We start from the raw sequence: 56300 nt of genomic DNA, 5'->3' as shown, positions 1-56300 counted from the left end.
CTATAATGCGCAGCTTTTCAACATGTGGCGCTCGACACCAGGATTCGAGCGGGGCGAAGCGAACCGGCTGCTCGATCTTGTCGGCATGAGCGGTTATGCCGAGCGTCCATGCGGCGAGCTTGCCTATGGCGATCTCAAGCGACTCGAACTTGCGATAGCGCTGGCAAATCAGCCAAAACTTCTTTTGATGGATGAGCCGACGGCCGGTATGGCGCCGCGCGAGCGCGTCGAACTGATGCGCCTGACCGCGCGCATTGCCCGGGAGAAATCCATCGGTGTTCTGTTCACCGAACACGACATGGACGTGGTGTTCGAGCATGCCGATCGTATCCTCGTGCTCAATCGCGGCACGCTGATCGCTGAAGGAACACCCGACGAGGTTCGGCGAAATCCCCAGGTCCGCGCGATCTATCTCGGCGAAGGACTGGTTTATGATGCGCGTCATCGCGACGGAGCCCCGGCATGAAGCTCTCGGTTCAGGGACTCAACAGCTACTATGGTCCGGCTCACATCCTGTTCGATGTCGCACTTGAGGTCGGTGATGGAGAAGTCGTTGCGCTTCTCGGCCGTAACGGGGCGGGCAAGTCGACCACGTTCCGATCGATCGTGGGCCTGGTCGAACAGCGGGAAGGCCAGATCATATTCGAGGGGAAGGACGTTTCTGCTCAGCCGACCCATGCCATTGTGCGCGGTGGGCTCGGTTACGTGCCGGAGGAGCGGCGCATCTTTACCGATCTCACGGTGGAAGAGAACCTCGAAGTCGGCCGTCAGCCGCCGCGCCAAAACGCTCCGCAGTGGACCCGCGAGAAGCTATTCACCCTGTTTCCGAATCTCGGCGAAATGCGTGGCCGCATGGGCGGGCGCATGAGCGGGGGCGAACAGCAGATGCTGACCATCGCCCGGACCTTGATGGGCAATCCCTCTCTGGTCTTGCTCGACGAACCCTCGGAAGGACTGTCGCCGAAAATCGTCGAGCAGATGGTGGACGCTATTCTGGCGATGAAGAAGGAAGGCGTCAGCATCGTTGTGTCTGAGCAGAATCTTCACTTTGCGAATCTGATTTCGGACCGGGCCTATATCATCGAGCGCGGCCGCATCTGTTTCAGCGGCACGATGAGCGAGCTTGAGGCGCGTCCCGACATTCGCGACGCCCATCTGGCGGTGTGACGATCGCAGCGGTCACGAGGTCCACCAGATGAAGGCAAGATATTAGGGGAATGGGAATGGCCAAGGCCGCTCAGAACAAGGTTGCCGCGCTGACCAAGGGTGCTCCTCCGAGGAAAAGTCCGAAGAAGCAGCCCTATGTGCTTGAGGACCAGATCGGCTTCGTGTTGCGTCAGGTCTGGCAGCGTCACGCGGCGATCTTTGCAAGGGAAATCGGCATCAACCTTACGCCGACGCAATGGGCGGCTTTGGCGAAGTTGACCGAAACCGGGCCGTGTTCGCAGAACCAGCTCGGCCGCCTTACCGCAATGGACGTTGCAACCATCAAGGGTGTGATCGATCGGCTGACTGCCCGGGGGCTAACGGAAACCAGCTCGGACCCGCAGGATGGCCGCCGGCTTCTTGTCAGCCTGACGCGGGCGGGACAGGCGATGGCGGAGAAAGCTGCTCCAAGCGCACTGGCGATCTCGAAAGAAACGCTCGCGCCGCTCGATGCCAAGGAGCGCGAAATCTTTGTCACGCTGCTGAACAAGCTGCGCTGATGTCCCGCTGACTAGTGCGCAACGATCTCCGGCACTTTTGTTGCAGGCGGTGTGTTGCGGCTGCGATGCGTGCGGACAATGCCGTCAATGATCGTCATGCCGATGCCGGGCAGATCGCCGAGCTGGACGCTGTCCAGAATGTTCTTGCCAGCCGAATGCTGCGCCTTGTCCATAATCACGAAGTCCGCGGCGCGCCCCACTTCAATCAGGCCGCAGTCGAGCGCGCGCATCCTTGCGGTGTTTCCGGTAGCGAAGCAGAACGCGATTTCCGCCGGAACATCGCCGAGTGACGACAGCAGCGATACCATCCGCAGAATGCCGAGCGGCTGAACGCCTGATCCTGCCGGCGCATCAGTGCCGAGAATGACGCGGTTCAGCTCTTTCATCTCGCGGGCAATCCGCAGCGTATAGAGCGCCGAGCGTTCGTTACCGTTGTGAACCAGCTCCAGGCCGCGCTTGCAGCCTTCGCAGATGCATCGGATCTGTCCATCGGGCAGGGCGGTGTGGCCGCCGTTGATGTGGCCGACGACGTCGGTGTCGGCTTCGAGCACCACGTCCGCGTCAATCAGGCCGGATCCGGGGATCGACGGACCACCGGTGTGGATCGTGCTTTGAATGCCGTATTTGCGTGCCCATGCCACCATCTTGCGCGCGGTCGGGCCATCCTTGACGCCACCAAGTCCTACCTCGCCAAGCAGCCTGACGCCGGCTGCCGCCAGTTCCTTGAAATCCTCTTCTGTCATCCCGGGTTCGATCACCGGTGCACCCGCATGAACCTTGACGCCGCCGGGGCGCAGATTGTCGAACGCACGCTGAGCGAAAATCGCCATTGCCTTGACGCCGACTACGTCGCGCGGACGGCCGGGCATGTGAACCTCGCCGGCCGAAATCATGGTGGTGACGCCACCATTCAGAAAGCTGTCGATCCACCCGATCTGGTTCTGCCGCGGGGTCCAGTCGCCGGCAACCGGGTGAACGTGGCTGTCGATCAGGCCGGGGGTGACCGTCGTTCCGTTGGCGTCGATGACCGTGGTCGCGCCCTCGGCGTCGATGTCCTTGATCCGTCCGATAGCGGTGATCTTGCCGTTCTCCGCGACAATGGTGTCAGCATCCAGGATCGGCTGCTCCATGGCCCCGCTCAGGATCAGACCGATATTCCGGATCACCAGCTTGGTCGGACCGGTGGTGCCCTGGGGCGCATCGTGGGCCATGGATTTTTCCTTCCGTGCAATGCCTTTTCAGCGGGTCGGCTCCAACTTGAGCGCGGGTTGACCGCCGTATCAAGCTGGATTATTCATTAGTACACAAATGAATTGGCGAGGCAATCTGTCTCCGCGTTCCTGATTTTGCCCCGCGTTGGCCCTGCACACGGATCGAGCGAAATGAGCAATTTCAATCAGGAGAGCGTCCTCAGCGTTCATCACTGGACCGACACCCTGTTCAGTTTCACGACCACGCGCGATCCGTCATTCCGCTTCCGCAACGGCGAATTTACAATGATCGGCCTGAAGGTCGGCGAGAAGCCGCTGCTGCGCGCCTACAGCGTCGCGAGCGCCAATTACGAAGACCGGCTTGAATTCTTCTCGATCAAGGTCCCGGACGGTCCACTGACCTCGCGGCTTCAGCATTTGAAGGAAGGCGACGAGATCATCGTCGGGCGCAAGGCCACCGGCACTCTTGTCATCGACAATCTGAAGAACGGCCGGAATCTCTATCTGATCGGCACCGGGACCGGACTCGCGCCGTTCCTCAGCGTGATCAAGGACCCGGAAACCTATGACCGCTTCGAAAAGGTGGTGCTGCTGCACGGCTGCCGGCATGTCGCCGAACTCGCCTATGGCGAGATGATCAACGATCGCCTTCCGAAGGATGACCTGATCGGCGAACTGGTCCGCAACCAGTTGATCTACTATCCCACAGTGACGCGCGATCCGTTCCGCAATCGCGGCCGGATCACCGACCTCATGACGTCGGGCAAGCTGTTCAGCGATACGGATCTCGCTCCGCTGGAGGCCGCACACGACCGCGTCATGATCTGTGGTAGTCCGGCGTTGCTTCAGGACACGCGGACGCTGCTGCTCGACAAGGGATTTACCGAAGGTAACCACGGCGAACCAAGCGAGTTTGTCGTCGAAAAGGCGTTCGTCGAACGCTAGCAAATGGCCATTTTTTGCGCCGTTTAGACGAGCATTGGCCTCGCCACGGATGCCGATTTGTCGGATTATCCGGTCCCAGGACGCGTAGCGTAGGGACGTTGGCATGGCGATTTCCGACAACGACAGGCACGATGCGTACCTGTCCCGGATTCAGGCAACTGCCCTGGATGTGGAAGGTGTTGCAGCGGTATTGCGCCGCCGGGTGCGATTTATTGCTGCGGTCACCGCTATCTGCGTCGCACTCAGCCTTGTCTGGATATTGCTGTCGGCTCCCAAGCATGTTGCATCCGGCCAGATTGTGCTCGATCTGCCCGCCCAGGCCGCAACCGATGCCGGCAAACCCGCCAATTCGGAAACAGTAGCGGTTGGCATCGACAACCAGATCAACGCCCTGACATCGCGCAGTGTCCTCGACAAGGTGATCGCAAGAGAAAAGCTCGGTACCGATCCGCTTTTTGGCGGCAAGTCGAAGGGGCTCCTCTTCACGCTTCTTGCAGGTGTCGGGCTTGTTCCGGCGTCCGAGCCACATGCCATGGCGTTGCGGCAACTGAACCGTGCGATCAGCATCGTTGGCAATCCCGGCTCCGGCACCGTGAACGTCGATGTCGTCACGCCCGACAGAGAAACGTCGGTGCGCGTCGCCAACGCGGTGATGGACAGCTACGTGGAGGAGCAGAGGCTCGCTGGCGCTGGCGCGGCACCTGGGGCTGCGGCGCCTCTCGGCGAACGGCTGGGATCACTCCAGACGCGCTTGCGGGAAGCCGAACAGCGATATGAGAAATATCGCACTGACAGCCTGGCGATGATGGCTGGTGGTCAATCCAGTGCCGAGAAACAAGCCAGTGAGATATCCGAACAGATCGCCGCGGCCGAGGCCAGAGCCGGCGGCTTGCGTTCGACGCTGAATCAACTCCAGCGTGCCCGGAAAATCCTGGATGGCGGCGGAATTCCGGACCCTATCCGGGGAGGAGCAATCGGGACATTCAGAAGCCGTTACGCCGCCGCACGGGAACTGGAAATTGATCTTTCCGAAACGCTCGGACCGCGTCACCCCGACCTCGTGATCGCCAGGATGCGGGCGACCGAAGCCAGACGGCTGCTGGAACAGGCGATTCAGGATGGGGTTCAGTCGGCTGCAGCCGATCTGGAACGTACCCGCGCAGTGGTGACGCAACTCAAGAACCGCCTTGAAGCGTCAAGGCAAAATTCCGTCAAAACCAGCGAAGCGAGTGCGCGGCTCAAGGAACTGGAGCGGGACGTCGAAGCACACCGTGCTGCATACCAAGCTGTCCTCGCGCGATCTCAGCAACAGCGGCCGGACAACCCGGACGCGCGGGTCTTGAGCCGTGCAGTGGTCCAGCCGGAAACCGGCCGAACGTTCCCCATCGGGACCTTGTTCATCAGCTTGTTGCTCGGTCTTGGTCTGGGTGTCAGCCTGGCCTGGCTGCTTGAATTGATGGATGAGAAAGAAAGAGCGGAAGTACTGCGTTAGGTCGCCGTGTTTCTCGAACCATTCCAAGATCTTGTCCCGGCGTTTTATCCGCAGGCTTCAAAAGCTGCGGAACCCATGAATATTCGCGGACACCGCTCATCTGAAACCGAAGCGCGTCGTTGGGCCGATATGAAAGGTGTCATCCAACCTTCAAGTTAAAAGGTCAAAAAGAACCCCTGAGTTTCATAAGGGGTATGAGATGAGCGACATTACATTGAATTCCGGGGTTGCCGACGGGCAAACCATCGAGCCGGCTTCAAGGCCCAATCTCGATAAAGGTTTTAACCCACTGACCATGATCCTGTTTTTTGGCATCCTCGCCGCGGGTGCAATATTCGTTGCCTACAGCATTTACGTCGATATCGACGCTACCGGCACCAAGGTCACGACCTATCTTCCCTACATCCTGCTGTTTGTTGCGCTGCTGATTGCGCTCGGCTTCGAATTCGTCAACGGCTTCCACGACACCGCAAACGCCGTTGCGACGGTGATCTACACCCATTCGCTTCCGGCGGAATTTGCCGTGATGTGGTCGGGCTTCTTCAACTTTCTTGGCGTGTTGCTGTCGAGCGGCGCGGTTGCTTTCGGCATCGTCTCGCTGCTGCCGGTTGAGCTCATTCTTCAGGTCGGAAGCAGCGCCGGTTTCGCCATGGTGTTCGCGCTCTTGATCGCAGCCATCATCTGGAATCTCGGCACCTGGTACTTCGGTCTTCCGGCTTCCAGCTCCCACACGCTGATCGGCTCGATCATCGGCGTCGGCATCGCCAACGCGGTCATGCGCGGACGCGATGGTACCTCGGGCGTTGACTGGACCAAGGCCACGGAAATCGGCTACGCGTTGTTGCTCTCGCCGTTGTTCGGCTTCTGCATGGCGGCACTTCTGTTGCTGGTGTTGAAGTTCGTTGTTCGCAATCCGGCGCTTTACGCTGCTCCGGAAGGCAACAAGCCACCGCCGCTGTGGATTCGCGGTATCCTGATCGCGACCTGCACCGGCGTCAGCTTCGCGCACGGATCAAACGACGGCCAGAAGGGCATGGGCCTGATCATGCTGATCCTGATCGGCACTGTGCCGACTGCCTATGCGCTGAACCGCGCCTTGCCGGAATCGCAGGTCATCAAGTTCCAGCAGACGTCAGAAGCGGCGTCAAAGGTGATCGCTGCAAAGGGCGCCGGCCATAGCATCATCGGCGATCCCCGTCCGGCAGTGACTCAGTATGTCTCGCTGCACAAGATCAACGAAGGCACTTATCCGTCGCTGGCGGTTCTCGTGAAGGACGTCGGCGATCAGGTGCAGAAGTATGGCACGCTGAGCAAGGTTCCTGCCGAAGCGGTGGGTAACACCCGCAACGATATGTACCTGACTTCGGAGGCGATCCGCTTCCTGATGAAGGACAAGGAAAACGACCTCAGTAAGGAAGATGTCGCGACGCTCAACGCTTACAAGGGTTCGCTCGACAGTGCCACGAAGTTCATCCCGACCTGGGTGAAAATCGCGGTCGCGATCGCGCTGGGTCTTGGCACCATGATCGGCTGGAAGCGCATTGTCATCACCGTCGGCGAGAAGATCGGAAAAACACACCTGACCTACGCGCAGGGTGCATCCGCTGAACTCGTGGCAGCAGGGACGATCGGAGCGGCTGACATCTTCGGCCTTCCAGTCTCGACCACCCACGTGCTGTCGTCCGGCGTCGCCGGGACCATGGCAGCCAACGGCTCGGGATTGCAGATGGCCACCATCCGCAACCTGCTGATGGCCTGGGTGCTGACCTTGCCGGCAGCGATCTGCCTCTCCGCGGGCCTCTACGTGCTGTTCTCGCACCTGTTCTGATCGACTGCCGCTACAGCGGCAATGACAACGAAGGGCCCGCGTTAAGAGCGCGGGCCCTTTCTGTTTCAACGCATCCGACCAACAGAGCGAGACGGGACCGAGAGGCTCAGTAATCCTTCTCGCGGTGCACGTCATGAACGACGATGCCCATACCGGCTTCCGGCATGGCCAGCCATTCCCGCCGCTTCAGCGTGCGGCGGGTGTCCTCAAGGCCGCTCAGCCAGTGCTCGCGCATCGAGGTGGCGGAGAACTCGTGGTCCTTGGAATCGCCCTCATAGGCCTTTTGCTGATAGATCATCTGCAGGATGGTGATTTCGGGCAGGTCCGCGAAGCGGTCGCGCAGCGCGCGCTCGTGATCGGTCAGCTTGTCTTCTGGAACCTTCAGCAGCGCCTTGTAGAAGTCGGTCTTCAGGTTGTTCATACGCTTGTAGACGTCGGTGTTGTAGCGCGTACGTGACGAATACATGATGTCCTTGTGCCGGGCCATCACCTCCTGGATGTCACGCGGCAGGACACCCCGCGCGTTGAACAGGTCGACCTGAAACACCAGCGAGTTCATCTTGTCTTCCTGATCAAGCAGATGTTGTAGCGGCGTATTGGAAACGATGCCCCCGTCCCAGAAATGGTCGGTGCCGATCTTCACCATGGGCAGGGCAGGCGGCAGAGCGCCGCTGGCCATGACATGCTCGGGCTCGATAACTTCCTTCTTGTTGTCGAAATACAAGAAATTGCCGGTGAGGACGTTCACCGCGCCGACGGCGAAATGCATCTTGCGGGAATTGATCAAATCGAAATCGACAAGTTCCAGCAGCGACGCGCGCAGCGGTGCGGTGTCATAATAGCTGGTTGCCGTTCTGGCACCGGCCGGGCTGAACCATGGATTGATGTCATGCGGCTTGAAGAAGCCCGGCTGACCCATGGTGGTCGTCAGGAATGAACTCGTCAGGTTGCGGGCCTTGCGGTAAATGTCGCCGTCTGGCGTGTAGTGCCAGACCTTGCGGCTGGTGATGCGGTCCCAAAAGGTCCGCAGCCGTTCGAGCCGCCGCTCCGGCGGGTTACCCGCGATGATGGCAGAATTGATCGCGCCGATCGAAACGCCGCAAACCCAGTCGGGCTCCATACCGCTTTCGTGCAGGGCCTGATAGACGCCTGCCTGATAGGCACCCAGCGCCCCGCCGCCCTGGAGAACCAGCGCCACGCGGTCGCAGCGATCGGGCCGCCAGTTTTGAGACCCAAGCGTTTCGGATTTCGGCGTACGCGCATCCATGACTTTGCCCCGTTGATTTTCTTGCCTCGAAAGTCCGGTGTGCAGATTTCAGAGAAGCGGTGACGCTGTCGTGACAGGCTGCTCGTCTGATCGCGGAATCTGCTTCGTGGTTAGCAGATCGGATCAGGCAAAGACGGGTGTCACCGGATTGAAGAAATTTCCTCACATCGATGTCAAGGACCGCCGTTAGCTATTGTGCATTGCAATTCCTACCGCGCTTTAACCGTACTGCCGGTAACGACGCGGGTCTTTGTTTCGGCAGTTCAGATTGGCCATCAGCATGCTGTCCGGAAAATCCGCCATCGTAACAGGCTCCACCAGCGGCATCGGCCTCGGCATCGCACGCGGTCTGGCCGCCAGCGGCGCCAACATCATGCTCAACGGCTTCGGTGACCCCGCGGCGATCGAAACAATCCGTCAGGACATCGCAGGCGAACACAACATCAAGGTGTTGTTCAGTCCGGCGGACATGACGATCCCTCGGGAAATCGAGGAAATGATCGCGTTCGCCGAGGAAGAGTTCGGCAGCGTCGACATCATCGTTAACAATGCGGGCATTCAGCACGTCGCGCCGGTCGAGGACTTTCCGATCGAGAAGTGGGACGCCATCCTGGCGATCAATCTATCCAGCGCTTTCCACACCACGCGGCTGGCGGTTCCGGCGATGAAGAAGCAGTCGTGGGGCCGGATCGTCAACATTGCATCTGCACATGCGCTGGTGGCTTCGCCGTTCAAGTCGGCTTACGTCTCCGCCAAGCACGGCATTGCCGGTCTCACCAAGACGGTTGCACTCGAGGTTGCTGAGCACGGCATTACCGTGAATGCCGTCTGCCCCGGCTACGTCATGACGCCGCTGGTCGAAAAACAAATCCCCGAACAGGCCAAGGCGCGCGGCATCACTGAACAGCAAGTTATTTCCGACGTGCTGCTGGCCGCACAGCCAACCAAGCGCTTCGTCACGGTGCAAGAGTTAGCCGCGCTGGTGACATTTCTCTGCACCGACAATGCGAAATCGATCACCGGAACGACATTGCCTGTTGATGGCGGCTGGACCGCGCACTGAAAAGGAACGCTTCCATGCGCAGAGCGGATATTCTCAGATTGCCTTCGATGCCTGCCGCCGGTCCGAGTTATCCGGCCGGCCCATATCGCTTCATCGATCGCGAATTTCTCGTCATCACCTATGAAACCGATCCCGATCTGATCCGTGCCGGGCTTCCTGAACCACTGGAGCCGATCGACACTCCAGTCGTCCACTATGAGTGGATCAAAATGCCGGATTCTTCCGGCTTCGGCAGCTATACCGAGTCAGGCCTGGTCATTCCTGCGCGTCTGAACGGTGAAGAGGTCAACTTCGTCTCGCAGATGTATCTCGATGACGATCCGCCGATTGCAGCGGGGCGCGAGATCTGGGGATTTCCAAAGAAGTATGCGCACCCCAAGCTCGAGGTCGTGAAGGATACGCTGACCGGCACGCTGGAATATTCCGGTCAGCAGGTGGCCATGGGCACCATGGGCTACAAGCACGAATCCATGGCCGGCAACGGCGAAATCACGCGCGCGACGCTGTCCAAGACCCAGATCAATCTCAAACTGATCCCCGGGGTCGATGGCCGCGCCGAGGTCTGCCAGCTCGTTGCGATCAACCTGATCGACATCAATGTCAAAGGTTCATGGATTGGACCCGGACGGCTGCATCTCATTCCGCACGTCAATGCACCGGTGGCCGATTTCCCGGTCAGGCGCGTGATCGGGGCGCATCATTTTCTGGCCGATCTGACGCTGCCGTATGGTCGCGTCGTGCACGACTACAACAAGGAAGCGGACGATCTGGCGGAGGCGGCGGAGTAACCGGCGCTGACATGGGCCTGTAACAAACCTGTCGTCATATCGGATCGGTATCCAGGTGGCTCGCTTAGGAGCCTCCGGTAGTGTTGTGAGCTTTGGGCGGTTGGGGCTTATCGTGCAAGCAGAAGCGTTGACGGCTGAGGGTATCGCGGCCAGGCATTCACCGCATGCGGCGCAGATTCCGGGTCTGGTATGGGCGTTCCGGATTCATGCCAATGGAAGTGCCGAACCGCTGAACGTAGATGAGCCGGTCGACCTGCGCGGTGACGGGTTGCTCTGGCTGCATTTCAACCTTGCCGATTTGCGCGCCGATCAATGGCTCGCATCGGCCGACCTCGACATTCCGGAGGCAGGCAAGGCGCTGCTGCTGTCACGAGATAATTTCCAGCAGATCCACGCTGCTGACGACAGTATCTACGGCGTCTTTTCCGATCTGGTGCGCGCCATTGACCGTGTCACCGAAGAAACCGGCTACCTTCATTTTGTCATGACCGAACGGTTGCTGGTCAGCGGCCGTCATCACGCACTATGTGCCGTCGATGCGACGCGGCGCGTTCTCGAAAGCGGCCAGCAGCGCATCAGCAGCGCAGCTGCTCTGCTCGAAACCATCGTCGAATACGTGGCGGAGACGATGGAGCGCGTTGCCGAGGAGGTCGGAGCAAAACTCGACAGCATCGAGGAGAAGATCCTGTCCGACGACTCGACCGATCTTCGCAGGGATCTGGGCCGGCTGCGTCGTACCTGTGTCCGCCTGCATCGCCAGTTGTCGGGCCTTCTGCTGATGTTCCGCCGCCTTGATCAGCAAGGGCCGGAGGCGCTCAAGCCGGCATTGCGGCTGCGCGCAGGCAAGCTCGCGCAGAGATTGGATGCGCTCGACCACGTGGTCGTGGAAATGCGCGAGCGGAGCCGGCTGCTTCAGGAAGAGCTACACCTCAAGATCGAGGAGCAGACAAACAAAAGTATCCATCTGCTGTCGGTTCTGACGGCGCTGCTGCTGCCGCCGACGCTGGTGACCGGCGTTTTCGGCATGAACACCAAGGGATTGCCGCTGACCGACGTGGAGACCGGATTTATGACGGCCAGCGTTCTGATCGTCTCGTCATCCGCGCTCGCCTATTTCATCATGAAGCGCTTCGGCATCCTGAGATAACTCGAGATCGCCGTGCAACATTCGTTGAAAACGCTGCGGACCGTCGCGACCGCGAGCATCATATGTGTGCTTTCACTTCATGGTGCCTGGGCGGCGGATGCAAAGGCGCCAGACAAATCCATAACGAAAAGCCCACGCGAGCTTCTGGCCGATTGGGGCATCCAGTTCAATGCGACGTATATATCGGAGGTGTTCGGCAATGCGTCGGGCGGCATTCGGCGCGGCTCGATCTATACAGGACGTCTCGATCTCGGCACCGACATTGATCTCGAAAAAGTCGTCGGCTGGACCGGCGCCAAGTTCCACGCCAACATGTTCCAGATTCACGGTCAGGGTCTGTCGCGCGATTATGTCGGCAACCTCATGCTGGTCAGCGGCGTCGAAGCGCTCAACGCGACGCGTTTGTATGAATTGTGGATTGAGCAATCGCTGTTCGGCGGCGCATTGCTGGTTCGTGTTGGACAGCAGGCATCCGATGTCGAATTTATCGACAGCAAGTATGACGACATTTTCACCAACTCGGCGCTTGGGTGGCCGGGTATCACCGGCATCAATCTGCTGAGCGGCGGCCCATCACCACCGCTGGCCGTACCGGGCGTTCGCATCAAGGCGCAACTGGCCGAAAATATCACGGCCTATGCCGCGATTTTCGACGGCGATGCCGCGCCGCCGGACAGGCTGGTTGATCCACAGATCGCAAATCCGCACGGATTGCTGTTTCGCGTCAATGATCCGGCATGGATCATCGGGCAGCTCAAATACGGCTTTGAACTTGGTGAAAGCAATTTGCCGGGCACGCTGACCGGCGGCGCCTGGAAGCATCTCGGCGATTTCGGCGACATGCGATACGCGGCGGATGGCCTTCTGCAGGCGGACCCTCTGAGCTCGGGTGTCCCGCTGAAACGACGCGGGAATCAGGGGATCTTCGGGGTGTACGAGCAGATGCTGTCGCGCGCGACGCCGGGTTCTGACAAGGGGGTTGGCTTTTTCGTCCGGACATCCATCAGTCCGTCGGATCGCAACCTTATCAGCTTTTACATCGACGGCGGTTTCCAGTTCTCAGGCTTCAGTGACGCGCGTCCCAACGACAAGTTCGGTGTTGCGATGACCTATGCGCGCATTTCCGATGCGGCGCGCGCAGCCGATCGCGACGCTCAGACGTTTACGGGGACACCGTATCCGGTGCGCGATTTTGAAGCTGTGTTCGAGATGACTTATCTGGCGGAGATTCAAACCGGCTGGACCGTTCAGCCGGTTTTCCAGTATGTCTTTCATCCGGGAGGGGGCGTGGTCGATCCCAACGACCCGACCCAGACGAGGCGCATCAAGGACGCTGCGGTGTTCGGTCTACGCAGTACCTTCAACTACTGATCATCGTCCCTTGAAATTTCCGGCGCGCCGCTCTGCGGTCGCCTTGATGCCTTCCTGAAAATCCTCGGTTTCGCGCAGCCAGGTCTGCTCAGCGAGTTCGTGGTCGGTTTGTGCCTTGACCCGATCCGCAAGGCCCGCCCGCATTGTCGCACGTGTCGACATCAATCCCAATGGCGAGTTTTCGGCAATCTCATGAGCGAGCTTGAATGCTTCGGCACGCACCTGATCCTGCGGGACCAGGATGTTGGCGAGGCCCATCTTGAATGCTTCCTCACCGGTCACGCGGCGGCTTGTATAGAACATCAAGGCCGCGTTGTTTTTCCCGATCACCTCAGGCAGCGTCACGGTCAGCCCGAAGCCGGGATGGAATCCAAGCTTGGTAAAGTTTGCAGCGAAGCGTGCCTCGGGGCAGGCGACGCGGAAATCAGCCGATACCGCAAGTCCCAGTCCGCCGCCGATAGCTGCGCCCTGAACCGCGGCAACGATCGGCTTCTTGTTGCTGAAGATGCGGACGGCTTCGCGGTAAAGGTCGCCAGTGGTTCCGTCGCCTGACGCGGCATCGCCGTCAAAATCGGCCGGCCGATTGAAGTTTGCGCCGGCGCAAAAAGCTTTGCCCTGTGAGGCAAGCACCACGGCGCGGGCGTCTATATCGTTGTCAATCTGCCCGAGTGCGTCGGCGATCTGGCGGATCAGGGACAGATCGAAGAAATTCAGCGGCGGCCGGCGAATCTCGATCAGCGTGACGTGTCCGTGCTCTTCCACGCCGATGTCGGTAAAGCCGCTCATTGAGGTCCTCTTTCTTTATTGCTGGTTTAGCGCAACCCAAGTCCACGCGCGATGATCCCGCGCAGCACTTCCGTCGTTCCGCCCTGAATGGTCAGTTTCGGGGCAATCTTGGTGGCGAATGCGAGTTGATCTTCAAGCGTGCTGTGATTGGAGGCGTCGGTGTCGATAAAGGCTGCCAGATCGCGCACGCGATGCGGAAGCTGCTGTTCCCATATAGTGCCGATATCCTTGACAATCGATGCTTCCACGACCGGCTCTTTGCCAGCCTGGAGCATGCCTGCAACAGAGACAGACATGCGACGCATGGTGTGAAGCTGAGCTACCAGCCGGCCGATGCCTTCTGCACCGCGCGTATCGGGTTTCGATCCAAGCGCACGCACCAGTTCGGTCAGCACGTAATAGGTTTCCAGAAACCGCTCTGGCCCGCTGCGTTCATAGGCGAGTTCGCTGGTCGCCTGCTTCCATGCGCCGTCGATTTCGCCGAGGACATGATCGTCCGGCATGAAGGCGTCCTGAAACACGACTTCATTGAATTCCTTCAGACCGCTGATCTGCTCGATCGGGTTGACGGTGATGCCGGGCGTCTTCATGTCGACCAGAAACTGCGTCAGGCCGTGGCGCCGGTTCTCCTTGGTCGGCGGAGAGGTGCGGAATATCGCCAGCATGTAGTCGGCCATATGCGCCGAGGTGGTCCAGATCTTGGTACCGTTGATCAGCCAGCCGCCGTCGGTTTTGGTTGCCTTGGTCTTGGCGGCGAACAGGTCGGAGCCGGAGTTCGGCTCGCTCATGCCAATAGCGAAACAGACTTCGCCGCGGCAGATGCGCGGCACGATGTCCATCTTGATCCGCTCGTTGGCGTATTTGATCAGCACCGGGCCGCTCTGGCGATCGGCAACGAAGAAGCGGCGGGTGGGCGCGTTGGCGATACGCATTTCCTCGGTGACGACATAGCGTTCAAGGAACGTGCGCTCGTGTCCGCCATATTTCTTCGGCCAGGTCATGCCGATCCAGCCGCGCTCGCCGACCCGGCGGCTGAATTCCGGAACGTCGGTGTCTTCGCGCTGCGGCTCATGCGGATTGAAGGTACCGGCGGCGATTTCCTCGGCGAGAAAAGCGCGCACCTCATGCCGCAGTTTTTCGCATTCTTCCGGCAGACGAATTTGGTCAAAACGAAGCGCTGCGGTCATGATCAATTCCTTTGTCAGCGCGAGGCGACCAATGGCCACAGTTCGTCCGCGCCCCGCGCGGCAACGAATTTACCGAGCTCGGTTGCCCAGTAACTTTCATGGCCGAAATCGTCGCGCCATCCCAGCGCGCGAAGGGTGTAGCGATGCAGAATGTGCTCCATCGAAAAGCCGATAGCGCCATGCACCTGATGCGCAATGGCCGTGCCTTTCTCGGCGGCTTCCGCGCAGCGGATCTTTGCCGAGGCCGCTTCCAGAAAAACCGCATCATCGAACGACGAACTGTTCGCGATGGCGTCGGCGGCGGAGCCAGCCGCGGCCCCAGCGGCCGCGACTTCGCCAGCGAGTCGCGCGAGATTGTGCTGCACCGCCTGGAATTTCGAGATCTGCTTTTCGAATGCAACACGTTCGTTCGAATAGCGCACCGTCATGTCGAGCATGGTCTCGAGCGCGCCTGCGATCTGCAGGCTGCGCACAGTCGCGCCCATCAGCATCAGCGACGCCGGCGTCATGTCGGATGATGCCGGCCTGGACGAAAGAGGTTTAACGTTATCGAATGTCACGGTGTTTGACGCGTCGCTGCCGAGACTCTCGCCGGCCTCGATCCGGCAGGCGGAGGCTTCCACCAGCGCGATGGAATACCCCTTTGCGTCTTGTGCGATCACTGCGATATGCGCGGCATCCGACGCAAACGGCACACCGCGAACCCGTCCGCTGAGAGAGCCATCCGTGCTGATCGTGACGCGGTCCTGCGGCCGCGCCGGAGCTACTGTCATTTTACCGGCGGGCGAGGGAAGTCCGGCCTGCGACAGCAGCCAGCCTGCGAGCATTGTTTCGACTAGCGGAACAGGGACTGCAAATCGGCCCACCGAACTCGCAACGCTGAAGCCGTCTGCGAGACTGGCTCCCGAGCCATCGCAGTCCTCCGGCACCCATGTGAGCGGTAACCCCGCATCGGTGAGCGCACCCCAGAGTGGTGTTTTCCAGCCGTCGTTTGTGGCGTTGTTGAGGTTCTGAGCGTCGGCGAGGTCGGAAAAGATCCGTTCGGCGGTTTCCGCAACGATGTTCTCGGTCACACTAGGATGCCCTTGCTGCCCGTTCTGAAGACCCGCGCAATTGACTGTCAGTCATCAAAGTCCCGCACTTTTTTGGTCCAGCCGTCGAGGCGGGACCGATTTTTTGCAACGCAACGAGCGTCGGATTGGAGTGCCAGCCAGCGGCTGAAAGCAATGAAATGGCACTGTCAGGAACGGTATCCTTTCGCTCCGAACGGTGTCAAATCAGATTGGGTTCTCGCAAATGCCACAGCCGGACAGACTGGTCTTCATGGCGATATCCGCATGCCCCGCATGCACCAACCCCGCATCTCGGGTGATCGGGAAATGCGCCCTTTCGCTGCTGCCACAACAAAGATACGATTGAGAGATATCGGCGATAGCCGGTAGATGAATTCACCGATCGTATGATCGATTCCATCCATCCTTACGCAAGAACGCGGCAGTACAAGGGAAACGTCATGACCAATCGTATGCAGTTTTATATCGACGGAAGCTGGGTCGACCCCGCCGTCAAGAAGTCCATTCCCGTCGTCAATCCGGCGACGGAAGAAGCGATGTATGAAATTGCCGTTGGATCGAAAGCCGACGTCGACAAGGCTGTCGCTGCTGCCCGCCGCGCGTTCGAAACCTTCTCTCAGACCAGCCGCGAAGAGCGCGTCGCGCTGCTCGAAAAGATTATTGCGGTCTACAAGACCCGGATGAAGGACATCGGCGCTGCGGTGTCCGACGAAATGGGCGCGCCGCTGCCGATGGCGGAGAAGATGCAGGCCGGCGCCGGTCTCGGCCATCTCGTTTCGACGCTCGAAGTTCTCAAGAACTATCAGTTCGAGGAGCCGATCGGCTCAGCCGTCGTGGTTCGCGAACCGGTCGGTGTGATCGGCATGATCACGCCATGGAACTGGCCGCTCAACCAGATCGCCTGCAAGGTCGCGCCTGCGATCGCAGCCGGCTGCACCATGATCCTGAAGCCGTCGGAATATACGCCGTCGTCGGCATTGATCTTCGCTGAAATCCTGCACGAAGCGGGCGTGCCGAAGGGTGTGTTCAACCTGATCAACGGCCTTGGTCCGGATGTCGGCGTTGCCATGAGCGAACATCCCGGGATCGACATGATCTCGTTCACGGGTTCAACCCGCGCCGGCATCGACGTCGCCAAGCGTGCAGCCAACACCGTGAAGCGCGTCAGCCAGGAACTGGGCGGCAAGTCGCCGAACATCATTCTCGACGACGCCGATTTCACCAAGGCTGTGACCGGCGGCGTGGCGCATATGTTCAACAACTCCGGCCAGTCCTGCAACGCGCCGTCGCGCATGATCGTGCCGCAGGCGAAGATCAAGGAGATCGCAGCGATCGCCAAGGCCGTCGCGGACAAGACCAAGGCGGGCGACCCGCGCGCCGAGGGCACCACGATCGGCCCCGTCGTCAACCGCATCCAGTGGGACAAGATTCAAGGTTTGATCCAGAAGGGCATCGACGAGGGCGCCACGCTGGTCGCCGGTGGTCCCGGTCTGCCGGAAGGCGTGAACAAGGGCTTCTACGTTCGCCCGACAATCTTCTCCGATGTCACCAGCGACATGACGATTGCCAACGAGGAAATCTTCGGGCCGGTTCTGGTGATCATGGGCGCGAAGGACGAGGCGGAGGCGGTGAAGATCGCCAACGATACGCCCTATGGTCTTGCAGGTTATGTCTCGGCGGGTACCGTCGAGCGCGCGCGCAAGGTCGGACGTCAGATTCGCGCCGGCAACGTCAACCTCAACGGCGTGCCGAATGAGCGCACCGCGCCATTTGGCGGCTACAAGCAGTCGGGCAACGGCCGCGAGTGGGGCAAGTTCGGCCTCGAGGAGTATCTCGAAGCCAAGGCGATCGCAGGCTTCAACGCAGCCTGAGATTGTCCGCTATGATTTTGCCGGCGCGGGATTGCTCGCGCCGGCATATTTTATTCTAAGGCCAACCTGGATCGGTAAGCACCATGGCGACACGCGACACCGTTGTCTTTGTAGGTCTGGGTCAGATGGGCCTGCCCATGGCGAAGCGCTGCATCGCTGCCGGTTTCAAGGTTCGTGGTGCCGATCCGTCAGGGCCTGCGCGCGATGCGCTTGCCGCGGCGGGCGGAGAAGTCTTTGCGGGCGGACGCGAAGCCGCCAAAAATGCGTCGATCCTGATTACCATGCTGCCGGACAGCCGAATCGTGCGCGAGGCTGTGCTCGGCGAGCAGGGCGTCGCCGATGTCCTTGCGAAGAATGCGCTGATCATCGACATGAGTTCATCGGTGCCTGTCGATACGCAGTCGCTTGGCAAGGATCTTGCCGCGCGCGGGATTGGGCTGATCGATGCGCCGGTGTCCGGCGGCGTCAAGCGCGCCATCGACGGCACCCTGTCGATCATGGCTGGAGGCGATGCTGCGCTTGTCGAGCGGGCGAAGCCTGTGCTGCAAGCCATGGCGAAATCCGTCTTCGCGACCGGCCCGCTTGGCTCGGGCCACGCGATGAAGGCGCTGAACAACTACGTCTCTGCCGCAGGACTCGTCGCAGCCTGCGAAGCGCTGCTGGTCGGCCGACGCTTCGGCTTGCAACCGGACACGGTCATTGACGTCCTCAATGCATCGACCGGCAAGAACAACTCCACCGACGTCAAGATGAAGCAGTTCGTGATCTCGGAGACGTTCGCGTCAGGCTTCTCCCTGGCCTTGATGGCCAAGGATCTGCGCATCGCCGCCGATCTGTCGAAGCTTGTCGGGCTGGATAACTCGAATGCGGAAACCATCGCCGCGTTTTGGGAGAAGGCCAAGTCGGCGCTCGACAAGAATGCCGACCACACCGACATCTATCGATTCATTGCGTCAGCGATTCAGGACCGCTGACGCGCAGACCGATGCTTACTTCAAGGCGCTTTGAACCGCCGCATCGATGACTGCGAGTCCTTTCGCCACATCGCCTGTGATGTGAAGCCGCAGCGCGCGCCGCCCGCGTTCCGCCAGCACACCGAAATCGCCGCGTGCCTGCGCTGCCTCGATGACACCGAAGCTGATCTTCTGGCCGGGTACGTCCAGATCGTCCGCGTTATCCGAAGTGATCTGCAAAAATATGCCGTTGTTCGGGCCGCCTTTGTAGGCCTGTCCGGTGGAATGCAGAAAGCGCGGCCCAAAGCCGACACAGGTTGCGGCCTGTTTACTGTCGCGGATCGTCTTGCGGATATTCTGTATCGCAGCGATGTTGGCGTCGTTGCGGTCGAGATAGGCGAGGGCGGCGATATAATCACCCGCCTTGATGCGTGCGAGGTGGGCCTTGAGCCACGATGCCAGATCGCCATCGGCCCCGGACTTTCGCAATGCGTCTGCATTCGCGGTATCAGTAAAGATTGCAATCGCGCCGTCGGTTGCGACAGCCGTCTCGGCCGGCAACGCGCCTGACGCCTCGAACGCGGACGTCAGCTCTCGCGTCTTCGCTTTTGCGGCTTCCACATCCGGCTGGTCGAACGGATTGACACCCATCACCGCCCCGGCCACTGCGGTGGCGATCTCGAAGCGGAAGAATTCCTGTCCGATATGCGCGGGGCTCGTCACGGTAATGCGGACGACGGGATTGCCGGCGGCTTCCAGCGCAGCCAGCGCTGTTTCACGAGCGCTGTCGCTGTCGTCCTTCAGCCGCAGATCGATGAACACGCGATCCTTGCCGTAAATCTCTGGCTTACCGAGAGGCTCGCCTTCGAGCGGGATCAGCGCCTTGCCGTTCTTGCCGGTGGATTCGGCGATCAGTTGCTCGGCCCATGCGCCGAAATCCGCAATGCGCTTCGATCCTGTGAGCGTGAGCTTGTCGCGGCCGTGCTTGGCGGAAGCGGCGAGTGCGAGGCCAAGCTGAACGCCAGGGTTTTCCGCAGGTGGCACGTCGGGACCGCAGGAACGCACCATCGCGCTCGCGAGACCGAGAAGCTCAGAAATATCGATTCCAGCCGCAGCCGCCGGAACAAGCCCGAACGGCGAGAGCACTGAATAACGGCCGCCGATGGTCGGCTCGCCGTGGAAGATCTGCGCAAAGCCGCGCGCGGTCGCCACCTTTTCAAGCGATGAACCGGGATCGGTCACCGCGACAAAACGCTCTGCGGCCTTTGCACCGGCGCGAACGAAGAAATACTCCATGAGCGCGTTGGGCTCTGTGGTGCCGCCGGATTTGCTCGACACGATGAACAGCGTCTTGTCGAGATTGATCGCGGCTTCGGTTCGGCGAACCTGTGCAGGGTCCGTCGAGTCCAGAATGCGCAGCTTCGGAAAGCCGTCGATCTGGCCATAAGTTTCGGCAAGCACTTCCGGCCCGAGACTCGAGCCGCCCATGCCGAGCACGACGATGTCGGTGAAGTTCTTGCTCTTTACCCAGCCGGAGAATGCGACATAGCGTTCGACTTCGTTCTGCTCGCGCGCGACGACATCGAGCCAGCCGAGCCATTTGGCTTCGTCACCACCGGTCCAAACCTTGGCATCGCGCTGCCACAGCGCGCGAATGGTGCCGTTTGCACGCCAGCGTTCCGACAGTGCCCTGGCGTCCTTCTCGATCTCTGCCGGCAACGTGATGGTCTGCGCGTCGATACGCGAAGCGAGGATTGCCGTCCGCTTCTGCGCGACGGCACCCAGCAGCTTGTCGAAGGCTTCGGCGAACAACTGCACGCCATCGTCGACCAGTGTGTCGGTAATGGCATCAAGCGAAATGCCGCTTTTCGCAAGGTCTGCCAGAACACGCTCGGCGTCAGGAATGTTCTGCTCAAGGCTGTCGCGCGGCTTGCCGTGATCGCGGAAGGCATCGAGGGTCGCGGGCGGCACGGTGTTCACCGTATCGCGTCCAATCAGTTCCTCGACATACAGTACGTCGCTGTAAGCCTTGTTCTTGGTGCCGGTCGAGGCCCAGAGCAGGCGCTGAACCTGCGCGCCTTTCGCCGCAAGCTTCTTCCAACGATCGCTACCGATCACTTTCAGGTAGTGTTGATACGCCAGCTTGGCGTTGGCGATGGCAACCTTGCCCTTGAGCGCTTCGAGCCGGGCCTTTTCATCCCCGCTCGCCGCGGCGATCTTGCCATCGAGTTGATTGTCGACGGCGGTGTCGATGCGGCTGACGAAGAAGCTGGCCACGCTGGCGATGCGCCTGGGATCGCCGCCGCCAGCGACGAATTCCTCTAGGCCGGAGATATAGGCTTCGAGAACTTCCGCGTACATTTTCTGCGAGAACAGCAGCGTGACGTTGATGCTGATGCCTTGCGAGATCAGCGCGCGGATCGCCGGGACGCCCTCCGGGGTGCCGGGCACCTTCACCATCAGATTGTCGCGGCCGACGCTGGTCCAGAGCCGCTGCGCCTCGGCGATGGTGCCTTCGGTATCGCGCGCGAGATATGGCGAGACTTCGAGACTGACGTAGCCGTCCGCGCCTTTCAGGTCGTCATAGACCGAATGCAGCGCATCCGCCGCGCGCTGGATGTCTTCCACTGCGAGCGTTTCATAGAGATCACTCGCCGAACGGTCGCGCTCGCCCAGGAGGGCGGAAACCGCCTCGTCATATTCATTGCTGCCGCCGATCGCTTTCTCGAAGATCGAGGGATTGGATGTGACGCCGCGCACTCCGTCGCTGTCGACCAGCGCCTTGAGTTCGCCGTTGGCGATGAAACCGCGCGCGAGGAAATCGAGCCAGATCGCCTGGCCATGGGTCGTGAGAGCTTTAACTGGGTTCATACCGTCTCTGGGAATTGGCGGAGGGGAGGATGTTGTCGGCTGCAAGGCTTGCTGTTGTCAAAGAATCTCGCGTGTCGATGGTTTCATTCGTCGAGAATAGACCGCTCGTGCGGCGGTATTATAGAGAGTGCCGCTGACGGCCCGATTTTTTACCCGGCCGCCGGAGAAGAATTTCCGCCTGCCGCTTCGGACAGGGGAAGGAATCTCCCCATTTTCTGCCGTCAGGGCAATAACATCCTTAGTTTTTCAGCGATATGGACCATTTCGAGGGGTGCGAATAGATATTTATTCTACAAACGTCACCCTTGTGGTCAAGGAAGTTCCATCATGCCCGGTATCCCGGTCTCCGCTGGTTTTGCGATTGGTCTCGCGTTCGGCGTCGTCGGCCTTCTCAGCGGGTTCTGTCTGATGAGCAGCCTTCGCGACTGGTGGACCGCGAACGATGGCCGCAAGGTCCGCAGCTACGCGTTGGCGCTGGCTATTGCGATCCTGGGAACCCAGCTCGTCGCAGGCGTAGGCCTCGTCGATATCGCCAAGTCGATCTATCTGCAGCCATCATTCTCGGCACCGATGATTTTCGCGGGCGGCCTGCTGTTCGGCTTTGGCATGGTTCTGTCCAATGGTTGCGCTTCGCGTGCGCTCGTTCTCCTCGGCAAGGGCAATCTCCGTTCGCTGGTTGTGATTGCTATCATCGGTATTGCCGCGCAGATGACCCTGAAGGGGCTGATCGCGCCTGCGCGTCTCGCCTTGCTCCAGGCCACCCAGATCACGCCGGCCGCCGTTTCGGCGCCGGCGCTGCTTGCCACCGTGGGCATTGATGAGTTTGTGGCCCGTATCGCCGTGACACTGATTGTGGTCGGCGGCCTGCTGATCTTCGCATTTTCCGACCGCCAGTTCCGCCGTGCTTATGGCCAGATCGCCGCCGGTCTCGCGGTCGGTCTTCTGGTCACCGCCGGATGGCTCGCGACCGGCTGGCTTGGTGCCGATGATTTCAATCCAATTCCGGTGACGTCGCTCTCGTTCGTCTCACCGATTGCCGACACCTTGCAGTACACGATGCTGTCGACCGGCCTGACGCTGAGCTTCGGCGTCGCGCTGGTAGTTGGCGTGCTCTCCGGCAGCGTCCTGACGGCAGTTCTGACCGGGCGCTTCAAGCTTGAGGGCTATACCTCTCCGAGCCACATGGTGCGTTCGATTTCCGGCGCAGCGTTGATGGGCATCGGCGGTGCGATGGCTTACGGCTGCTCGATCGGCCAAGGTCTGACCGGCCTGTCGACGCTCGGCATGCCGTCGTTTATCGCGGTTGCGGGAATCGTGTCGGGCGCAGCGCTCGGCATTCGCGGTGCGGTCGTCATTCCGGCCCTTGCTACGCGCTAAGGAACGCGCGTTCACCGGAACGTTCACGGCGAACAGCTTGTTCTCCCGGCATCGCTCCGGCATTCTCCGGTGCGTTGTCGCAAGAGGCTCGTCATGAATCGCCGCAAACTGATCTACTCCGCTGCATGTGCCGCGCTGGCTTTGGCCATCTCGCATCCAGCCAGTGCGCAGACGAAGGCAAAACCTCCCGAAGACAAGCCGTTCGCCGAACACTTCATCGCGCTGCAGATTTCCGATTCCGATCAGAAGAAGCAGCGGCTGGTGCTGAGTGTGGCCAGCAACCTTCAAAAGGCCTACGGGCAGGACAAGATCGCCATTGAGGTCGTCGCGTTCGGCCCCGGTATCGATCTGCTTCGCGCGGAAAGCGAGAACCGCTCGCTGGTCGATAGCCTCGTCACGCAGGGCGTTCGTTTCGATGTCTGCGGCAATACGCTCGACACCATCGAACGCGAGACCGGACAGCGGCCGAAGACCAATCCGCATGCGATTGAAGTCCAGGTCGGCGTCGGGCAATTGCTGACCTTGAGCGAGGGTGGCTACACCGTTATCCGCCCCTGAGCCTTACTCGGCCGGATCGCTTTTCCCGAGCAGGCTGGCCCAGCGGCGCTGAATGATGTGGCGGGGCGAGCCGTCGACCAGAATGGCGATGCCAAGCCGCGCACCGACAATCATGCCACCAATGGCAAGCGGCGCGGACAGCGCGAGCATCGATCCTGCCGTCAGTCCCTGACCGATGGTGCAACCGCCGGCAAGAATGCCGCCGACGCCCATCAGCACACCGCCACCGAGATGACGGCGCATTTCGTGATCGTCGTCGAATGCTTCCCAGCGCAGTTCGGCTGAACGCCATGCGGCGAACCAAGATCCGGCGACGACGCCGAACACGCTTCCAACACCGAAATCTGCGAAGTTCGTGACGCTCTGCAAGCCGGCGTAAAGCGCCTTGCCGACGGTGGAGACGAACGTGAGGCTCTGCGGCTTCGCCGGACCTGCGAATTCATCCACCCCACATGTCGTGACAATCCACCCGGCGATAATCAACAAGCCGAGCACGATTCCCGCGGACAGAAGCCGCGGCGCGCGGCGCAGCCGAGGATCGCGCAGCGCGAGCCAGCACAGGGCAGCTCCTGCGATCACGGCGAGACCTGCGCGGATATCGATCCCGAGAACCTGCGACGACAGCGATGCAATGTCCGCGCGTGCGCCATCAGGCATCGGCAGCGACAGCGATTCCAGAAACTCGATGCGGAAGCCGGCAAGGATTCCGCGCAGCGTGGCGTAGGCCGCAGCACCCAGCATCAGCACCACAACAAGGCTGCGCAGATCGCCCGTGCCGAGCCGCACCAGCGAGCCGAAGCCGCAGGTGCCGACCATCGCCATGCCGACACCGAACATCACGCTTCCGATCAGGATTGCGACCAGCGGCAAGGCTGCGGGCGTGTAGGTCACAAGGACAGGATCGAGCACGCCGCCAAGAACAAGCGCCTGGGTGCCGAGAATGGCGATGCCGAGCGCCAGCCCGAAAATGCGCAGCCGCCGGCTGTCACCGCCCATCAGCGCATCTTCGATCGCGCCGAATGTGCACAGCCGCGCATGGCGCACGGCGAAGCCCGCGATGACGCCGATGGCGAAACCGCCGAGTGCTTGCATCCAGGCAGACATGTTCTGCATGGCGTTTCTCCCGGACCGGCGCGACGTGAAGCCTTGCGGGCCATGTCGCGTCCGCCTGCCATTGCGGCAGGTTTATTTCTTGTCTGCGGCCTCCACCGGCGCACAGAAAATATCGTAGACCACCGAGATCACCCGGCGGACGTCCTCGTTGGCGAGGCTGTAGTAGATCGTCTTGCCGTCGCGCCGGGTATCGACCATGCCGTCGTAGCGTAGCCGCGCGAGTTGCTGCGAGACTGCCGATTGCCGCAGCGACAGAATGTTCTCAAGCTCGGTGACCGACCGTTCGCGTTCGGCCAGCAGGCAGAGCAGCAGCAGCCGGTTCTCATGCGACAAGGCTTTGAGAAAGTTGCTGGCCTTGCGTGCCTTGCGCATCAACTGGTCGAGTTCGGGCGAATATTCCGCGCCGTCGCGAAGCTCGGTTTCCAGTTCGGATGAAAGGATCGATGTCATAGGCGTGGCTTTCAAGCGGTGGATCAGATTCGGTTCAGTTCGCGCGCCGCGGTCTGCAGCTTCGCCGCAAGCGCGTCGAGCAATCCCCAGAACGCATTGTCATTGCTGTAGCCGGTGATGCGGCCGATCTCACGGCCGTTGTCCACCACGATGAAGGTCGGCGTGAAGCGGACCGGCGAGGCGAGGGCGATGCCGCTCATCTTCTGTTGCTGGATATCGACGCGGCGGAGCGGAAGCGCTTTGGCTTCGTCAGTCTTTTCATAGAGCGCGCCGACATCGCGTTCCCAGCGCTGGCAATAGACGCAGCCAGCCTGCTCGAACATCACGAGTTCGGCGGCCTGCGCAATGCCACACCACAGCACCGTTGTTGAAAGTGCAGCGGCGGCGACGGTTTTTGCGAGCGTTTGTCCCGGCATGTGATACATATACACGAATTCGCATGTATCTACCAGAGCCGGAAAATCCGTGGTTTCTTCCATTTCTATTGCCGGGGCGCTGGGAGCGGGGGTGCTGTCGTTCCTTTCGCCCTGCGTTTTGCCGCTGGTGCCGCCGTATCTGTGTTTTCTGGCGGGCATCAGCCTCGATGACCTGACGCACGAGGACAAACGCGGCTGGCGGCCGGACTGGCGCGTGGTCGCGCTGTCCTTCGCCTTCGTGCTCGGCTTTGCCACGGTGTTCGTCGCGCTCGGCGCATCGGCGTCCGCACTGGGCAAAACCGTCACCGCCTACTTCGACACGCTCGCCATTGTTGCGGGTGTGATCATCATCATTCTCGGTCTGCATTTTCTCGGGGTCTTTCGGATCGGACTCCTGTTTCGCGAAGCGCGATTTCAGAACGTCTCGAAACCCGCAGGATTTTTGGGTGCCTATATCGTCGGCCTCGCCTTCGCGTTCGGCTGGACGCCCTGTGTGGGGCCGGTACTGGCCGCGATCCTCGTGGTCGCTGGCATCGAGGGATCGGCGGCGCGGGGTGCGCTGCTGCTCGGGGCCTATGCGCTCGGAATCGGCATTCCGTTCATGCTGGCGTCGCTGTTCTCCGGGCCGTTCATGCGGATGATGGCGCGGCTGCGCGGCCACATGGAGACTATCGAAAAGGTGATCGGCGGCGCTCTTGTGCTGACCGGCGTGCTGTTTTTGACTGGCGGGATGCCGCGCATCGCCGGCTGGCTGCTGGAAACATTTCCGGTGTTTGGATCGGTCGGTTGACGCGACAGAGGGAGGCTTAATTGCCCAATAACAAGACTCATCTCACCCGGCGGCACGCCATCGCCGCGCTCGGCATGGGCGCTCTGAGCCTGCGCGCCGCGCCAGCCTTCGCAAAGGCGACGCTCGGTGACGATGGCATCTATCATATGGACTGGTATCTTGAGAGCTTCCTCGACGTGTCCGAGGATCTCACCGGCGCGACGGCGAAGGGCAAACGCTTTGCGATCATGTGGGGCCTCAAGGGCTGCCCGGCCTGCAAGCGGATGCATGAGGTGCATATGGTGGACCCGAAGATCGAGGGTTACATCCGCGACAATTTCGAGATCCTTCATCTCAATCATATCGGCGCGCGCGAAGTGACTGATTTCGATGGGCGCAAGCGCAGCGAGAAGGCGTTCGGCGAGGCCTACGGCATTCGCTTCACGCCGACCATCCAGTTTTTCCCCGAGAAGGCTGACGGACTCGCTGCGTTGAAGGGGCAGGCGCGGGAAGTGGCGCGTATGCCGGGCCTGTTGGAGCCCATCGAATTCCTCGCCATGTTTCGTTACGTGCGCGAGAAGGGTTACGAGTCGTCGCCGTTCCCGGAATGGCTCAAGCGCCAGGCGTGACTTTTTTCCATCGCACTCGATGTTCAGCGGACATCCCGCACCATTCTCAATTCGTCATGGCCGGGCTTGACCCGGCCATCCACGACTATCTCAAGGTTGGCAAGCAAGGCGTGGATCACCGGGTCAAGCCCGGTGATGACAATCGTAGGTGTTGCACTTGCGTACGTCACATCGCATTCCGATTCAATTTTCAAACAGCCACTTCTAAACAGCCACGCATGATTGCTCTCGCGATTGATCGCGAGTTGATCTGTGAAACTCGCCCCACAAACAACGAGGGGCATGGAGCGCCGCGAGGCGCACCTTGTCTTCGTTTCGCTTCCGGCATCGCGTGCGAAGCGATGTGAGGTCCGAAAGCGCATCGCCTTGCGGCGCTCCATTGCGGGACTTTGGGCGAGGGGACCGTACTTCCGGGTGCGGACGGGGGAGGTTACTCGACCTCTGATCCGGACGGCTTTCGCCGCCTTCGTCCGCTCCGCGTCCAGCCGGCGAACGGCAGAGCCACATAGTTGGCCCGGACGGTGACCCCAGCCTCCCGGGCGCGTGTGTGCGAGACACGCGCGCAGGCGCCGCATCCTGCTCCGCTTCAAAGCGCCCTCGAGAAGCGCCCCTCACGAGCAGGACGTGCCGAACATAAGCGCGCTTCAGAACACGAGGATGCGTATCCCCATCACGAAATGTTGCAGCCATCTGCGCGATACTATCCGCCGTCATTCCGGGGCGCGCGTTGCGCGAGCCCGGAATCCATCGCGGTGTTGGAGAAATGGATTCCGGGTTCGCGCGAAGAGGCGCGCCCCGGAATGACAGAAACAACAGCTGTATCGCTCTGCTTGACCGTGTCCCTGCATCACCACGATATGCGGTGGTTATGGGTCCCCGCTTTCGCGGGGACGACATCGAATGTTTGGTGAGTGCGCCGCCTCAAAAATCCAGCTTGTCGCTGATCGCCGCGATGCCGGCCTTGGCGCAGGCCTCGTCCGCATCGCCGCCCGGTGCACCCGACACGCCGATGCCGCCGAGCATCGTGCCGCCGGCTTCGATCACCACGCCGCCGCCGATCAGCACCACATTGGGAAGCTGGCGCAGGCCCTGCATCGCGGGCGCCTGTGTTGCGGCGACAAGATCGGTGGTGTTGCTCTTGAAGCTGACCGCGGTCCACGCCTTGCCGGTGGCCGTGGGCGGCGTGTGCGCACCCGCGAAGCGATCGCGCAGCATCACCTGCGGCGTGCCGGAACGATCGACCACCGCAACCGACACCTGGTAGCCGCGTTTGCGGCAATCATTGAGCGCCGCCTTCGCCGCGTCGAGCGCGATCTCGGGGTTGAGCGACTTGGTGGCGACGGTCGCGTCCTGCGCACGCGACGGAGCCGAGGCGAGGGCGCAGACAGCCGCGATCGCCAGCAGAGTGTGTATCTTCATCCCGTTATCTCCGCCTGGCTTGCAGCCGGCCTACTTGTTGACCGGCGATTCCGGATCGAACAGCAGCGCGACAAGATCCTTGATCTGCTGCTCGCTCAGCACCTTGTTCGCGCCGAAGCGCGGCATGTTGGAGCATGCGAACACGGCCTGCGAATCGTAGATCTTGGTGAAAGCGTTCTTGATCTCGTCCGGTGCGTATTTGCGGTCCTTGCCGTAGTTGGTCAGGCTTGGCCCGAGCGTGCCGAAGGAGACTTCGGACTTTTCCAACTGATGGCAGGCGTAGCAGTTGCCGCCCGCGACCGTGTCCGGTGGATCGGAGAACTGCCCGCCCCGGCCGTTGTTGGCGACCTTGCGGCCTTCCTTCCAGTCGCCGAGGAATTTTCCGTCGGCGGGATAGACGACCTTGGCAAGCTCACGCTGCACGATCTTGTCGGCTTCCGCCGAAGGCACGTTGTTGTGATAGGCGTTGCAGGTCTTCAGCGTCTCGTCGGGAACGATGCGCTCCTGCCATTCCGGCGGCGCCTTGCCGAATGTCGCCTTCACATAGGCATCGACGATGGCGGGATCGATGGTCTTCGGCGCGGTCTGCGCGGATGCGGAGAACGGCAGGGCGATAAAACCAGCGGCGAGAACCAGCGCGGTGATCTTGATTGTCTTTGTCATGATGCGCTCCTCTCTCAACGCTTGATCGACGGGACGTTGATTTCGCCGCCCGCGGCCTGTTTCTGCAGGAACACGGTCAGCGCGGTGAGGGCGTCGGAGGCATATTCAGGCACCGGCCAGCGCTGCTGCCGGTAACAGTCCCACAGCCGGTGCTGCATGGTGCGCAGCGCGCCCTGCGACACGCGATATGTCGGCCAGCTCGCCATGGTTTCCTGCGGCAGCTTGCCGGGCTTCGACAGGTCCGGCAGACCCTGAAGCCGGATGCGCTTGCCTTCCTCCGCATGGCAAGTCGAGCAGGAGAAATCGTTCACGCCGCCGCGCCGATAGAACAGCGCTTCGCCGACCGCAGCCATTTCCTGCTCTTTCGGATGGCTGAGCGGAATGTCGATCTTCATGCCGTTCGACTTGTTGGCGATGTAGGCGACGAGGTCTTCCATGTCGGAGGGCTTGCCCGGGCCGGAAAAGCGGCGCGCGATCACGTCCTTGGTGTCCAGACCCTGGATGTTGGTCATGCACCACAGCAGGCGCTGCTCAAGGTCCATCACCTTGTCGGCGTCCTTGAAGTAACGCGGCATCTTTGCAAACGCGCCTTCCAGCTTGCCTGGGCCCTGACCGAGATCGCAGGTCTCGAGCGATACGTCCTTGGTGCCGCGCTTCTGGCTCCAGAGCACTTCGCCGCGATCGACCGCGAGATAACCGGGGTTGGACATTGGATCGGAAATCATCGCGCGATAGCGCTCGATTTCCTTTTCGCTGGCGTCCTGCGCCAGAGCAGGGGCGCTCGATGCGCACATCAAAATCGCAAAGGCGATTGCCGACCGAATCGTGGTCCGTCTCATTTTTGTCCCTCCCTCCGTCAGACCGTCTGCGCGGTCTTGTCGGTTCCCGGATTGCTCTGATGCACCAAGCCGATGCTGCTTTCGGATTGCCACACTAGAACATCTTTACATTCAAGAAAAAGAATATAATGATGTGAGCGGATCATGATAGATCAGGCTTGGCATCGTCAAGCGATACTATCGTCAAGGGATGCACAAGACTCCCGCAGGAGGAATCATTGATGAATTTGAAGTTCACTGAACCAACGCGCCGTGACGCGCTGACGCTCGCAGCGATCGCGGGTTTGACCGCTGTGCTCGCGCCGAAGATGGTGTTCGCGGATGAAGCGGCCGTCGCCGCCGAAATCAAGAAACTGTACGGCGACAAGAAGCTCGACAGCGGCAAGATCAAGCTCGATGTGCCGGAGATCGCGGAGAACGGTCTCGTGGTACCGGTCAATGTCGAGGTCGAAAGCCCGATGACAGATTCGGATTACGTGAAGGCGGTGCATGTGTTCGCCGACGGCAATCCGCTGCCGGGCGTCGTGACCTACAAGTTCACGCCGGCCTGCGGCAAGGCATCCGCCTCGACCCGCATGCGCCTCGCGCAGACCCAGAACATCGTGTGCGTCGCCGAGATGTCGAACGGCGCGCTCTACACCACAAAAGCCAATGTGAAAGTGACCATCGGCGGCTGCGGCGGCTAATCGGATCACTTAAGAAAAAATTCAGGCGAGGATATTTCCATGGCCAATGCACCCACACCGCGCGTTCGCGTTCCTGCCACTGCGAAGGCGGGCGAACTGATCGAAATCAAAACCCTCATTTCCCACGAAATGGAGTCCGGCCAGCGCAAGGATTCGGCCGGCAAGGTCGTGCCGCGCAAGATCATCAACAAGTTCACCGCGACCTTCAACGGCAAGCCGGTATTCGAGGCGGACTGGAATCCGGCGATCTCGGCCAATCCATACCAGTCGTTCTTCTACAAGGCGTCCGAGACCGGCGAGTTCACCTTCACCTGGAAGGATGACGACGGCTCGGAATACACCGCCAAGAACAAGCTGACGGTGGGTTGATCTTTTCCCCACGGCGCGATGCCGTGCGGGCGCAAGCTTTCTGAAAATCGTTTCCCTCGGATGAGGGGACAAAGGTGGTCTGATGATATCGAGGCGGGAATTCCTGCAGGCGAGCGCGGCTGCGTCTGCGCTCACGATCGGCAGCGGACTGGGTCCGCTCGGGCGTGTCGCCGCCCAGCAGAAGCTGACGCAGGCGGACATTCTCAAGTTCGATCCGCTCGGTACGGTGACCATCCTCTATGTCGCGGACAATCATGCGCAGTTGATGCCGATGTATTTCCGCGAACCGTCGGTCAATCTCGGCGTCGGCGCGGACAAGGGCCTGCCGCCGCATCTCACCGACGAAGCGTTCCGCAAATACTTCAACATTGCTGCCGGCTCCGCCGATGCCTATGCGCTCACCTCGGATGATTTCGTGGCGCTGGCGCGCAACTACGGCCGCATGGGCGGCATGGACCGTGTTGCGACCCTCATCAATGCGGTGCGCGGCGAGCGCGGCGAGGACAAGGTGCTGCTGCTCGACGGCGGCGACACCTGGCAGGGGAGCTGGACCTCGCTGCAGACCAAGGCGCAGGACATGGTCGATGTCATGTCGGCGCTGAAAGTCGATGCCATGGTCGGCCACTGGGAATTCACCTACGGCGCAGAGCGCGTCAAGGAGATCGCGGACAAGGCGCCGTTCGCATTCCTCGCGCAGAACATCCGCGACAACGAGTGGCAGGAGCCGGTGTTCGAGCCGCGCAAGATGTTCGAGAAGGGCGGCGCGAAGATCGCCGTGATTGGACAGGCGCTGCCGCGCACGGCGGTGGCCAATCCGCGCTGGATGTTCCCGAAATGGGAGTTCGGCATCCGCGAAGAGGATATGCAAAAGCAGGTGGATGAGGCGCGGGCCGAGGGCGCGCAGATTGTCGTGCTGCTCTCGCATAACGGCTTCGACGTCGACCGCAAGCTCGCAGGCCGCGTCAAGGGCCTCGACGTGATCCTGACCGCGCATACCCATGACGCGATGCCGGGTCTCGTGCGCGTCGGCGACACCGTGCTGGTCGCGACCGGGTCGCACGGCAAGTTCGTCTCGCGCCTCGACATTGAGGTGAAGGACAGGAAGGTCGCGGGCGTCCGCTTCAAGCTGATGCCGGTGTTCACCGATGCGATCAAGCCGGATGCCGCGATGAGCGCGCTGGTGGAAAAGGTGAGGGCGCCGTTCGCCAAGGATCTGGCGCGTGTGATCGGCAAGACGGATTCGCTGCTCTATCGCCGCGGCAATTTCAACGGCACCTTCGACGATCTGATCTGCGATGCGATGCTTGCTGAGCGCGATGCGGAGATCGCGCTGTCGCCGGGCTTCCGCTGGGGCGGGACGCTCGTTCCGGACAGCCCGATCACATGGGAAGACGTCACCAACGCCACGGCCATCACCTATCCGAATTGCTATCGCAACCAGATGACCGGCGCGCAGCTCAAGGAAATCCTTGAAGACGTCGCCGACAACATCTTCCATCCCGATCCGTACTTCCAGGGCGGCGGCGACATGGTCCGCATCGGCGGCATGGGTTATTCCATCGATGTGTCGAAGCCGATGGGCTCGCGCATTTCCGATCTCACCCATCTGAAATCCGGCAAGCCGATCGATGCGGCCAAGAGCTACACGGTCGCGGGCTGGGCCAGCGTCAACGAAGGCACGCAGGGTCCGCCGATCTGGGACGTGGTGTCGGCGCATATTTCCAAGCGCGGCACGGTGAAGGTCGAGCCGAACACCGCTGTCAAAGTCTCAGGCGCGTAAGCGAGAGAGTTCGCATGCACACTCACGCCCAACATATTCACGTATCGAGATAAATAGAAAGGATGCCGCATGAGTGACACATCATCTGCGGATATTCTCAGCCGCCGGAAATTCCTCGGTGCTGCAGGCGTTGTCGGCGCAGGCGCTGCGCTCGGCGCGAAGTCCGCGCTGGCGCAAGAGGCGAAGCCCGATCCGCTGATCACCGAGATCCAGGACTGGAACCGCTATCTCGGCGATGGCGTGCAGAAGACGCCGTATGGCATGCCCTCGAAGTTCGAGAAGAACGTCATCCGCCGCGATGTGTCGTGGCTGACGGCATCGCCGGAATCCTCGGTGAACTTCACGCCGCTGCACGAACTCGATGGCATCATCACGCCGTCGGGGCTTTGCTTCGAGCGGCATCATTCCGGCGTCGCGGACATCAATCCCGCCGATCACCGGCTGCTGATCCATGGCCTCGTGGACAAGCCGCTGGTGTTCACGATGGACGACATCAGGCGCATGCCGCGCGTGAACAAGATCTACTTCCTCGAATGCGCGGCGAACTCCGGCATGGAGTGGCGCGGCGCGCAGCTCAACGGCTGCCAGTTTACCCACGGCATGGTGCACAACGTCATGTACACCGGCGTCTCGCTGAAGACCGTGCTGGATGAAGCGGGCCTCAAGCCGAACGCGAAGTGGCTGATGCTGGAAGGCGCGGACGCCGCCGCCATGAATCGCTCGCTCCCCATTGAGAAGGCGCTGAACGATTGCATGCTCGCGTTTGCCATGAACGGCGAGGCGCTGCGGCCCGAACAGGGTTATCCGCTGCGCGCCGTGATTCCCGGCTGGGAGGGCAATCTCTGGGTGAAATGGATTCGCCGCATCGAGGTCGGCGACCAGCCGTGGCAGACCCGCGAGGAAACGTCGAAATACACCGACCTTCTGGCCGACGGGCGTTCGCGCAAGCACACCTTCGTCATGGATGCGAAGTCTGTGGTGACCAATCCGTCGCCGCAGGCGCCATTGAAATACAAGGGCCGCAATGTGCTGAGCGGCTTTGCCTGGTCCGGCCGCGGTACGGTCAAGCGCGTCGATGTGACGATGGACGGCGGACGCAACTGGCAGACCGCCCGCATCGACGGGCCGGTGTTCGACAAGTCGCTGGTGCGGTTCTATGTCGACTTCGACTGGAACGGGCAAGAGCTGATGATCCAGTCCCGCGCGATGGATTCCACCGGCTATGTGCAGCCGACCAAGGACGAACTGCGCAAGGTGCGCGGGGTCAATTCGATCTACCACAACAACGGCATTCAGACCTGGCTGGTGCGTTCAGGCGGGGAGACTGAAAATGTCCAGATCGGTTAAGGCCACGGCGTTCGCGTTGCTTGCTGGCGTGGCGCTCGCCGCCGCCACGCCGCAGGGCCATGCGCAGCAAATTGCCACACAGGCGACAACGAAGACCTCGTCTAAGCTTGGACTTGGACGTCCCGCGCTGCCAGAAGAAATCAAGGCGTGGGATACGGATGTGCGGCCGGACGGCAAGGGATTGCCACCGGGCAAGGGCACGGTGAAGCAGGGGGACGCGTTGTTTCAGGAGCGCTGCGCTTCGTGTCATGGCGAATTCGGCGAAGGCGCGGGCCGCTGGCCGGTCTTGGCAGGTGGCGCGGGAACGCTGAAGGCGGACCGTCCCGACAAGACCATCGGCTCGTTCTGGCCGGACCTGTCGACCGCGTTCGACTACATCAAGCGCGCGATGCCATACGGCAATGCACGTTCACTGTCTGACGATGACGTTTATGCCCTGACGGCGTACCTTCTCAGCATGAATGATATCGTCAAGGACGAGAACTTCGAACTCAGCGACAAGAACTTCACCTCGATCAAGATGCCGAATGCCGCGGCCTTCTATGAGGATGACCGCGAGACTGCCGAAAAGCAGTTCTGGAAGAAGGACCCGTGCATGAAAGACTGCCGTGCTGCACCGAAAATCACCGGCCGGGCGATCTCGGTGGACGTGACGCCCGACAGCAAGGCAGGACCGAAAGTCGATTGATGAAACGCCCGCCGGCCCGTGCGATGCTTTTTGTTCTGGCGGCGGGGGCGGCGCTGGAAAATGCTGCTGCCGGAGACCGGCAACTTGGAGAGTATTTATCGACGGAATGTGTAACCTGTCACCGTGCTTCGGGCGCGGCTCAGGGCATTCCGAAAATCACGGGATGGCCGGAAGACCAGTTCATCGCGGTGATGAACGCCTACAAGGACAAGCAGCGCGATAACCCCGTGATGCAGACCATCGCCGGACGGCTCGAGGCAGGTGACATTGCGGCTCTGGCGGCTTATTTCAGAACCCAGAAGTAAATGGTTTCAAAAATTCCGGAGGGTGTCATGACAGACCAGAATAGCTCGGCAACGCGGCGCAGTCTCATTATCGGAGCTGCTGCGGGCGGTTTGGCCGCGGCAACGGCGCAGGCGGCACCGCAGTCCGTCGCCATGGCGGACCTGAAGAAGGAAGGCGATGTCGCATGCCTCTATCATTGCGACTACGGCGACAACGCGCGCTTCGCCCAGACGCTGAACAACATCTCGAACCATTATTCGGCTTACGGCTCCGATCCGTTCGGCCTGCAACTGGTGATCGTCGCCCACAGCGTGTCGGTGAAGTATTTCCTGAGCACGCTGGAAGGAACGCCCTGGAAGGATGAGACCATCGATCCGGCCCTGTTCGAGCGTGTCACCGCGCTCGCCAAGAACGGCCTCAAGGTTCTTCTGTGCGAGATCACGTTCCAGCGGCTCAAGCTCGACAAGGCCAAGGTGAAGGACGCGCCGTTCATCAGTTTCGTGCCGTCGGGTGTTGCCACCGTCGCGGCGCTGCAATCGAAAGGCTTTGCCTATCTCAAGGTCGGCTGATCGGACCGGTCGGCTGAATCCGGTTTTTCAATAGAACATTGGGGGCATGATGAGCATCAATCGTCGGCAGTTGATTTCGGGATCGGCATCGTTCGCGGGCGTCATGATGTTCGGCGCGCCTGCTGTGCTCGGACAAGGCAAGCCGCGCGTGGTGGTGATCGGCGGCGGCGCGGGCGGCGCGACAGCCGCCAAATACCTCGCCAAGGACAGCGCGGGCGCGATTGCCGTCACGCTGGTCGAGCCGCTGGCCAAGTATCAGACCTGCTTCCACAGCAATCTCTATCTTGGCGGTTTCAGGGATTATCCCTCGATCACCCACGGCTACGGCGGATTGAAGAAACTCGGCGTCACGGTGGTCGCCGACCGCGCCGCCAAGATCGACCGTGACAAGAAGGAGGTCATTCTCGCGAACGGCAAGAAGCTGCCCTATGACCGGCTGGTCGTCTCGCCTGGCATCGACCTGAAATACGATTCCGTTCCGGGCTGGTCGCAGGCGGCGGAGGAAGCCATGCCGCACGCCTGGAAGCCGGGCGCGCAGACGCTGCTGCTCAAGAAAAAGCTCGATGCGGTGCCGAACGGCGGCGTCATCGTGATGATCGCGCCGCCCAATCCCTATCGATGCCCGCCCGGTCCTTATGAGCGCGTGTCGATGATGGCGCATGCGCTGAAAAAGGCGCGCAAGGATCGCTCCAAGATTTTTGTGATCGATCCGAAGGACAGTTTTTCCAAACAGGCGCTGTTTCAGGAAGGCTGGGAAAAACACTACAAGGGCCTGGTCGAGTGGCTCGGCCCCAAGGTGCATGACGGTTTGAAATCGGTCGATCCCAAGACGGGCACCGTTGTCACCGGCTTCGAGACCTACAAGAACGCGGCGCTGGTCAACGTCATCCCGGCGCAGATGGCGGGCGCGATCGCGCGGGATGCCGGCCTTGCCAATGCCAGCGGCTATTGCGCCATCGACCCAACGAACATGAAGTCCGCCGCCGATCCCAACATCTACGTGCTCGGCGACGCCTGCATCGCCGGCGACATGCCGAAATCCGCGTTCTCCGCCAACAGCCAGGCCAAGGTCGCGGCCATGATGATCCGGGGCGAACTGGTGTCGGCGCGCACGTTCCCCGCGCGCTACACCAACACCTGCTGGAGCCTGATCGACACCGACGACTGCGTGAAGATCGGCGGGGCCTATGAGCCGAAGGACGGCAAGATCGCGGCGTCATCCACCTTCGTGTCCAAGACCGGCGAGGATGCCGAACTGCGCAAACAAACCCAAGCCGAAAACATGGGCTGGTACGCCGGAATTACAGCCGATATGTTTGCGTGATATGTCCATCGCCGACGGAACCCGCCGCGACGCGGCGGGTTTCGGTTGCGTGTCCTCCTGCCAGCCTTCCAGCCCGCTTCAAAGGTCAAAACAGATGATTGCTCGTTCGTTTGCCGCTGCCCTCGCTTTTGCCACCGCCGTCAGTTTCGCCGGCACCGCCAACGCTCAGGACGTCGCCGCGGGTGAGAAGTCCTTCAACAAGTGCCGCGCCTGCCATCAGGTTGGTGAAACGGCGAAAAACAGCGTCGGCCCCGAGTTGAACGGCCTGTTCGGCCGCAAGTCGGGCAGCGTCGCGGGTTACAACTATTCCGAAGCCAACAAGAATTCCGGCATCACCTGGGACGAGGCGGTGTTCGCCGAATACATCAAGGACCCGAAGGCCAAGATCCCCGGCACCAAGATGGCCTTCGCGGGCATCAAGAAGGACGATGAGATCAAGGATCTCACCGCCTATCTCAAGCAGTTCGGCGCCGACGGGAAGAAGAAGTAAGAGCCCGTCATTCCGGGGCGCGCTTTTGCGCGAGCCCGGAATCTTCATCAGTTGTCATCATGTCTGGATTCCGGATCAGCCCGCAAAACGGGCTGTCCGGAATGACAGCTTCTAAGCCGCTCCACGCGCCTGCCGGGCCGCTTCGACCATGTTGGTCAGCGCCGACCTGACCTCCGGCCAGCCGCGGGTCTTGAGGCCGCAATCCGGATTGATCCAGATCTGGTCCGCCGTCAAATGGCTGCGGGCCTTCTCGATCAGCCCGGTCATCTCCTCGACATCAGGCACGCGCGGCGAATGGATGTCGTAGACGCCGGGTCCGATTTCGTTCGGATACCTGTAGGTCACGAAGGCGTCGAGCAGTTCCATCTTCGACCGTGAGGTCTCGATCGAGATCACGTCGGCGTCCATCGCGCCGATGGCGTCGATGATGTCGTTGAACTCCGAGTAGCACATGTGGGTGTGGATCTGCGTTTCATCCGCGACGCCCGAGGCCGTGATGCGGAAGCTGCCCACCGCCCAGTCGAGATAGGTTTTCCACTCGGACCGCCGCAGCGGAAGACCTTCGCGAAGCGCCGCCTCGTCGATCTGGATCATGGTCGCGCCGGCCTTTTCGAGATCGGTCACCTCGTCGCGGATTGCGAGTGCGATCTGCCGGCATGACTCGCTGCGCGGAATGTCGTCGCGCACGAACGACCAGTTGAGGATGGTCACCGGACCGGTGAGCATGCCCTTCATAGGGCGCCTGGTCAGCGACTGGGCATATTTCCACCATTCGACCGTCATCGGCTTCGGCCGTGAGACGTCGCCGAACAGGATCGGCGGGCGCACGCAGCGCGAGCCGTAGCTCTGCACCCACGCGCTCTTGGTGAAGGCGAAGCCCGAAAGCTGCTCGCCGAAATACTGCACCATGTCGTTGCGTTCGAACTCGCCGTGAACCAGCACGTCGAGACCGATCGTTTCCTGCCATTCCACGGTGCGTCTGGTTTCCTCGCGCAGAAAGCGGTCATAATCGGCCTGGCTGATCGTGCCTTTGGTGAACGCGGCGCGCGCCTTGCGCACGTCGCTGGTCTGCGGGAACGAGCCGATGGTCGTGGTCGGAAAGACCGGGAGCTTGAACCTCGCGCGCTGAATCTGCGCGCGCCTGGCAAAGGCACTGCGGCGTTTGGCCATGACCGCCGTGATCGCGGCGACACGTTCGGCAACCGCCTTGTTGTGCACTTTCGGCGAAGCCTTGCGCGCAGCGGCGGCGGCGGCCGAGGCCGCGAGTTCGTCTTTCACCGTGTTGCGTCCGACGGCGAGCGCCCGTCCGAGCGCAGAAAGCTCGCTCATCTTCTGCAACGAGAAGGCGAGCCAGCTCTTGAGATCCGCATCGAGCGCGGTTTCCTGATCGAGGTCGATCGGCACATGCAGCAGCGAGCATGACGGGGCGATTTCGATCAAATGCGCGCCGCGCCCGGCAACGACTGGCTCGATGCGATCGAGAATGGCCGGCAGGTTCGCGCGCCAGATGTTGCGTCCGTCGATGACGCCGAGCGAAATCACGCGATCCGCAGGCATCTTGCTCAAGACCGTATCGATCTGACCCTTGCCGCGCACCAGATCGAGATGCACGCCCGCGACGGGCAGCTTGGCGACGAGATCGGCGTTGTCGCCGAGTTCACCGAAGTAGGTGGCCAGCATGATCTTGGTGCCGGGCACCTTGAGCGCGAGTTCGCTATAGGCCGTCTTCAACGCAGCCTTTTCGTCCGCATCGAGATCGAGTACGAGGCACGGTTCGTCAAGCTGCACCCAGTCCGCGCCTTCCGTTGCGAGCTTGTTGAGCACTTCGATATAAGCCGGCAACAGCTTGTCCAGCAGCGACAGGTTGCTGAACGAGGCGTCATGGCTCTTGCCCAGCTTGAGGAATGTCACCGGGCCGACCAGCACCGGCCGTGTCCGATAGCCGAGCGCCCTGGCTTCCCTGTATTCGTCGATCGGCTTGGTCGAGGACAGTGCGAAGGTCTGATCCTTCGAGAATTCCGGCACCATGTAGTGATAGTTGGTGTCGAACCACTTGGTCATTTCCTGCGCGGGCGCGCCATGACCGTGGTGATGTTGCGCATGGCCGTGTTCACATGCAGGGTCTTCGCCCTGCGAGCCGCGCGCCATCGCAAAATATGTTGCGAGCGAAACCTCGCCGCCTGTCCAGTTGTAGACGTCGGGAATGGCGCCGACCATCACACTGGTGTCGAGCACCTGATCGTAGAAAGAGAAGTCGTTCGAGGGAATGACGGTCACGCCGCGCGCTTTCTGGCGCGCCCAGTTGTCGGCGCGAAGCTGCGCCGCCGTTTTGACCAGCGAAGCCTCGTCGATCCTGCCGGACCAGTAGTTCTCCAGCGCGGTTTTCAGCTCGCGGCGCGGACCGATCCGCGGCGTGCCGAACGTGGCGACGGGAATGGAAGTAACGGAAGACGAATTCGACATCGGAAACCCCGTGATGTTGGGGCAGGGCCGGACATGCGCGAACAACAGAGACGGCGGCGCCGTTCTCTCGCAAGCGACACACCGGGGCACCCCGCCCATGGACGTACTGTGATCGCGGCAGGTCTCCTGGCTCACGGCTCAACGCCTTATGTCCGGCCTTCCCGAGGCTTTCGCCTCAGTGGCATCGATGGACAGGCTCACCGTCTACAGTTGCGGGGGCAGCTCCGGACTTGCGCGATCCAAAACCGCGCGCACCGCATTCCCTCTTGGCTCCGGGCAACGTGCCCGCAGAACCGCGATGGTCAAGTTATGTGAAGCGGCTCGCGCCGGGTCAAAGGGAAAGCTTCCCACTGCGGCGGCATTGACTGCGCGCGCCAGGCGAGTGGGCAGCGCTCCGGCGAGAATCGCGGAAGCAGATTTCCGTCGGCGCGATCCGCTGACCGGATTCACGGCCGCTTTTCCTCGCGCGCCGAAAAAAAACTTTGGCGGTTTTCCTTGGGTATTTTAAGCAATCGCGATCTTTTGTCCCGCTATCCACATTCGCCTCGCTTGACTTGGCGTCGCGAAGCACACCAGATGTGGGTGTCACGGTTCCACCCGGTCGCAAGACTTGGTGGCGAAGATGGGAAGCCGGTGAGTTGCACTCCGACGCGACAAATCCGGCGCTGCCCCCGCAACTGTAAGCAGTGAGTTGAATCCGACCGATGTCACTGATGCGTTTTCGCATCGGGAAGACCGGATTCAGCGCCGAACTGCGAGCCAGGAGACCTGCCGCGACACCAAAAGAACGTCCACGGGCGGGGTGTCCGGCGGTCGCGTGCTTCGGTGCGTTCCCGCGCCGTGACCATGCGCCTTCGGCCCAAGCCCCCAGAAAATTGCAACACGCACGGGGTCTGCCGATGTCACTCTCGATCGAACGCGAAGCCGCCAAATCCGCTCCTCTCATTCAGTTGCGTTCCGAGTCACTGGCTGTCCCTGCGGCGGAGCCGCCGCTCCAGATCATCCGCCGCAACGGCACGGTCTCGCCGTTCGATGCCAGCAAGATCTCGATCGCGATGACCAAGGCGTTCCTCGCCGTCGAGGGGCACACCGCGGCGGCGTCGCGCCGCATTCACGAGGTGATCGAGCAACTGACCAACGAAGTCGTCAGCGCGCTGACGCGCCGGATCGGCGAGGGCCGCACTTTCCACATCGAGGATGTCCAGGATCAGGTCGAACTGGCGCTGATGCGCAGCGAGCACCACAAGGTTGCCCGTGCCTACGTGCTCTATCGCGACGAACGTCAGCGTCAGCGCGCCGAAGCCGCCGCCGCCAAGCCGGTGAAGGCATCCTCCGAGCCGCAGTTGCATGTCACGCTCGGCAACGGCACGCGCGTGCCGCTCGATGTCGAGCGCCTGACCCTGATTATTCAGGAAGCGTGCGCCAATCTCGACGGCGTCGATGCCGCGCCAGTGCTCGCTGAAACCAGGCGCAATCTTTACGACGGCATCAGCCAGGACGAGCTTGCGCTGGCCGGCATCATGGCCGCGCGCACGCTGGTGGAGCAGGAACCGAACTACGCTTACGTCAGCGCGCGTCTGCTGCTCGACAAGCTGCGCACCGAGGTTCTCTCGTTCGTACATGCCGCGCAGATCAGCGCCACGCAGGCGGACATGGCGGCGCGCTACGTCGAGTACTTCCCGGTCTATGTCAAGAAAGGCATCGAAGCCGAACTGCTCGATCCTGAACTGGCGCGCTATGACCTGAAGCGGATCGCGGCGGCGCTGAAGCCGGAGCGCGATCTGTCGTTCCAGTTTCTCGGCTTGCAGACGCTGTACGATCGCTACTTCCTGCATCAGGACGGCAACCGCATCGAACTGCCGCAGGCGTTCTTCATGCGCGTGGCGATGGGCCTTGCGATCCGCGAGATCGACCGCGAGGCGCGCGCCATCGAGTTCTACAACCTGCTGTCGTCGTTCGACTTCATGGCCTCGACGCCGACGCTGTTCAACTCCGGTACGCTGCGGCCGCAGCTCTCGTCCTGCTTCCTGACCACGGTGGCCGACGATCTCGACGGCATCTTCAAGTCGGTGAAGGACAACGCGCTGCTGGCGAAATATTCCGGCGGTCTCGGCAACGACTGGACCCGCGTGCGCGGCCTCGGCGCGCACATCAAGGGCACCAACGGCGAAAGCCAGGGCGTGGTGCCGTTCCTGAAAGTCGCCAACGACACCGCGATCGCGGTCAATCAGGGCGGCAAGCGCAAGGGCGCGGTCTGCGCCTATCTCGAGACATGGCATGTCGACATCGAGGAATTCCTCGACCTGCGCAAGAACACTGGTGACGACCGCCGCCGCACCCACGACATGAACACCGCGAACTGGGTGCCGGATCTGTTCATGCAGCGCGTCGAGGCTGATGGCGAATGGACGCTGTTCTCGCCGGACGAGACGCCGGACCTGCACGATCTTTACGGCAAGGCGTTCGCCGAGCGTTACGCTTTCTATGAAGCGAAGGCTGCGCGCGGCGAGATGCGTGTGTTCAAGACGCTGCGCGCCACGGATTTATGGCGCCGCATGCTGACCATGCTGTTCGAGACCGGACATCCCTGGATCACCTTCAAGGACCCGTGCAATCTTCGTTCGCCGCAGCAGCATGTCGGCGTCATCCACTCGTCCAATCTCTGCACCGAAATCACGCTGAACACGTCGGACGACGAGGTGGCGGTGTGTAATCTCGGTTCGGTCAATCTGCTCAACCATGTGGGTGAGGGCGGCATCGATCACGCGCGGCTGAAGCGGACGATCTCGACCGCGATGCGGATGCTGGACAATGTCATCGACATCAATTTCTACACCATCCCGGAAGCGCGCCGCTCCAACCTGCAACATCGTCCGGTCGGTCTCGGCCTGATGGGCTTCCAGGATGCGCTCCATGCGCTGCGAATCCCGATGGCGTCGGACGCCGCTGTCGCGTTTGCCGACACCAGCATGGAAGCGATTTCGTTCCATGCCATCTCGGCGTCGGTCGATCTCGCCGCCGAACGCGGTCAGTATCCGTCGTTCAAGGGATCGCTGTGGAGCAGGGGCATCCTGCCGATCGATTCCATCGAGATTCTGGCCGATGCGCGCGGTGGTCTTGATGCTGACTGGTCGGCAACGCTGGACTGGACTGCGCTGCGGGCGCGGGTGCAGTCGGTCGGCATGCGCAACTCCAATGTAATGGCGATTGCGCCGACGGCGACCATTTCCAACATCTGCGGCGTGGCGCAGTCGATCGAGCCCGCCTACCAGAACCTCTATGTCAAATCGAACATGTCCGGCGATTTCACCGAAGTGAACGAGTTTCTGGTTCGCGATCTGAAGGCCCGCGGCCTTTGGGACGAGGTGATGGTGTCGGATCTCAAGTACTTCGACGGCAGTGTCGGCTCCATCGACCGTGTGCCGGACGATCTGAAACTGCTCTACGCAACGGCGTTCGAGATTGACAGCGCGTGGCTGATCGAGGCTGCCGCACGGCGGCAGAAATGGATCGATCAGGCGCAATCGCTCAATCTCTACATCGCCAATCCGTCGGGCAAAAAGCTGGACCAGCTTTATCGCCTCGCATGGACGCGCGGATTGAAGACCACCTACTACCTGCGCTCGCGCAGCGCCACCCATGTGGAGAAATCCACGCTCAAGGGCACCGACGGCAAGCTCAACGCGGTGTCGTCAACGCCTCTCGCTTCACTGCCGGTGAACAAGCCCATCGTCATATCGCAGGCCTCGACCGCGCCGGATCTGTCCGATGCGGTGGCGTGTTCGATCGACAATCCCGATTGCGAGGCGTGCCAGTAAGCAGCCTCGCCGTCATTGCGAGCGAAGCGAAGCAATCCACCTTTGAAAAGTCATGGATTGCTTCGTCGGCTTCGCCTCCTCGCAATGACGAAATTGGCAACATCCGACGTTAGACAAGAAAGACGATCTTCATGCTCGACTGGTCCGAACCCGCACCTGCCAAACCCGCTACCAACCTGCCGCCCATCCTGACCGGTAAGCCTGTCGTATCGGAGCAAGCCGATCCAACAGGCTTCGGCACCATCGACCGCAGGGGCGGGCGCGTCTCGGTCGACGACAAGGCGATGATCAACTGCCGCGCCGACGTCAATCAACTGCTGCCGCTCAAATACAAATGGGCATGGGAGAAATATCTCTCCGGCTGCAACAATCACTGGATGCCGACGGAAGTGTCGATGCAGGCCGACATCGCGCTGTGGAAATCGCGCGACGGCCTCACCGACGACGAGCGCCGCGCCATCAAGCGCAACCTCGGATTCTTCGCGGCCTCCGAAAGCCTCGTCGCCAATAATATTGTGCTGGCGATCTATCGCCACCTGACCAATCCCGAGTGCCGCCAGTACCTGCTGCGGCAGGCGTTCGAGGAAGCGATCCACACCCACACCTTCCAGTACATCGTGGAAAGCCTCGGCCTCGATGAGGGCGAGCTGTTCAACATGTATCGCGAGGTGCCTTCGATCACCGACAAGGCGGCGTGGGCGCTCAAGCACACCCAGAATCTGGAAGACCCGGACTTCAAGACCGGCACGCCGGAAGCCGACCGTGCGCTGCTCCGCGACCTGATCACCTTCTATGTCTGCTTCGAGGGCATGTGGTTCTACACCGGATTCGCGCAGATCCTGTCGCTCGGCCGCCGCAACAAGATGGTCGGCATCGCCGAGCAGTATCAGTACATCCTGCGCGACGAGAGCATCCATCTGAACTTCGGTATCGACGTGATCAACCAGATCAAGATCGAGAATCCGCATCTGTGGACCGGCGAATTCCAGGAGGAGGTCCGCGGAATGATCCGCGAAGCGGCCGAACTGGAAGCAGCCTATGGCCGCGATACCATGCCGCGCGGGTTCCTCGGCCTCAACGCGGCGCTGTGCGAACAATACATGCACTTCATCGCCAACCGCCGATGCGCCCAGCTTGGGCTGACCCGCGTGTTCGACGAGACCGACAATCCGTTCCCATGGATGTCGGAGGCGATGGACCTGAAGAAGGAGAAGAACTTCTTCGAGACCCGCGTGATCGAGTACCAGAACGGCGGCGCGCTGAGCTGGGAATAAGGCGTTAATCTTTGGCGCCTCGCGGTGTCGAGATACAGGTGCAAATCCCGCGTCTGCACACGAACGTTGCAAGAAACGCCCGCTGAGCGGGCGTTTTTTGCTGCGTGAGGTAGCGATTTACGGGGTGTTATTCAATTTTGTTTACCTTGAGGCACTTTGCGCCGGTTGGCTGTCCGGCGGGTTTGGCATGCAAAAAGAATTTTTGGGGGTTGGGAATGGGCTGGTTCAAGAGCACTCCGGCAAAGCAGAAGGTCAACGTCAGCTTTCTTTCGAACCTGCGATTCCGAACCAAGATCATGCTCGGTTTCATCACCGTGCTGGGCATCTCCGCCATCAACATGGGTGTCGCCTATTTCGGCTTTGAGCGGATCGCCGAGGGCGTCCAGTCCTATCAGGGCATTGTCGCCGAGACCGACAGCGCGCGTGACATCGATCGCGAACTCGCGGCCTATCAGCTCCTCGCGCGTTATTATGTGACGACCGGTCTTCCCGCCGACGAGGAGGCTGCACGCGCTGCGGAGACTGCCCTTGGTGCCGCCATCGAACGCGCTGCCCGGGTCGCCACCGCCGGCAACCGGAAGAGCGTTCTCAATCTTTCGGCCAGCTACAGCGAGTTCGCCGGACTGTTCGGCGAGGTCATCAAGCTCAAGACCGATAACGCCGCGATCGCGTCGAACCAGTTGCTCCGGATGGGCAACGTCATCCGCTACAAGTTCGACGATCTGGCGGATACCGCGATCCTAGCGGGTCTGACGTCGATCCAGCAGAACGCCAAGGAACTGGCGACCCACTCCGCGTCCATTACCTCCAACATCAGCAACTACGTGCTGCGCCCCGACGCCGCCGTCGCCAACAGCGTCAATGCCCGCATGCAGCTTCTGAAGAACAGTTTCGGCACACTGACCGCCGACGATGCGAAACTCACATCGAAGATTGCGGAGATCACCCAGGAGCTCGATGCCTACAAGGCGGCATTCACCAAGTTTGTCGAGAACACCGCGAAGATCGCAGCGCTGTCCACGAAGATGAACGAGGCGGCGGCGAGCGTGACGCAGGAAGCGAAGACCATCAAGGACGGCTTGCTTGCACAGCAGACCCGGCTCGCGAAGGAATCCGCCGAGGCCGCGCACAGCACCGGCAAGTTCGTGACCATTCTCGGCGGCGGCGGCATCGCGTTTGGCGCGTTGCTCGCCTGGATGCTGGGCCGGGGAATTTCACGCCCGATGATCGGCATGTGCGATGCGATGCGTCAGCTTGCCAGTGGCAATTTCGATGTCGTCCTGCCGGGCCTTGGCCGCAAGGATGAAATCGGCGAGATGGCCGGCGCGGTTGAAGAGTTCAAGATGCGGGCTGTCGCCAAGGCGCAGAGCGAGGCGGCGGAACGCGAAGAGCAAGGCAAGTCCGCCAGCGCCGCGCGCAGCGCCGAGCTTCATCGTTTCGCGGACAATTTTGAAACCGCGGTCGGCGGGATCGTGTCGAGCGTATCGGCCTCGGCCAGCCAGCTTGAAGCGTCCGCGACGACCCTGACGCGAACCGTCGAGGCGACCCAGATGCTGTCAGGCAAGGTGGCTGGCGCATCCGAGGAAGCATCCTCCAACGTGCAATCGGTGGCGGCGGCGACGGAAGAGCTCTCGGCGTCGGTTGTCGAGATCGGCCGCCAGGTCCAGGAATCGAGCCGCATCGCCGCGGCGGCGGTGTCGCAGGCCGAAGCGACTGACGCCCGCATCGCCAAGCTGTCGCGCGCGGCACAGGAAATCGGCGACGTGGTCAAGCTGATTACGGCGATTGCCGAGCAGACCAACCTGCTGGCGCTCAACGCCACCATCGAGGCGGCACGGGCCGGCGAGGCGGGACGCGGCTTTGCCGTTGTCGCGTCCGAGGTGAAATCGCTGGCGAGCCAGACCGCGAAGGCGACCGACGAGATTTCATCGCACATCGCGGGCATGCAGAGCGCGACGCAGGAATCGGTTTTCGCCATCAAGGAAATCGGCCAGACCATCGGCCAGATCTCGAAGATCGCCGGCAACATTGCCGCCGCCATCGAGCAGCAGAGCAATGCGACCACCGAGATCGCCCGCAACGTCCAGAGCGCCGCCGGCGGCACGCAGGAGATCGCGGAAGGCATCTCCGAGGTCAACCGCGGCGCGAGCGAAACCGGCACGGCGTCGGGCGAGGTGCTGAATTCGGCCCAGACGCTGGCGGTCGAAAGCACGCGGCTGCGTCAGGAGCTCGATCGCTTCATGGCGAACATCCGCGCGGCGTGATGGTTTACTGCAACCTCGCCCCGTTCTGACGTGGGAGAGGGAGCAGGTTTTTCTCCCTCTGCCGTTGCGTGTTGATGAACCGTCAAGCCCGGCGCTGACGGCTGTGTGAGTTACTCCTAGTACGCATCCTTTTTGGCGCGTGCGTCTTTCGCGGTCTGCACGAGATTGAGCTGCTGCTCGATCTTGCCGAGCGCGTTTGCGAACTCCTTTCGCTCCGCCGCCGTGAGGCATGACAGGATGTCCTGTTCCTTGCGGAGCAGGCGGGGAATAAGCTCCTCATAGAGCGCGTGTCCCTTGCGGGTGAGCTGCAACGCCAGCTCGCGGCGGTCATCCACGTTCTCGACGCGTTCGATCAACTGCTTATCCAGCAGATGGGCGACGGCCCGGCTAATGGTCGATTTATGCGTCCGGGTGCAATAGGCGATGTATTGCGCCGTGCAGGCGTCATCGCGGAAACCGAGCGTCGCCAGCACCCGCCATTCCGGAATATCGAGGCCGTAGCGCTCGCTATACTCGCCGGAGAGTTCCGCGCTGACCTCCGCAGCCAGCCGATTCAGCCGGAACGGCACGAATTTGAAAAGATCGAGCTTGGTCAAGGAAAACGTCCATTTTGGCCAGGGGCCAGCCCGGTCCAGTTGGTTGCAGTTGCAACGATCATAGCCTTGGTCTATCCTGATGGCCAGCGTCAAATGCAGACGTGCAAACCACCGCGTCAGAGGCCTCGATCAAGAGGCCCGTCAGTCAAGCAGGGACGAAACGTGCCGGTATCACGGATTATTCAGTTCGGCTATCGCCGCCATTCCGATCAGGACCGGACGGCGGCGGATGCCGCGCGCCACCCGGTCGTGGTGGTGGGCGCGGGGCCCGTCGGCCTGACGCTGGCGATCGATCTTGCGCAGCGCGGGCACGGTGTCGTCCTGCTGGATGACGCCGATCGGATCGGCGACGGTTCGCGCGCGATCTGTTTCTCGAAACGTTCGCTGGAACTGTGGGACCGTCTCGGGGTCGGCGAACGGATGGTGGAGAAAGGCGTCGTGTGGAAAGTCGGCAAGATCTTCCTGAACGATGACATGCTCTACCGCTTCGACCTGTTGCCGGAAGACGGCCACAAGATGCCGGCCTTCATCAATCTGCAGCAGTATTACGCCGAAGCCTTTCTCGTCGATCGCGCCAGCGAACTGCCGCAGGTCGATCTGCGCTGGCGCAACAAGGTCGTCGGCCTCGACCAGCGCAACGATCATGTTGTGCTCGCGATCGATACGCCCGATGGACGCTATCACCTCAAGGCGGATTACGTTGTCGCCTGCGACGGCGCGCGCTCAATGCTGCGCGGCTTTGTCGGTGCGGAATTTTCCGGAGAAGTGTTCGAGGATCAGTTCCTGATCGCGGACGTCAAGATGACTGCCGAGTTTCCGACCGAGCGCTGGTTCTGGTTCGATCCGCCGTTCCATTCAGGCCAGTCCGCGCTGCTGCATCGTCAGCCCGACGATGTCTGGCGTATCGACCTGCAACTGGGACCGGATGCCGATCCCGCCGTCGAGCGGTTGCCGGAAAATGTCCGGCCGCGGATCGAGCGCATGCTGGGTCATGCCAATTTCGATTTCGAATGGATTTCGATCTACAAGTTCCAGTGCCGCCGCATGCAGCGCTTTGTGCATGAGCGCGTGATCTTCGCCGGCGACTCGGCACATCAGGTCTCGCCGTTCGGTGCGCGGGGTGCGAATTCCGGACTTGAGGATGCAGAAAACGTTGCGTGGAAGCTGTCGCTGATCTTGCGCGGCGATGCGTCGGCCACGTTGCTCGACAGTTACGAGATCGAGCGCAGCGCAGCCGCGGATGAGAACATCCGTGCGTCGACCCGCTCGACTGATTTCATCGCGCCGCATTCGGCGCAGGAGCGGCGGATGCGGCAAGCGATACTCCGGCTTGCGAAGGAAGCCGAATTCGCCAAGCGCATGGTCAACGGCGGGCGACTCTCGACGCCGTCGGTGTATGAGACGCCGCTGTCGACGCCGGACACCGACGTCTGGGCGGCGGGCCCGCGCCCTGGTGCGCAGATGATCGACGCACCACTGGCGGCGGCGAACGGCGAGCCGGTCTATCTCACCGAGGCCTTCCGACAAGGCGGGGGTGGCTTCGTCCTGCTGCAGGCGGGAAGCGACGGCGGCGATCAACCGGGCTGTCATTCCATCCATATCGGCGAAACAGCTCCGCTGCGCGATGCGTCGGGACTGTTTGCGAAGCGCTACGATGCATCCGAAGGCGCGGCTTATCTGCTGCGCCCTGACGGTTATGTCGCGGCGCGCTTCAGGAAGCCGACACGCAAGACCGTCGAGGCCGCCATCGCCCGCGCAAGTGCACAAACGTGAGCTACGCATGACACTCTCGACACAATCGAATTTCGCCGATCCCGACGCCGCCTATCGGCTGGTGGTGGAAGCCCATCGCGGCCTGCGCGACGAGGACAGTGTATCGCTGGACACGGCGCTGGTTTTGATTCTGGCCAACCATATCGGCGATGTTGAGGTGCTGCGCGAAGCGATCGCGCTGGCGAAGCGGCAACTTGGCCAAAGCGGAAAAACCGATTCAGAAAAGGACGCAAAATGAGCGCAAAGGGTTTCGCCTCGACCGGCGACATGACGGAAAAGAAGATCACCTTCTCCGAGATCGGCCCGGACATTTACGCCTTCACAGCGGAGGGGGATCCCAATTCGGCAGTGATTGTCGGCGATGACGGCTGCATCGTGTTCGATGCGCAGGCAACGCCGGCGATGGCCAACAGCGTGATCGAGCGCGTCAAGACCGTGACCGACAAGCCGATCAAGTATGTGGTACTGTCGCATTATCACGCGGTGCGTGTGCTCGGCGCGTCGGCCTACAAGGCACAGGGCATCGTTGCCTCGTCCGAAACCCAGCGGCTGATCGTGGAGCGCGGCAAGCAGGACTGGGATTCCGAATATGGCCGGTTTCCGCGCCTGTTCCGCGACGCCGAAAGCATTCCCGGCCTGACCTGGCCGACCATCACCTTCGACACCGGCATGACGCTTTATCTCGGCAAGCGCGAGGTGCAACTGATGCATCTCGGTGCGGGCCATACCTCCGGCGACATTGTCGCCTGGGTGCCCGATGCGCAGGTGATGTGTTCCGGAGATCTGATCGAATATCACTCGGCCTGCTATTGCGGCGACGCGTTGCTGCGCGAATGGCCGCTGACCCTGAACGAAATCCGCGAGTTCAATCCCAAGGCGGTCGCGCCGGGCCGTGGCGATGCCCTGAAGGGCGCTGCGACCGTGAACGAGGCTATCGCCATGACCCGCGACTTCGTCAGCTCGCTGTACGGCGCGGCGGAACTGTCGGTGGCGAAGGGGCGTACCCTTAAGGAAACCATGGCGGCCACCCGCGAGGTGATGGACCCGAAATTCTCGAGCTTCGCGATCTATGAACACTGCCTGCCATTCAACGTGTCCCGCGCGTTCGACGAAGCATCCGGGATCGACGATCCGGTGATCTGGACCGACAAGCGCGACCGAGAAATGTGGGCTGCTTTGCAAGGATGATGCAGGGCGAATGTATCTAGAGAAGTAGGTCCGTCATTGCGAGGAGCGAGAGCGACGAAGCAATCCATAGAGCGATATAGAAAGAGTGGATTGCTTCGCTTCGCTCGCAATGACGTTTTCAGGAACTTGAATCTCGCGCTGATGGAGAGTGAGATGAACATCAACACTGCACCCAAGGTTATGAGTCATGGCTCGCATGGCGTCACGCCGGGCTATATGTCCGGTTTCGGCAACAGCTTCGAGACCGAAGCGCTGCCCGGCGCGCTGCCGATCGGGCGTAACTCGCCGCAGAATTGCGCTTACGGGCTTTATGCCGAGCAGTTGTCAGGATCGCCATTCACTGCGCCGCGCGGCACCAACGAGCGCTCCTGGCTGTATCGCATCCGCCCGTCGGTGAAGCACTCGGGCCGCTTCACCAAGGTCGACGCGAAATACTGGCGCACCGCACCGTGCACTGAATACGACATGCCGATCGCGCAGTTGCGCTGGGACCCGCTGCCGATGCCGAAGGAGGAGCAGACCTTTCTCCAAGGTGTCTACACCATGACCACGGCGGGCGATGCCAATACCCAGGCGGGCATGGCGGCGCACATCTATCTCATCACCAAATCGATGGTGGACCAGAATTTCTACAATGCCGACGGCGAACTGATGTTCGTTCCGCAGGACGGCAACCTTCGCCTCGTCACCGAGTTCGGCATCATCGACATCGAACCCGGCGAGATCGCGGTGATCCCGCGCGGCGTCAAGTTCCGCGTTGAAATTCCGGGCGGTCCGGCGCGCGGCTATCTCTGCGAGAACTATGGCGGCGCATTCACGCTGCCGGAGCGCGGACCGATCGGCGCCAATTGTCTCGCCAACTCGCGCGACTTCCTGACGCCGGTGGCGGCCTATGAGGACAAGGAAACGCCGACCGAGCTTTATGTAAAGTGGGGCGGTTCGCTGTTCGTGACCAGGCTGCCGTACTCGCCCATCGACGTGGTGGCGTGGCACGGCAACTACGCGCCGTATAAATATGACCTGCGCACGTTCTCGCCGATCGGCGCCATCGGCTTCGATCATCCCGATCCGTCGATCTTCACCGTACTGACCTCGCCGTCGGAAACGGCGGGCACCGCGAATATCGACTTCGTGATCTTCCCGGAACGCTGGATGGTGGCGGAGAACACCTTCCGTCCGCCGTGGTATCACATGAACATCATGTCCGAGTTCATGGGGCTGCTCTACGGCGCCTATGACGCCAAGCCGCATGGCTTCGTGCCGGGCGGCATCAGCCTGCACAACATGATGCTGCCGCATGGCCCGGACCGCGAGGCGTTCGATCACGCCAGCAATGGCGAACTGAAGCCCGTGAAGCTGACCGGCACCATGGCCTTCATGTTCGAGACGCGGTTTCCGCAGCGCGTCACGCAGTTTGCTGCGACCACGAGCGCGCTGCAGGATGATTACGCCGATTGCTGGCAGGGGCTGGAGCGTCGCTTCGACCCGTCGAAGCCTTGAGCGTCGTTGAATTGATGAGCGGTATTGAAACGGCAGCAATGTCACTCCCTCTCCCCTGTGGGGAGAGGGTTGGGGTGAGGGGATCTAGATTCATCGAGAGATTCTACGCCCTCACCCGGATCGCTTGCGCGATCCCACCTCTCCCCACGGGAGAGGTGGGCAGATCGCTGAAATCGAATTCGGAACACCAATATGACTGACGCTGTTCTGTACGGCTACTTTCGTTCGACCGCGGCCTATCGCGTGCGCATCGCGCTCAACCTGAAAGGACTGAGCGCGGATCATCGCTTCGTCCATCTGCGCAAGGGCGAGCAGACGCAGCCGGCCTACCGCAAGATCAATCCGGCGGGCCTCGTGCCGTACTGGATCGATGACGATCTCGAACTGGCGCAGTCGATTGCGATCATCGAATATCTCGACGAGACGCATCCGCAGCCGCCGCTGCTGCCGCCGGATGCGAAGGGAAGGGCGATCGCGCGCGAGATCGCGCTGGTGGTCGCCGCCGATATTCATCCCATCGGCAATCTGCGCGTGCTTAACCGGCTGATCGACATGGGTGTCGATGAGGCGACGCGCGGGGCGTGGTCGAAGCACTGGATCGAGACCGGCTTTGATGCCGTGGAAGCGCGGCTGGCGCATCTGCCGGGACCGTTTGCGCTCGGTGACAAGCCGACGCTGGCGGATATCTGCCTCGTGCCGCAGGTGTTCAACGCGCGGCGCTTCGGCGTGGACCTTGCGCCCTACAAGCGTATCGTGGCGCTGGATGCCGCCGCCGCGAAACTCGATGCCTTCGCCGCCGCCGAGCCGGGCCGCCAGCCCGACGCAGAATAACGGATGGATACGATGCACCCGAACGATCCCAAGCTGCGCTCTTTCATTGATGTCGATCCGTTGTCGGATTTTCCGATCCAGAACCTGCCGTATGGTGTGTTTTTCACGCCGGAACAGCCGGACCTTCGGGTCGGCGTGGCGATCGGCCATTTTGTTCTCGACCTGGCGGTGCTGGAAGCGGCGGGCTTGCTGCGCATTGATGGCGCAGCGAATGTTTTCGCCAAGCCATCGCTCAATGCCTTCATGGCGCTCGGCCCGAAGGTCTGGCGCAGGACCCGCGCGCGGATCAGCGAACTGCTGCGGCATGACAATCCGGAACTGCGCGACAATGCGGATCTGTGCAAGCGTGCGCTGGTTCCGCAGAATTTCGCGGACATGCACATGCCGATCGCCGTGCAGGGTTTCACCGATTTCTATTCGTCGAAGGAACACGCCACCAATGTGGGCATCATGTTCCGCGGCAAGGACAACGCCCTGATGCCGAACTGGCTGTCGATGCCCATCGGCTACAACGGCCGCGCATCGACCGTGGTGGTCAGCGGCACGCCGATCCGCCGCCCGCGCGGACAGCTCAAGCCGCCGACGGCGGACGCGCCGACCTTCGGTCCCTGCAAGCGGCTCGACTTCGAACTCGAAATGGGTGTCGTGATCGGGCAGGCGTCCGCCATGGGCGAGATGCTGACCGAGCAGGAGGCCGAGGAGATGATCTTCGGCTTCACGCTGCTCAACGACTGGAGCGCGCGCGACATACAGGCATGGGAATATGTGCCGCTCGGTCCGTTTCAGGCCAAGGCGTTCGGCACCTCGATCAGCCCGTGGGTGGTGACGCGCGAGGCGCTGGAGCCGTTCCGTGTCAACGGTCCGGCGCAGGACCCGGCGCCGCTGCCGTATCTGCAGCAGAAGGGCGCGCAGAATTACGACGTTCAGCTTGCCGTCGATCTCAAGACCGAGACGATGAAGGAGGCGGCGGGTATCTGCCGCACCAACTTCAAATACATGTACTGGTCCTCGGTGCAGCAGCTTGTGCATCATGCGTCAAGCGGCTGCGCGATGAATGTCGGCGATCTGCTGGGCTCCGGCACGATCAGCGGCCCTGAGAAAAGCGAACGGGGTAGCATGCTGGAGCTGAGCTGGGGCGGCACCGAGCCGCTCGATCTCGGCAACGGCGTGCAGCGCTCGTTCCTCGAGGACGGCGACTCGCTCACGATGCGCGGCTGGTGTCAGGGCGACGGCTATCGCATCGGTTTTGGCGAGGTCGAGGGGACGATTTTGCCGTCGGTTTGATACAGGGGTGTTTGCAAGGGCGTTATCGGCAGCGTGTCTATACCTCTCCCAGGGGGAGAGGTCGACGCGCTAAGCGCGGCGGGTGAGGGGGTACGCTCTCTCGATGGATTCTACGCCCTCACCCCAACCCTCTCCCCACGGGAGAGGGGGCCGATCGCAGATGTGGAACGTCCTGCCTTTTAACCCAGTTTCTTCAACGGCAGCTTCCGCGTGGTTTTGAGCCGGTCCAGCACGATGGACGAGCGCACATGCGCGACGCTCTCGTGCGGCATCAGGACGTTGTTGACGATGTCGGACAGGCTCTTGAGATCGCTCAGCACCACCTTCAGCAGGTAATCCGCATCGCCGGTCAGCGAATAGGCTTCCTGAATTTCATCGACCCGCCGCATCAGGTCGCGAAACCGCTTGGCGTTGTTCGGCGAGTGCGTCGCCAGCGTGATCTGGATGAAGGCCAGCACGTTGAAGCCGAGCGCCTCGCTGGCAAGGTCGGCGTGATAACCGGCGATCACTTTCTCGTCTTCCAGCCGCGTGCGGCGGCGCGAGCATTGCGACGCCGACAGGCCCGCGAGGTCGGCGAGTTGCTGATTGGTCAGGCGGCCGTCGTCCTGGAGCGCGGCGAGGATTTTGAGGTCGAAACCGTCCAGCGAAGTCATGCGCAAAAACCTTCAAAGATGCACGATATGTGCATGATATTGGCATATGGCGCCCTATTTTGCACGCCTGTTGCATCAAAAGCGGCGCACGATGCACTCCTGACAGAAGAATCAGGGGAGATCGCCATGGGTCCGTTTCCGCACGATGCGCCGACCGCCGTCATTTCCGAGCAGAACCCGATGGGCACCGACGGCTTCGAGTTCGTCGAGTATGCGCATCCCGAGCCGGAAAAGCTGCACGCGTTGTTCCGCCTGATGGGCTTCACCGCGGTCGCCCGTCACAAGACCAAGGCGATCACAGTCTATCGCCAGGGCGACGTGAACTATCTCGTCAACGAGCAGCCCGGCACTCATGGATACGATTTCGTCGCCATGCATGGCCCGTGCGCGCCGTCGATGGCGTTCCGTGTGGTGGATGCAAAGCGGGCCTATGAACGCGCGCTGTCGCTTGGTGCGGAGCCCGCTGATGAGACGTCATCCCGCAAGGCGCTGGACGTGCCCGCGATCAAGGGCATCGGCGGCAGTCTGTTGTACTTTGTCGATCGCTATGGCGCGAAGGGGTCGGCTTACGACACCGAGTTCGACTGGCTCGGGCTGAAGGACATTCATCCCGATGGCGCAGGGCTGTTCTACATCGACCACCTGACCCACAACGTGCATCGCGGCCGCATGGACGTCTGGACCGGCTTCTATGAAAAGCTGTTCAATTTCCGGCAGATTCGCTTCTTCGACATCGAGGGCAGGGCCTCCGGTCTCCTTTCGCGCGCGCTGACCAGCCCGGACGGTAAGATCCGGATTCCGATCAACGAGGATGCAGGCGATTCCGGCCAGATCGAGGAATATCTCAACACCTATCGCGGCGAGGGCATCCAGCACATTGCCTGCGGCGTGAAGGACATCTATCACACCATCGAAAAGCTGCGCGCGGATGGCCTGCCGTTCATGCCGCCGCCGCCGGATACCTATTTCGAGAAGATCGACACGCGCCTGCCGAAGCATGGCGAGGACGTTGTGCGCCTTCGGAAGAACGGCATCCTGATCGACGGCGAGGGCGTGGTCGATGGCGGCCACACCAAGGTGCTGCTGCAAATCTTCTCGGCCAACGCGATCGGCCCGATCTTCTTCGAGTTTATCCAGCGCAAGGGCGACGACGGTTTCGGCGAAGGCAACTTCAAGGCGCTGTTCGAGTCGATTGAAGAAGACCAGATCCGGCGCGGCGTGCTGTCGGTGGACAAGAAGAGCGCGGCTTAAACATTTCCGACGTCATTGCGAGCGAAGCGAAGCAATCCATTGAAGAGTGGATTGCTTCGTCGCTTTCGCTCCTCG

Annotated in this window: 51 protein-coding genes and 2 riboswitches (1 of these 53 only partly in view); of the genes, 35 read left to right on the top strand and 16 right to left on the bottom strand. The window is 61.4% G+C overall.

The window, feature by feature from the left end; genetic code table 11:
- The 3 genes in view from AC1RM7_RS17115 to AC1RM7_RS17105 are tightly spaced (at most 56 nt apart) and all read left to right on the top strand, a layout consistent with a single transcriptional unit that may run on beyond the window.
- Nucleotides 1–466, top strand: the 3' portion of a protein-coding gene (locus AC1RM7_RS17115) for an ABC transporter ATP-binding protein (RefSeq protein WP_024919751.1). It extends 326 nt beyond the left edge of the window; 466 of the gene's 792 nt are visible here — the last part of the coding sequence; its start codon lies beyond the left edge, outside the window; the stop codon is at nt 464–466.
- Nucleotides 463–1167, top strand: a complete 705-nt coding sequence (locus tag AC1RM7_RS17110) for an ABC transporter ATP-binding protein (RefSeq protein WP_024919750.1) — start codon at nt 463–465, stop codon at nt 1165–1167. The genes AC1RM7_RS17115 and AC1RM7_RS17110 overlap by 4 nt, the downstream gene beginning before the upstream one ends.
- A 56-nt stretch (nt 1168–1223) precedes the next feature.
- Entirely contained in the window at nt 1224–1706 is a 483-nt protein-coding gene (locus AC1RM7_RS17105) for a MarR family winged helix-turn-helix transcriptional regulator (protein ID WP_024919749.1), read from the top strand.
- An 11-nt stretch (nt 1707–1717) separates the two neighbouring features.
- Here AC1RM7_RS17105 and AC1RM7_RS17100 read toward each other — a convergent pair whose 3' ends face one another.
- Entirely contained in the window at nt 1718–2917 is a 1200-nt protein-coding gene (locus AC1RM7_RS17100) for an amidohydrolase family protein (RefSeq protein ID WP_024919748.1), read from the bottom strand.
- A gap of 171 nt (nt 2918–3088) precedes the next feature.
- Here AC1RM7_RS17100 and AC1RM7_RS17095 point away from each other — a divergent pair, with 171 nt between their 5' ends.
- The 3 genes from AC1RM7_RS17095 (at nt 3089) to AC1RM7_RS17085 (ending at nt 7182) form a co-directional block, all read left to right on the top strand.
- Nucleotides 3089–3862 (top strand): ferredoxin--NADP reductase, encoded by a 774-nt coding sequence (locus AC1RM7_RS17095; protein ID WP_024919747.1) that lies wholly within the window; start codon nt 3089–3091, stop codon nt 3860–3862.
- A 103-nt stretch (nt 3863–3965) separates the two neighbouring features.
- On the top strand, nt 3966–5354 hold the full coding sequence (locus AC1RM7_RS17090) for a GumC family protein (RefSeq protein WP_024919746.1): 1389 nt from the start codon (nt 3966–3968) through the stop codon (nt 5352–5354).
- Between the two features lie 199 nt (nt 5355–5553).
- On the top strand, nt 5554–7182 hold the full coding sequence (locus tag AC1RM7_RS17085; protein ID WP_024919745.1) for an inorganic phosphate transporter: 1629 nt from the start codon (nt 5554–5556) through the stop codon (nt 7180–7182).
- A gap of 106 nt (nt 7183–7288) precedes the next feature.
- Here the strand turns inward: AC1RM7_RS17085 and AC1RM7_RS17080 are convergent, their stop codons facing one another.
- Nucleotides 7289–8449: a patatin-like phospholipase family protein gene (locus tag AC1RM7_RS17080; protein ID WP_024919744.1), complete on the bottom strand. Its 1161-nt coding sequence runs from the start codon at nt 8447–8449 to the stop codon at nt 7289–7291.
- A gap of 280 nt (nt 8450–8729) precedes the next feature.
- Between AC1RM7_RS17080 and AC1RM7_RS17075 the strand changes: the two genes are divergently transcribed.
- From AC1RM7_RS17075 to AC1RM7_RS17060, 4 genes are all read left to right on the top strand, one after another.
- Complete coding sequence (locus tag AC1RM7_RS17075) at nt 8730–9512, top strand: 3-hydroxybutyrate dehydrogenase (protein ID WP_024919743.1); 783 nt, start codon at nt 8730–8732, stop codon at nt 9510–9512.
- Nucleotides 9513–9526: 14 nt separating this feature from the next.
- Complete coding sequence (locus AC1RM7_RS17070) at nt 9527–10300, top strand: acetoacetate decarboxylase (protein ID WP_024919742.1); 774 nt, start codon at nt 9527–9529, stop codon at nt 10298–10300.
- Between the two features lie 127 nt (nt 10301–10427).
- Entirely contained in the window at nt 10428–11447 is a 1020-nt protein-coding gene (locus tag AC1RM7_RS17065) for a CorA family divalent cation transporter (protein WP_492943895.1), read from the top strand.
- 12 nt (nt 11448–11459) lie between these two features.
- The gene (locus AC1RM7_RS17060) at nt 11460–12818 is read left to right on the top strand and encodes a carbohydrate porin (protein ID WP_024919740.1); all 1359 of its coding nucleotides are present in this window, start codon (nt 11460–11462) and stop codon (nt 12816–12818) included.
- Here AC1RM7_RS17060 and AC1RM7_RS17055 read toward each other — a convergent pair whose 3' ends face one another.
- Genes AC1RM7_RS17055 through AC1RM7_RS17045 form a run of 3 tightly spaced genes read right to left on the bottom strand, consistent with a single transcriptional unit; the run spans nt 12819 to nt 15864 of the window.
- Nucleotides 12819–13604, bottom strand: coding sequence for an enoyl-CoA hydratase/isomerase family protein (locus AC1RM7_RS17055; RefSeq protein WP_024919739.1), 786 nt, complete (start codon nt 13602–13604; stop codon nt 12819–12821).
- A 26-nt stretch (nt 13605–13630) separates the two neighbouring features.
- Nucleotides 13631–14791 carry an acyl-CoA dehydrogenase family protein gene (locus AC1RM7_RS17050; RefSeq protein WP_024919738.1) on the bottom strand — a complete coding sequence of 387 codons (1161 nt, stop codon included), beginning with the start codon at nt 14789–14791 and terminating at the stop codon, nt 13631–13633.
- Between the two features lie 14 nt (nt 14792–14805).
- The gene (locus AC1RM7_RS17045) at nt 14806–15864 is read right to left on the bottom strand and encodes an acyl-CoA dehydrogenase family protein (RefSeq protein ID WP_492839153.1); all 1059 of its coding nucleotides are present in this window, start codon (nt 15862–15864) and stop codon (nt 14806–14808) included.
- A 440-nt stretch (nt 15865–16304) separates the two neighbouring features.
- Here AC1RM7_RS17045 and AC1RM7_RS17040 point away from each other — a divergent pair, with 440 nt between their 5' ends.
- Both AC1RM7_RS17040 and AC1RM7_RS17035 read left to right on the top strand, forming a co-directional pair.
- Nucleotides 16305–17735 carry an aldehyde dehydrogenase family protein gene (locus tag AC1RM7_RS17040; RefSeq protein WP_024919736.1) on the top strand — a complete coding sequence of 477 codons (1431 nt, stop codon included), beginning with the start codon at nt 16305–16307 and terminating at the stop codon, nt 17733–17735.
- Nucleotides 17736–17818: 83 nt separating this feature from the next.
- Nucleotides 17819–18709 carry an NAD(P)-dependent oxidoreductase gene (locus AC1RM7_RS17035; RefSeq protein WP_024919735.1) on the top strand — a complete coding sequence of 297 codons (891 nt, stop codon included), beginning with the start codon at nt 17819–17821 and terminating at the stop codon, nt 18707–18709.
- Between the two features lie 15 nt (nt 18710–18724).
- On the opposite strand, the gene AC1RM7_RS17030 is transcribed toward AC1RM7_RS17035, so the two are convergent.
- Entirely contained in the window at nt 18725–21559 is a 2835-nt protein-coding gene (locus AC1RM7_RS17030; protein WP_024919734.1) for a bifunctional transaldolase/phosoglucose isomerase, read from the bottom strand.
- 327 nt (nt 21560–21886) lie between these two features.
- Between AC1RM7_RS17030 and AC1RM7_RS17025 the strand changes: the two genes are divergently transcribed.
- Both AC1RM7_RS17025 and AC1RM7_RS17020 read left to right on the top strand, forming a co-directional pair.
- Nucleotides 21887–22936 (top strand): YeeE/YedE family protein, encoded by a 1050-nt coding sequence (locus AC1RM7_RS17025; protein ID WP_024919733.1) that lies wholly within the window; start codon nt 21887–21889, stop codon nt 22934–22936.
- 93 nt (nt 22937–23029) lie between these two features.
- The gene (locus AC1RM7_RS17020; RefSeq protein WP_024919732.1) at nt 23030–23494 is read left to right on the top strand and encodes a DsrE family protein; all 465 of its coding nucleotides are present in this window, start codon (nt 23030–23032) and stop codon (nt 23492–23494) included.
- Nucleotides 23495–23497: 3 nt separating this feature from the next.
- On the opposite strand, the gene AC1RM7_RS17015 is transcribed toward AC1RM7_RS17020, so the two are convergent.
- From AC1RM7_RS17015 to AC1RM7_RS17005, 3 genes are all read right to left on the bottom strand, one after another.
- Nucleotides 23498–24607, bottom strand: a complete 1110-nt coding sequence (locus tag AC1RM7_RS17015) for a YeeE/YedE family protein (protein ID WP_024919731.1) — start codon at nt 24605–24607, stop codon at nt 23498–23500.
- Nucleotides 24608–24679: 72 nt separating this feature from the next.
- Nucleotides 24680–25057, bottom strand: a complete 378-nt coding sequence (locus AC1RM7_RS17010; RefSeq protein WP_006019580.1) for an ArsR/SmtB family transcription factor — start codon at nt 25055–25057, stop codon at nt 24680–24682.
- Between the two features lie 23 nt (nt 25058–25080).
- Complete coding sequence (locus AC1RM7_RS17005; RefSeq protein WP_034460337.1) at nt 25081–25536, bottom strand: thioredoxin fold domain-containing protein; 456 nt, start codon at nt 25534–25536, stop codon at nt 25081–25083.
- Here AC1RM7_RS17005 and AC1RM7_RS17000 point away from each other — a divergent pair.
- Together AC1RM7_RS17000 and AC1RM7_RS16995 are read left to right on the top strand one after the other, a co-directional pair.
- Entirely contained in the window at nt 25523–26263 is a 741-nt protein-coding gene (locus AC1RM7_RS17000) for a cytochrome c biogenesis CcdA family protein (protein WP_024919729.1), read from the top strand. The genes AC1RM7_RS17005 and AC1RM7_RS17000 overlap by 14 nt on opposite strands.
- Nucleotides 26264–26283: 20 nt before the next feature.
- Complete coding sequence (locus tag AC1RM7_RS16995) at nt 26284–26871, top strand: SoxW family protein (RefSeq protein WP_024919728.1); 588 nt, start codon at nt 26284–26286, stop codon at nt 26869–26871.
- 23 nt (nt 26872–26894) lie between these two features.
- Here AC1RM7_RS16995 and AC1RM7_RS16990 read toward each other — a convergent pair whose 3' ends face one another.
- The 4 genes from AC1RM7_RS16990 to soxA all read right to left on the bottom strand — a co-directional run bounded on the left by AC1RM7_RS16990 (nt 26895) and on the right by soxA (nt 29792).
- Entirely contained in the window at nt 26895–27251 is a 357-nt protein-coding gene (locus AC1RM7_RS16990; protein WP_161638786.1) for a hypothetical protein, read from the bottom strand.
- A 541-nt stretch (nt 27252–27792) separates the two neighbouring features.
- Nucleotides 27793–28290 (bottom strand): GlcG/HbpS family heme-binding protein, encoded by a 498-nt coding sequence (locus tag AC1RM7_RS16985; protein ID WP_024919727.1) that lies wholly within the window; start codon nt 28288–28290, stop codon nt 27793–27795.
- A gap of 30 nt (nt 28291–28320) precedes the next feature.
- Nucleotides 28321–28953: a sulfur oxidation c-type cytochrome SoxX gene (gene soxX, locus AC1RM7_RS16980; RefSeq protein WP_024919726.1), complete on the bottom strand. Its 633-nt coding sequence runs from the start codon at nt 28951–28953 to the stop codon at nt 28321–28323.
- Nucleotides 28954–28967: 14 nt separating this feature from the next.
- On the bottom strand, nt 28968–29792 hold the full coding sequence (gene soxA, locus AC1RM7_RS16975) for a sulfur oxidation c-type cytochrome SoxA (RefSeq protein WP_006019586.1): 825 nt from the start codon (nt 29790–29792) through the stop codon (nt 28968–28970).
- Between the two features lie 221 nt (nt 29793–30013).
- On the opposite strand from soxA, the gene soxY reads away from it, so the two are divergent.
- The 9 genes from soxY (at nt 30014) to AC1RM7_RS16930 (ending at nt 37330) form a co-directional block, all read left to right on the top strand.
- A complete protein-coding gene (soxY, locus tag AC1RM7_RS16970; RefSeq protein WP_006019587.1) occupies nt 30014–30478 on the top strand; it encodes a thiosulfate oxidation carrier protein SoxY in 465 nt (154 codons plus the stop codon).
- Nucleotides 30479–30517: 39 nt separating this feature from the next.
- Nucleotides 30518–30847 carry a thiosulfate oxidation carrier complex protein SoxZ gene (soxZ, locus tag AC1RM7_RS16965; RefSeq protein WP_024919725.1) on the top strand — a complete coding sequence of 110 codons (330 nt, stop codon included), beginning with the start codon at nt 30518–30520 and terminating at the stop codon, nt 30845–30847.
- Between the two features lie 82 nt (nt 30848–30929).
- Complete coding sequence (gene soxB, locus AC1RM7_RS16960) at nt 30930–32627, top strand: thiosulfohydrolase SoxB (RefSeq protein ID WP_024919724.1); 1698 nt, start codon at nt 30930–30932, stop codon at nt 32625–32627.
- Nucleotides 32628–32696: 69 nt separating this feature from the next.
- A complete protein-coding gene (gene soxC, locus AC1RM7_RS16955) occupies nt 32697–33974 on the top strand; it encodes a sulfite dehydrogenase (RefSeq protein ID WP_492839161.1) in 1278 nt (425 codons plus the stop codon).
- Nucleotides 33958–34662 (top strand): c-type cytochrome, encoded by a 705-nt coding sequence (locus AC1RM7_RS16950; RefSeq protein WP_024919722.1) that lies wholly within the window; start codon nt 33958–33960, stop codon nt 34660–34662. Before soxC ends, AC1RM7_RS16950 begins: the two co-directional genes overlap by 17 nt.
- Complete coding sequence (locus AC1RM7_RS16945) at nt 34662–34967, top strand: c-type cytochrome (protein ID WP_024919721.1); 306 nt, start codon at nt 34662–34664, stop codon at nt 34965–34967. The genes AC1RM7_RS16950 and AC1RM7_RS16945 overlap by 1 nt, the downstream gene beginning before the upstream one ends.
- 27 nt (nt 34968–34994) lie before the next feature.
- On the top strand, nt 34995–35516 hold the full coding sequence (locus AC1RM7_RS16940) for a DsrE family protein (RefSeq protein ID WP_024919720.1): 522 nt from the start codon (nt 34995–34997) through the stop codon (nt 35514–35516).
- A gap of 49 nt (nt 35517–35565) precedes the next feature.
- Complete coding sequence (locus AC1RM7_RS16935; RefSeq protein ID WP_024919719.1) at nt 35566–36840, top strand: NAD(P)/FAD-dependent oxidoreductase; 1275 nt, start codon at nt 35566–35568, stop codon at nt 36838–36840.
- Nucleotides 36841–36934: 94 nt separating this feature from the next.
- Nucleotides 36935–37330 (top strand): c-type cytochrome, encoded by a 396-nt coding sequence (locus AC1RM7_RS16930; protein WP_024919718.1) that lies wholly within the window; start codon nt 36935–36937, stop codon nt 37328–37330.
- Between the two features lie 111 nt (nt 37331–37441).
- Here the strand turns inward: AC1RM7_RS16930 and metE are convergent, their stop codons facing one another.
- The gene (metE, locus tag AC1RM7_RS16925) at nt 37442–39793 is read right to left on the bottom strand and encodes a 5-methyltetrahydropteroyltriglutamate--homocysteine S-methyltransferase (protein ID WP_492839165.1); all 2352 of its coding nucleotides are present in this window, start codon (nt 39791–39793) and stop codon (nt 37442–37444) included.
- 99 nt (nt 39794–39892) lie between these two features.
- Nucleotides 39893–40106, bottom strand: a riboswitch (cobalamin riboswitch).
- A gap of 258 nt (nt 40107–40364) precedes the next feature.
- A riboswitch (cobalamin riboswitch) is annotated at nt 40365–40583 on the top strand.
- A 109-nt stretch (nt 40584–40692) separates the two neighbouring features.
- On the opposite strand from metE, the gene AC1RM7_RS16920 reads away from it, so the two are divergent.
- The 3 genes from AC1RM7_RS16920 to AC1RM7_RS16910 all read left to right on the top strand — a co-directional run bounded on the left by AC1RM7_RS16920 (nt 40693) and on the right by AC1RM7_RS16910 (nt 47149).
- On the top strand, nt 40693–43611 hold the full coding sequence (locus AC1RM7_RS16920) for a ribonucleoside-diphosphate reductase subunit alpha (RefSeq protein WP_024920710.1): 2919 nt from the start codon (nt 40693–40695) through the stop codon (nt 43609–43611).
- 131 nt (nt 43612–43742) lie between these two features.
- Nucleotides 43743–44885, top strand: coding sequence for a ribonucleotide-diphosphate reductase subunit beta (locus AC1RM7_RS16915; protein WP_024920709.1), 1143 nt, complete (start codon nt 43743–43745; stop codon nt 44883–44885).
- A 215-nt stretch (nt 44886–45100) separates the two neighbouring features.
- Complete coding sequence (locus tag AC1RM7_RS16910; RefSeq protein ID WP_006019599.1) at nt 45101–47149, top strand: methyl-accepting chemotaxis protein; 2049 nt, start codon at nt 45101–45103, stop codon at nt 47147–47149.
- Nucleotides 47150–47265: 116 nt separating this feature from the next.
- Here the strand turns inward: AC1RM7_RS16910 and AC1RM7_RS16905 are convergent, their stop codons facing one another.
- Nucleotides 47266–47745: a MarR family winged helix-turn-helix transcriptional regulator gene (locus AC1RM7_RS16905; protein WP_024920708.1), complete on the bottom strand. Its 480-nt coding sequence runs from the start codon at nt 47743–47745 to the stop codon at nt 47266–47268.
- Between the two features lie 162 nt (nt 47746–47907).
- Here AC1RM7_RS16905 and AC1RM7_RS16900 point away from each other — a divergent pair, with 162 nt between their 5' ends.
- The 6 genes from AC1RM7_RS16900 to fahA all read left to right on the top strand — a co-directional run bounded on the left by AC1RM7_RS16900 (nt 47908) and on the right by fahA (nt 54321).
- On the top strand, nt 47908–49518 hold the full coding sequence (locus tag AC1RM7_RS16900; RefSeq protein WP_024920707.1) for an FAD-dependent oxidoreductase: 1611 nt from the start codon (nt 47908–47910) through the stop codon (nt 49516–49518).
- A gap of 7 nt (nt 49519–49525) precedes the next feature.
- A complete protein-coding gene (locus tag AC1RM7_RS16895; protein ID WP_024920706.1) occupies nt 49526–49756 on the top strand; it encodes a DUF2783 domain-containing protein in 231 nt (76 codons plus the stop codon).
- Nucleotides 49753–50706: an MBL fold metallo-hydrolase gene (locus AC1RM7_RS16890; protein WP_024920705.1), complete on the top strand. Its 954-nt coding sequence runs from the start codon at nt 49753–49755 to the stop codon at nt 50704–50706. The genes AC1RM7_RS16895 and AC1RM7_RS16890 overlap by 4 nt, the downstream gene beginning before the upstream one ends.
- Before the next feature lie 153 nt (nt 50707–50859).
- Entirely contained in the window at nt 50860–52206 is a 1347-nt protein-coding gene (gene hmgA, locus AC1RM7_RS16885; RefSeq protein ID WP_024920704.1) for a homogentisate 1,2-dioxygenase, read from the top strand.
- A gap of 192 nt (nt 52207–52398) precedes the next feature.
- On the top strand, nt 52399–53037 hold the full coding sequence (gene maiA, locus AC1RM7_RS16880) for a maleylacetoacetate isomerase (RefSeq protein WP_006019605.1): 639 nt from the start codon (nt 52399–52401) through the stop codon (nt 53035–53037).
- Between the two features lie 12 nt (nt 53038–53049).
- A complete protein-coding gene (gene fahA / locus AC1RM7_RS16875) occupies nt 53050–54321 on the top strand; it encodes a fumarylacetoacetase (protein WP_024920702.1) in 1272 nt (423 codons plus the stop codon).
- Between the two features lie 179 nt (nt 54322–54500).
- Here the strand turns inward: fahA and AC1RM7_RS16870 are convergent, their stop codons facing one another.
- Nucleotides 54501–54974, bottom strand: a complete 474-nt coding sequence (locus tag AC1RM7_RS16870) for an Lrp/AsnC family transcriptional regulator (protein ID WP_006019607.1) — start codon at nt 54972–54974, stop codon at nt 54501–54503.
- Nucleotides 54975–55100: 126 nt separating this feature from the next.
- Here AC1RM7_RS16870 and hppD point away from each other — a divergent pair, with 126 nt between their 5' ends.
- Entirely contained in the window at nt 55101–56225 is a 1125-nt protein-coding gene (gene hppD, locus AC1RM7_RS16865; RefSeq protein ID WP_024920701.1) for a 4-hydroxyphenylpyruvate dioxygenase, read from the top strand.
- Nucleotides 56226–56300 lie beyond the last annotated feature (75 nt).

The sequence above is a fragment of the Afipia sp. GW822-FHT03D08 genome, assembly GCF_058801645.1.
The sequence above is the reverse complement of the archived record's forward strand: the minus strand, read 5'-3'. Positions and strand labels throughout refer to the sequence as shown.

What these genes read in the sequence shown, in the direction of transcription:
- soxA (WP_006019586.1), bottom strand. Translation starts at nt 29,792, where the DNA reads ATGAGACGGACCACGATTCGGTCGGCAATCGCCTTTGCGATTTTGATG.
- AC1RM7_RS17040 (WP_024919736.1), top strand. Translation starts at nt 16,305, where the DNA reads ATGACCAATCGTATGCAGTTTTATATCGACGGAAGCTGGGTCGACCCC.
- AC1RM7_RS17075 (WP_024919743.1), top strand. Translation starts at nt 8,730, where the DNA reads ATGCTGTCCGGAAAATCCGCCATCGTAACAGGCTCCACCAGCGGCATC.
- AC1RM7_RS16915 (WP_024920709.1), top strand. Translation starts at nt 43,743, where the DNA reads ATGCTCGACTGGTCCGAACCCGCACCTGCCAAACCCGCTACCAACCTG.
- AC1RM7_RS17010 (WP_006019580.1), bottom strand. Translation starts at nt 25,057, where the DNA reads ATGACATCGATCCTTTCATCCGAACTGGAAACCGAGCTTCGCGACGGC.
- AC1RM7_RS17035 (WP_024919735.1), top strand. Translation starts at nt 17,819, where the DNA reads ATGGCGACACGCGACACCGTTGTCTTTGTAGGTCTGGGTCAGATGGGC.
- AC1RM7_RS16985 (WP_024919727.1), bottom strand. Translation starts at nt 28,290, where the DNA reads ATGAAGATACACACTCTGCTGGCGATCGCGGCTGTCTGCGCCCTCGCC.
- soxY (WP_006019587.1), top strand. Translation starts at nt 30,014, where the DNA reads ATGAATTTGAAGTTCACTGAACCAACGCGCCGTGACGCGCTGACGCTC.
- AC1RM7_RS17030 (WP_024919734.1), bottom strand. Translation starts at nt 21,559, where the DNA reads ATGAACCCAGTTAAAGCTCTCACGACCCATGGCCAGGCGATCTGGCTC.
- AC1RM7_RS17090 (WP_024919746.1), top strand. Translation starts at nt 3,966, where the DNA reads ATGGCGATTTCCGACAACGACAGGCACGATGCGTACCTGTCCCGGATT.
- AC1RM7_RS17105 (WP_024919749.1), top strand. Translation starts at nt 1,224, where the DNA reads ATGGCCAAGGCCGCTCAGAACAAGGTTGCCGCGCTGACCAAGGGTGCT.
- soxZ (WP_024919725.1), top strand. Translation starts at nt 30,518, where the DNA reads ATGGCCAATGCACCCACACCGCGCGTTCGCGTTCCTGCCACTGCGAAG.
- soxC (WP_492839161.1), top strand. Translation starts at nt 32,697, where the DNA reads ATGAGTGACACATCATCTGCGGATATTCTCAGCCGCCGGAAATTCCTC.
- metE (WP_492839165.1), bottom strand. Translation starts at nt 39,793, where the DNA reads ATGTCGAATTCGTCTTCCGTTACTTCCATTCCCGTCGCCACGTTCGGC.
- AC1RM7_RS16895 (WP_024920706.1), top strand. Translation starts at nt 49,526, where the DNA reads ATGACACTCTCGACACAATCGAATTTCGCCGATCCCGACGCCGCCTAT.
- AC1RM7_RS16945 (WP_024919721.1), top strand. Translation starts at nt 34,662, where the DNA reads ATGAAACGCCCGCCGGCCCGTGCGATGCTTTTTGTTCTGGCGGCGGGG.
- AC1RM7_RS17020 (WP_024919732.1), top strand. Translation starts at nt 23,030, where the DNA reads ATGAATCGCCGCAAACTGATCTACTCCGCTGCATGTGCCGCGCTGGCT.
- soxB (WP_024919724.1), top strand. Translation starts at nt 30,930, where the DNA reads ATGATATCGAGGCGGGAATTCCTGCAGGCGAGCGCGGCTGCGTCTGCG.
- fahA (WP_024920702.1), top strand. Translation starts at nt 53,050, where the DNA reads ATGCACCCGAACGATCCCAAGCTGCGCTCTTTCATTGATGTCGATCCG.
- AC1RM7_RS17015 (WP_024919731.1), bottom strand. Translation starts at nt 24,607, where the DNA reads ATGCAGAACATGTCTGCCTGGATGCAAGCACTCGGCGGTTTCGCCATC.
- AC1RM7_RS16910 (WP_006019599.1), top strand. Translation starts at nt 45,101, where the DNA reads ATGGGCTGGTTCAAGAGCACTCCGGCAAAGCAGAAGGTCAACGTCAGC.
- AC1RM7_RS17050 (WP_024919738.1), bottom strand. Translation starts at nt 14,791, where the DNA reads ATGACCGCAGCGCTTCGTTTTGACCAAATTCGTCTGCCGGAAGAATGC.
- AC1RM7_RS16935 (WP_024919719.1), top strand. Translation starts at nt 35,566, where the DNA reads ATGAGCATCAATCGTCGGCAGTTGATTTCGGGATCGGCATCGTTCGCG.
- AC1RM7_RS17070 (WP_024919742.1), top strand. Translation starts at nt 9,527, where the DNA reads ATGCGCAGAGCGGATATTCTCAGATTGCCTTCGATGCCTGCCGCCGGT.
- AC1RM7_RS17100 (WP_024919748.1), bottom strand. Translation starts at nt 2,917, where the DNA reads ATGGCCCACGATGCGCCCCAGGGCACCACCGGTCCGACCAAGCTGGTG.
- soxX (WP_024919726.1), bottom strand. Translation starts at nt 28,953, where the DNA reads ATGACAAAGACAATCAAGATCACCGCGCTGGTTCTCGCCGCTGGTTTT.
- AC1RM7_RS16940 (WP_024919720.1), top strand. Translation starts at nt 34,995, where the DNA reads ATGACAGACCAGAATAGCTCGGCAACGCGGCGCAGTCTCATTATCGGA.
- AC1RM7_RS17085 (WP_024919745.1), top strand. Translation starts at nt 5,554, where the DNA reads ATGAGCGACATTACATTGAATTCCGGGGTTGCCGACGGGCAAACCATC.
- maiA (WP_006019605.1), top strand. Translation starts at nt 52,399, where the DNA reads ATGACTGACGCTGTTCTGTACGGCTACTTTCGTTCGACCGCGGCCTAT.
- AC1RM7_RS17095 (WP_024919747.1), top strand. Translation starts at nt 3,089, where the DNA reads ATGAGCAATTTCAATCAGGAGAGCGTCCTCAGCGTTCATCACTGGACC.
- AC1RM7_RS17005 (WP_034460337.1), bottom strand. Translation starts at nt 25,536, where the DNA reads ATGGAAGAAACCACGGATTTTCCGGCTCTGGTAGATACATGCGAATTC.
- AC1RM7_RS17080 (WP_024919744.1), bottom strand. Translation starts at nt 8,449, where the DNA reads ATGGATGCGCGTACGCCGAAATCCGAAACGCTTGGGTCTCAAAACTGG.
- hppD (WP_024920701.1), top strand. Translation starts at nt 55,101, where the DNA reads ATGGGTCCGTTTCCGCACGATGCGCCGACCGCCGTCATTTCCGAGCAG.
- AC1RM7_RS17025 (WP_024919733.1), top strand. Translation starts at nt 21,887, where the DNA reads ATGCCCGGTATCCCGGTCTCCGCTGGTTTTGCGATTGGTCTCGCGTTC.
- AC1RM7_RS16930 (WP_024919718.1), top strand. Translation starts at nt 36,935, where the DNA reads ATGATTGCTCGTTCGTTTGCCGCTGCCCTCGCTTTTGCCACCGCCGTC.
- AC1RM7_RS16950 (WP_024919722.1), top strand. Translation starts at nt 33,958, where the DNA reads ATGTCCAGATCGGTTAAGGCCACGGCGTTCGCGTTGCTTGCTGGCGTG.
- AC1RM7_RS16890 (WP_024920705.1), top strand. Translation starts at nt 49,753, where the DNA reads ATGAGCGCAAAGGGTTTCGCCTCGACCGGCGACATGACGGAAAAGAAG.
- AC1RM7_RS17110 (WP_024919750.1), top strand. Translation starts at nt 463, where the DNA reads ATGAAGCTCTCGGTTCAGGGACTCAACAGCTACTATGGTCCGGCTCAC.
- AC1RM7_RS17055 (WP_024919739.1), bottom strand. Translation starts at nt 13,604, where the DNA reads ATGAGCGGCTTTACCGACATCGGCGTGGAAGAGCACGGACACGTCACG.
- hmgA (WP_024920704.1), top strand. Translation starts at nt 50,860, where the DNA reads ATGAACATCAACACTGCACCCAAGGTTATGAGTCATGGCTCGCATGGC.
- AC1RM7_RS16870 (WP_006019607.1), bottom strand. Translation starts at nt 54,974, where the DNA reads ATGACTTCGCTGGACGGTTTCGACCTCAAAATCCTCGCCGCGCTCCAG.
- AC1RM7_RS16990 (WP_161638786.1), bottom strand. Translation starts at nt 27,251, where the DNA reads ATGGAGCGCCGCAAGGCGATGCGCTTTCGGACCTCACATCGCTTCGCA.
- AC1RM7_RS16920 (WP_024920710.1), top strand. Translation starts at nt 40,693, where the DNA reads ATGTCACTCTCGATCGAACGCGAAGCCGCCAAATCCGCTCCTCTCATT.